The 57,671-nt window shown below is 44.1% G+C and carries 54 protein-coding genes and 1 pseudogene (2 of these 55 only partly in view); 24 read left to right on the top strand and 31 right to left on the bottom strand.

From position 1 onward, the window contains the following. From NSS94_RS08345 to NSS94_RS08335, 3 genes are all read left to right on the top strand, one after another. Nucleotides 1-1,584, top strand: partial view of a preprotein translocase subunit SecA gene (locus NSS94_RS08345; RefSeq protein WP_341039151.1) — the 3' portion only. The gene continues 693 nt to the left of window position 1, outside the view; only the last 1,584 of its 2,277 coding nucleotides appear in the window; its start codon lies off the left edge, out of view; the stop codon is at nucleotides 1,582-1,584. A gap of 614 nt (nucleotides 1,585-2,198) precedes the next feature. After that, a complete protein-coding gene (locus NSS94_RS08340; protein ID WP_029516570.1) occupies nucleotides 2,199-3,443 on the top strand; it encodes a hypothetical protein in 1,245 nt (414 codons plus the stop codon). Nucleotides 3,444-4,033: 590 nt separating this feature from the next. Further along, nucleotides 4,034-4,273, top strand: coding sequence for a DUF3139 domain-containing protein (locus NSS94_RS08335; RefSeq protein WP_230584966.1), 240 nt, complete (start codon nucleotides 4,034-4,036; stop codon nucleotides 4,271-4,273). 265 nt (nucleotides 4,274-4,538) lie between these two features. Here NSS94_RS08335 and NSS94_RS08330 read toward each other — a convergent pair. The 5 genes and pseudogenes from NSS94_RS08330 to NSS94_RS08310 form a co-directional block, all read right to left on the bottom strand. Then, a pseudogene (locus tag NSS94_RS08330) lies at nucleotides 4,539-4,658 on the bottom strand (DUF1805 domain-containing protein); the annotation flags it as partial. Nucleotides 4,659-5,003: 345 nt separating this feature from the next. Next, entirely contained in the window at nucleotides 5,004-5,168 is a 165-nt protein-coding gene (locus NSS94_RS08325; RefSeq protein WP_155271686.1) for a hypothetical protein, read from the bottom strand. 149 nt (nucleotides 5,169-5,317) lie between these two features. Further along, on the bottom strand, nucleotides 5,318-6,097 hold the full coding sequence (locus tag NSS94_RS08320) for a hypothetical protein (RefSeq protein ID WP_230584964.1): 780 nt from the start codon (nucleotides 6,095-6,097) through the stop codon (nucleotides 5,318-5,320). A gap of 717 nt (nucleotides 6,098-6,814) precedes the next feature. Continuing rightward, entirely contained in the window at nucleotides 6,815-7,303 is a 489-nt protein-coding gene (locus NSS94_RS08315; protein WP_029516567.1) for a hypothetical protein, read from the bottom strand. Further along, nucleotides 7,303-8,646, bottom strand: a complete 1,344-nt coding sequence (locus NSS94_RS08310) for a WXG100 family type VII secretion target (protein WP_341039150.1) — start codon at nucleotides 8,644-8,646, stop codon at nucleotides 7,303-7,305. The genes NSS94_RS08315 and NSS94_RS08310 overlap by 1 nt, the downstream gene beginning before the upstream one ends. 387 nt (nucleotides 8,647-9,033) lie before the next feature. On the opposite strand from NSS94_RS08310, the gene NSS94_RS08305 reads away from it, so the two are divergent. After that, nucleotides 9,034-9,273, top strand: coding sequence for a hypothetical protein (locus NSS94_RS08305; RefSeq protein ID WP_039269860.1), 240 nt, complete (start codon nucleotides 9,034-9,036; stop codon nucleotides 9,271-9,273). 140 nt (nucleotides 9,274-9,413) lie between these two features. Here the strand turns inward: NSS94_RS08305 and NSS94_RS08300 are convergent, their stop codons facing one another. From NSS94_RS08300 to NSS94_RS08275, 6 genes are all read right to left on the bottom strand, one after another. Next, entirely contained in the window at nucleotides 9,414-9,818 is a 405-nt protein-coding gene (locus NSS94_RS08300; protein WP_069012780.1) for a hypothetical protein, read from the bottom strand. A gap of 162 nt (nucleotides 9,819-9,980) precedes the next feature. Next, complete coding sequence (locus NSS94_RS08295) at nucleotides 9,981-11,351, bottom strand: helix-turn-helix domain-containing protein (protein ID WP_341039149.1); 1,371 nt, start codon at nucleotides 11,349-11,351, stop codon at nucleotides 9,981-9,983. Between the two features lie 450 nt (nucleotides 11,352-11,801). Then, nucleotides 11,802-13,133 carry a helix-turn-helix domain-containing protein gene (locus NSS94_RS08290; RefSeq protein ID WP_341039148.1) on the bottom strand — a complete coding sequence of 444 codons (1,332 nt, stop codon included), beginning with the start codon at nucleotides 13,131-13,133 and terminating at the stop codon, nucleotides 11,802-11,804. 223 nt (nucleotides 13,134-13,356) lie between these two features. Next, nucleotides 13,357-13,812 carry a GNAT family N-acetyltransferase gene (locus NSS94_RS08285; protein ID WP_341039147.1) on the bottom strand — a complete coding sequence of 152 codons (456 nt, stop codon included), beginning with the start codon at nucleotides 13,810-13,812 and terminating at the stop codon, nucleotides 13,357-13,359. 100 nt (nucleotides 13,813-13,912) lie between these two features. Beyond that, nucleotides 13,913-14,587 (bottom strand): VOC family protein, encoded by a 675-nt coding sequence (locus tag NSS94_RS08280; RefSeq protein ID WP_341039146.1) that lies wholly within the window; start codon nucleotides 14,585-14,587, stop codon nucleotides 13,913-13,915. An 85-nt stretch (nucleotides 14,588-14,672) separates the two neighbouring features. Then, entirely contained in the window at nucleotides 14,673-15,206 is a 534-nt protein-coding gene (locus NSS94_RS08275) for a hypothetical protein (protein WP_165081524.1), read from the bottom strand. A 74-nt stretch (nucleotides 15,207-15,280) separates the two neighbouring features. Between NSS94_RS08275 and NSS94_RS08270 the strand changes: the two genes are divergently transcribed. Next, entirely contained in the window at nucleotides 15,281-15,412 is a 132-nt protein-coding gene (locus NSS94_RS08270) for a hypothetical protein (RefSeq protein ID WP_341039145.1), read from the top strand. A 27-nt stretch (nucleotides 15,413-15,439) separates the two neighbouring features. Here the strand turns inward: NSS94_RS08270 and NSS94_RS08265 are convergent, their stop codons facing one another. The 4 genes from NSS94_RS08265 to NSS94_RS08250 all read right to left on the bottom strand — a co-directional run bounded on the left by NSS94_RS08265 (nucleotide 15,440) and on the right by NSS94_RS08250 (nucleotide 20,174). Continuing rightward, entirely contained in the window at nucleotides 15,440-16,615 is a 1,176-nt protein-coding gene (locus NSS94_RS08265; protein ID WP_029516559.1) for an MFS transporter, read from the bottom strand. 76 nt (nucleotides 16,616-16,691) lie between these two features. After that, nucleotides 16,692-17,003 carry an ArsR/SmtB family transcription factor gene (locus tag NSS94_RS08260; RefSeq protein ID WP_023987858.1) on the bottom strand — a complete coding sequence of 104 codons (312 nt, stop codon included), beginning with the start codon at nucleotides 17,001-17,003 and terminating at the stop codon, nucleotides 16,692-16,694. Nucleotides 17,004-17,133: 130 nt separating this feature from the next. Then, nucleotides 17,134-19,182 carry an iron ABC transporter permease gene (locus tag NSS94_RS08255; RefSeq protein WP_341039144.1) on the bottom strand — a complete coding sequence of 683 codons (2,049 nt, stop codon included), beginning with the start codon at nucleotides 19,180-19,182 and terminating at the stop codon, nucleotides 17,134-17,136. Beyond that, the gene (locus NSS94_RS08250; RefSeq protein WP_029516556.1) at nucleotides 19,179-20,174 is read right to left on the bottom strand and encodes an ABC transporter substrate-binding protein; all 996 of its coding nucleotides are present in this window, start codon (nucleotides 20,172-20,174) and stop codon (nucleotides 19,179-19,181) included. The genes NSS94_RS08255 and NSS94_RS08250 overlap by 4 nt, the downstream gene beginning before the upstream one ends. A 168-nt stretch (nucleotides 20,175-20,342) precedes the next feature. Between NSS94_RS08250 and infC the strand changes: the two genes are divergently transcribed. After that, nucleotides 20,343-20,855, top strand: coding sequence for a translation initiation factor IF-3 (infC, locus tag NSS94_RS08245; RefSeq protein WP_029516555.1), 513 nt, complete (start codon nucleotides 20,343-20,345; stop codon nucleotides 20,853-20,855). Between the two features lie 185 nt (nucleotides 20,856-21,040). Here the strand turns inward: infC and NSS94_RS08240 are convergent, their stop codons facing one another. Then, nucleotides 21,041-22,738: a DUF4179 domain-containing protein gene (locus NSS94_RS08240; protein WP_029516554.1), complete on the bottom strand. Its 1,698-nt coding sequence runs from the start codon at nucleotides 22,736-22,738 to the stop codon at nucleotides 21,041-21,043. After that, nucleotides 22,695-23,276: an RNA polymerase sigma factor gene (locus NSS94_RS08235; RefSeq protein ID WP_341039142.1), complete on the bottom strand. Its 582-nt coding sequence runs from the start codon at nucleotides 23,274-23,276 to the stop codon at nucleotides 22,695-22,697. The genes NSS94_RS08240 and NSS94_RS08235 overlap by 44 nt, the downstream gene beginning before the upstream one ends. 608 nt (nucleotides 23,277-23,884) lie before the next feature. On the opposite strand from NSS94_RS08235, the gene NSS94_RS08230 reads away from it, so the two are divergent. After that, the gene (locus tag NSS94_RS08230; RefSeq protein WP_069012790.1) at nucleotides 23,885-24,655 is read left to right on the top strand and encodes an ANT(4')-I family aminoglycoside nucleotidyltransferase; all 771 of its coding nucleotides are present in this window, start codon (nucleotides 23,885-23,887) and stop codon (nucleotides 24,653-24,655) included. Nucleotides 24,656-25,105: 450 nt separating this feature from the next. Beyond that, the gene (locus NSS94_RS08225; RefSeq protein ID WP_029516552.1) at nucleotides 25,106-25,654 is read left to right on the top strand and encodes a hypothetical protein; all 549 of its coding nucleotides are present in this window, start codon (nucleotides 25,106-25,108) and stop codon (nucleotides 25,652-25,654) included. 106 nt (nucleotides 25,655-25,760) lie between these two features. Here the strand turns inward: NSS94_RS08225 and NSS94_RS08220 are convergent, their stop codons facing one another. After that, nucleotides 25,761-26,144 (bottom strand): DUF423 domain-containing protein, encoded by a 384-nt coding sequence (locus NSS94_RS08220; RefSeq protein ID WP_029516551.1) that lies wholly within the window; start codon nucleotides 26,142-26,144, stop codon nucleotides 25,761-25,763. Nucleotides 26,145-26,363: 219 nt separating this feature from the next. Between NSS94_RS08220 and NSS94_RS08215 the strand changes: the two genes are divergently transcribed. The 3 genes from NSS94_RS08215 (at nucleotide 26,364) to NSS94_RS08205 (ending at nucleotide 29,504) form a co-directional block, all read left to right on the top strand. Further along, complete coding sequence (locus NSS94_RS08215; protein WP_069012792.1) at nucleotides 26,364-26,837, top strand: hypothetical protein; 474 nt, start codon at nucleotides 26,364-26,366, stop codon at nucleotides 26,835-26,837. 32 nt (nucleotides 26,838-26,869) lie between these two features. Beyond that, nucleotides 26,870-27,721 (top strand): DegV family protein, encoded by an 852-nt coding sequence (locus tag NSS94_RS08210; RefSeq protein ID WP_029516549.1) that lies wholly within the window; start codon nucleotides 26,870-26,872, stop codon nucleotides 27,719-27,721. 157 nt (nucleotides 27,722-27,878) lie between these two features. After that, complete coding sequence (locus tag NSS94_RS08205) at nucleotides 27,879-29,504, top strand: S-layer homology domain-containing protein (RefSeq protein ID WP_341039141.1); 1,626 nt, start codon at nucleotides 27,879-27,881, stop codon at nucleotides 29,502-29,504. Nucleotides 29,505-29,573: 69 nt separating this feature from the next. Here the strand turns inward: NSS94_RS08205 and NSS94_RS08200 are convergent, their stop codons facing one another. Both NSS94_RS08200 and NSS94_RS08195 read right to left on the bottom strand, forming a co-directional pair. Then, entirely contained in the window at nucleotides 29,574-31,163 is a 1,590-nt protein-coding gene (locus NSS94_RS08200) for an amidohydrolase (protein WP_029516547.1), read from the bottom strand. Nucleotides 31,164-31,208: 45 nt separating this feature from the next. Next, nucleotides 31,209-31,907, bottom strand: a complete 699-nt coding sequence (locus tag NSS94_RS08195; RefSeq protein WP_341039140.1) for a 4'-phosphopantetheinyl transferase family protein — start codon at nucleotides 31,905-31,907, stop codon at nucleotides 31,209-31,211. Nucleotides 31,908-32,134: 227 nt separating this feature from the next. On the opposite strand from NSS94_RS08195, the gene NSS94_RS08190 reads away from it, so the two are divergent. Next, a complete protein-coding gene (locus NSS94_RS08190) occupies nucleotides 32,135-33,604 on the top strand; it encodes an RICIN domain-containing protein (protein WP_341039139.1) in 1,470 nt (489 codons plus the stop codon). A gap of 109 nt (nucleotides 33,605-33,713) precedes the next feature. On the opposite strand, the gene NSS94_RS08185 is transcribed toward NSS94_RS08190, so the two are convergent. After that, nucleotides 33,714-34,229, bottom strand: a complete 516-nt coding sequence (locus NSS94_RS08185; protein WP_013309488.1) for an acyl-CoA thioesterase — start codon at nucleotides 34,227-34,229, stop codon at nucleotides 33,714-33,716. 99 nt (nucleotides 34,230-34,328) lie between these two features. Further along, nucleotides 34,329-34,877 carry a helix-turn-helix domain-containing protein gene (locus NSS94_RS08180; RefSeq protein WP_029516544.1) on the bottom strand — a complete coding sequence of 183 codons (549 nt, stop codon included), beginning with the start codon at nucleotides 34,875-34,877 and terminating at the stop codon, nucleotides 34,329-34,331. A 335-nt stretch (nucleotides 34,878-35,212) separates the two neighbouring features. Between NSS94_RS08180 and NSS94_RS08175 the strand changes: the two genes are divergently transcribed. The 3 genes from NSS94_RS08175 (at nucleotide 35,213) to NSS94_RS08165 (ending at nucleotide 37,920) form a co-directional block, all read left to right on the top strand. Further along, the gene (locus NSS94_RS08175; protein ID WP_029516543.1) at nucleotides 35,213-36,451 is read left to right on the top strand and encodes an MFS transporter; all 1,239 of its coding nucleotides are present in this window, start codon (nucleotides 35,213-35,215) and stop codon (nucleotides 36,449-36,451) included. A gap of 420 nt (nucleotides 36,452-36,871) precedes the next feature. After that, nucleotides 36,872-37,597, top strand: a complete 726-nt coding sequence (locus NSS94_RS08170) for an AzlC family ABC transporter permease (RefSeq protein ID WP_165145137.1) — start codon at nucleotides 36,872-36,874, stop codon at nucleotides 37,595-37,597. After that, entirely contained in the window at nucleotides 37,594-37,920 is a 327-nt protein-coding gene (locus NSS94_RS08165; protein ID WP_341039137.1) for an AzlD domain-containing protein, read from the top strand. Before NSS94_RS08170 ends, NSS94_RS08165 begins: the two co-directional genes overlap by 4 nt. Before the next feature lie 6 nt (nucleotides 37,921-37,926). Here the strand turns inward: NSS94_RS08165 and NSS94_RS08160 are convergent, their stop codons facing one another. The 5 genes from NSS94_RS08160 to NSS94_RS08140 form a co-directional block, all read right to left on the bottom strand. Beyond that, nucleotides 37,927-38,661, bottom strand: coding sequence for an ABC transporter permease (locus NSS94_RS08160; RefSeq protein ID WP_341039136.1), 735 nt, complete (start codon nucleotides 38,659-38,661; stop codon nucleotides 37,927-37,929). Nucleotides 38,662-38,675: 14 nt separating this feature from the next. Further along, nucleotides 38,676-39,383, bottom strand: coding sequence for an ABC transporter permease (locus NSS94_RS08155; RefSeq protein WP_025723953.1), 708 nt, complete (start codon nucleotides 39,381-39,383; stop codon nucleotides 38,676-38,678). Beyond that, complete coding sequence (locus NSS94_RS08150; RefSeq protein ID WP_190298922.1) at nucleotides 39,380-40,303, bottom strand: ABC transporter ATP-binding protein; 924 nt, start codon at nucleotides 40,301-40,303, stop codon at nucleotides 39,380-39,382. The genes NSS94_RS08155 and NSS94_RS08150 overlap by 4 nt, the downstream gene beginning before the upstream one ends. Before the next feature lie 144 nt (nucleotides 40,304-40,447). Further along, a complete protein-coding gene (locus NSS94_RS08145) occupies nucleotides 40,448-41,485 on the bottom strand; it encodes a sensor histidine kinase (protein WP_341039135.1) in 1,038 nt (345 codons plus the stop codon). Nucleotides 41,486-41,520: 35 nt separating this feature from the next. Continuing rightward, nucleotides 41,521-42,234, bottom strand: a complete 714-nt coding sequence (locus NSS94_RS08140) for a response regulator transcription factor (RefSeq protein WP_340931772.1) — start codon at nucleotides 42,232-42,234, stop codon at nucleotides 41,521-41,523. A 164-nt stretch (nucleotides 42,235-42,398) separates the two neighbouring features. Between NSS94_RS08140 and yhbH the strand changes: the two genes are divergently transcribed. Next, complete coding sequence (gene yhbH / locus NSS94_RS08135) at nucleotides 42,399-43,565, top strand: sporulation protein YhbH (protein ID WP_029516533.1); 1,167 nt, start codon at nucleotides 42,399-42,401, stop codon at nucleotides 43,563-43,565. Then, nucleotides 43,562-45,004: a SpoVR family protein gene (locus NSS94_RS08130; protein ID WP_069012807.1), complete on the top strand. Its 1,443-nt coding sequence runs from the start codon at nucleotides 43,562-43,564 to the stop codon at nucleotides 45,002-45,004. The genes yhbH and NSS94_RS08130 overlap by 4 nt, the downstream gene beginning before the upstream one ends. A 191-nt stretch (nucleotides 45,005-45,195) precedes the next feature. On the opposite strand, the gene NSS94_RS08125 is transcribed toward NSS94_RS08130, so the two are convergent. The 3 genes from NSS94_RS08125 to NSS94_RS08115 all read right to left on the bottom strand — a co-directional run bounded on the left by NSS94_RS08125 (nucleotide 45,196) and on the right by NSS94_RS08115 (nucleotide 48,766). Further along, complete coding sequence (locus tag NSS94_RS08125; RefSeq protein ID WP_341039134.1) at nucleotides 45,196-46,377, bottom strand: WD40 repeat domain-containing protein; 1,182 nt, start codon at nucleotides 46,375-46,377, stop codon at nucleotides 45,196-45,198. Between the two features lie 122 nt (nucleotides 46,378-46,499). Beyond that, the gene (locus tag NSS94_RS08120; protein ID WP_341039133.1) at nucleotides 46,500-48,083 is read right to left on the bottom strand and encodes a sensor histidine kinase; all 1,584 of its coding nucleotides are present in this window, start codon (nucleotides 48,081-48,083) and stop codon (nucleotides 46,500-46,502) included. Beyond that, on the bottom strand, nucleotides 48,080-48,766 hold the full coding sequence (locus NSS94_RS08115; protein WP_341039132.1) for a response regulator transcription factor: 687 nt from the start codon (nucleotides 48,764-48,766) through the stop codon (nucleotides 48,080-48,082). The genes NSS94_RS08120 and NSS94_RS08115 overlap by 4 nt, the downstream gene beginning before the upstream one ends. A gap of 252 nt (nucleotides 48,767-49,018) precedes the next feature. Between NSS94_RS08115 and NSS94_RS08110 the strand changes: the two genes are divergently transcribed. From NSS94_RS08110 to NSS94_RS08080, 7 genes are all read left to right on the top strand, one after another. After that, the gene (locus NSS94_RS08110; protein WP_069012810.1) at nucleotides 49,019-49,720 is read left to right on the top strand and encodes a response regulator transcription factor; all 702 of its coding nucleotides are present in this window, start codon (nucleotides 49,019-49,021) and stop codon (nucleotides 49,718-49,720) included. Continuing rightward, nucleotides 49,717-51,078: a sensor histidine kinase gene (locus NSS94_RS08105; RefSeq protein ID WP_165145092.1), complete on the top strand. Its 1,362-nt coding sequence runs from the start codon at nucleotides 49,717-49,719 to the stop codon at nucleotides 51,076-51,078. The genes NSS94_RS08110 and NSS94_RS08105 overlap by 4 nt, the downstream gene beginning before the upstream one ends. A 22-nt stretch (nucleotides 51,079-51,100) precedes the next feature. Continuing rightward, on the top strand, nucleotides 51,101-51,694 hold the full coding sequence (locus tag NSS94_RS08100; RefSeq protein ID WP_165145089.1) for a PepSY domain-containing protein: 594 nt from the start codon (nucleotides 51,101-51,103) through the stop codon (nucleotides 51,692-51,694). Between the two features lie 118 nt (nucleotides 51,695-51,812). Further along, nucleotides 51,813-52,376: a PepSY domain-containing protein gene (locus NSS94_RS08095; RefSeq protein ID WP_318626818.1), complete on the top strand. Its 564-nt coding sequence runs from the start codon at nucleotides 51,813-51,815 to the stop codon at nucleotides 52,374-52,376. Nucleotides 52,377-52,568: 192 nt separating this feature from the next. Further along, entirely contained in the window at nucleotides 52,569-53,579 is a 1,011-nt protein-coding gene (locus NSS94_RS08090; protein ID WP_318626819.1) for an aminoglycoside phosphotransferase family protein, read from the top strand. Between the two features lie 18 nt (nucleotides 53,580-53,597). Continuing rightward, nucleotides 53,598-54,494, top strand: a complete 897-nt coding sequence (locus NSS94_RS08085; protein WP_069012818.1) for an aminoglycoside phosphotransferase family protein — start codon at nucleotides 53,598-53,600, stop codon at nucleotides 54,492-54,494. Between the two features lie 246 nt (nucleotides 54,495-54,740). After that, nucleotides 54,741-55,619 carry an arylamine N-acetyltransferase family protein gene (locus NSS94_RS08080; RefSeq protein ID WP_029516522.1) on the top strand — a complete coding sequence of 293 codons (879 nt, stop codon included), beginning with the start codon at nucleotides 54,741-54,743 and terminating at the stop codon, nucleotides 55,617-55,619. Between the two features lie 324 nt (nucleotides 55,620-55,943). Here the strand turns inward: NSS94_RS08080 and NSS94_RS08075 are convergent, their stop codons facing one another. Then, nucleotides 55,944-57,671, bottom strand: partial view of a PrkA family serine protein kinase gene (locus tag NSS94_RS08075; RefSeq protein WP_029516521.1) — the 3' portion only. It continues 168 nt past the right edge of the window; 1,728 of the gene's 1,896 nt are visible here — the last part of the coding sequence; its start codon lies beyond the right edge, outside the window — the gene reads right to left on this strand; its stop codon occupies nucleotides 55,944-55,946.

The raw sequence follows: 57,671 nt of genomic DNA, 5'->3' as shown, positions 1-57,671 counted from the left end.
TCCGGCAACGACGTAATTCGTTTCGCAGATGTGACTAGGCAGCTCGAGCAAGATAAGTATTACGACTTCGACGAGTTCAAGCGGAACGTTTATTTGAATGAGGCGGGCGCTGCGAAAGCGGAGGCGCTGCTGGGGTGCGGCAATTTGTACGAAAGCCATAATAGTCATTTGTTGTCGTCGTTAAATTGCGCGTTGTATGCGGAAACGTTATTGAAAAAAGACGTCGATTACATCGTCCGGGACGGGAAAATCGAGCTGATCGACGAATATACCGGCCGCGTGGCGGAGAATAGGCATTTGCCAGAAGGACTGCAAGCCGCGCTTGCAGCCAAAGAAGGGCTGCACTCGAAAGTCGGCGGGAAAATTCTCGGGACGATCACCCTTCAACACTTCATTAGCCTGTATCCAAAAATTTGCGGAATGACGGCTACCGCGTACGCTTCCGCCATGGAATTCAAAGAGATTTATGCACTGCAGGTCGTGCAAATTCCGCCGAACCGGCCAAACATACGGATCGACCATCCGCACCGAATTTATACACATAAAGAAGCCAAGCTTAAGGCGCTTGTACAAGAAATCTCGTCCGTACATGCGACGGGACGCCCAATTCTCATTGGTACGTCAAGCGTGGAGGAGTCGGACATGCTGGCAAAGGCGCTAGCGGTTGCCGACGTACCTTGCCATATCCTGAATGCGAAAAACGACGCAGAAGAAGCCGAGGTCATTGCCAAAGCGGGAGAAATCGGCGCCGTGACGGTGTCTACGAATATGGCGGGACGCGGCGTCGACATTCGGATCGGCGGTGGCAACCCTACGCAAGCAGAAGTTGTCGCCAAGCTGGGCGGGTTGTACGTGATTGGTACGCATGTGCACGAAAGCGTGCGGATCGACGACCAACTGCGCGGGCGTTCTGGGCGCCAAGGCGACCCTGGAGCTTCCGTATTTTTCGTAAGCTTAGAGGACGAGTTGTTACTTCGATTCGGCATCGATAAAGCGATTCGCGCCCACAGGCAGGATGAGACTCTCGAAGACCCGGTGCTACGCAGCAAAATCGCGCATATTCAGCGCGTTATTATGGGCCAGAACTTCGATATCCATCAAGAACTAAACCGTTATTCGGATATGGTAGAGGAACAGCGACGAATTCTATACGAGGAGCGGCTCGCAATTTTAAAAGGCAAGAAGCTGATGAGTCCTTTGGAGCAACGCGTACGGCTTTTTTATATCGACAAGTTCTGGGCCGACCATCTAGCATACGTTTCTTACCTTCGTGAAGGCATCCACTTGGAAAGCCTTGTCAGCGGCAATCCGATCGACGAATTTCATGCACAAATCACCCAAGCATACGAACAAATTCCAGCTAAAGTAAATAGCGAGTCGGCGAATATGCTTGTAAGGCTCGGAGGTTCGAATGATCCGGCGGAGTGGGAAGAGTTCGGTCTGAAGAGCCCTACTTCCACTCGGACTTATATAATCAACGATCAATACATCCAGAATATGCGCAGCTCATGGACCGCTATGACTGTATTTGCTTTTGGGATTCGCAAGATTTTGAGGCCTATATTCAAACTGTCAAAGTTTTGATGCAGCGTAGCTTTTTCGAGGATGAGCATTGACTCCGTGTTGACTTCGGACGTCCGCTTGGATTCCTCAATTTTATAATCGGTATAAACATACCTACCAATCACGGCCGCCAAAGCTATGGCGGCTTTTTTGCACTCATTTTGAGGAGGGATTTATATGCCAATGGCAACAAGCGTATCCGCTATAGCGCAGCCATTCTATAGAATGTAACCGCCATCGGATGTTGGGCTAATAGTCAAGCCTGATTTTGAGATTGATCCGTTATTCTTCTCTTTTTCTCAGCAATAAGTAAACCTAGCAGTACATATCCTCTGTACACTAATCCAATTAAAAGCACTCCGCCAGCAATAGAAAGGAGGATAACTAAAATGTTAAGTATAAATAGAAATAACTCCAAAAAGACACCTCCAAAGTAAATTAGTCTTTTTTATCTTATAGTAAAAGTCGTGTCGAAGTATCATAAAGCTTGTCATAAAACAAAATAAGAAAGCAGTTGAATGAAAGAACTAAGTTATTCAAAAAGGCTAATGGTCAGAGTAAAAGACTATATATACGCAACTTTTTTTCGTTTTTCTGGTATATATGATAAAAAAATGAAACTGGGTGTTTATTCAATGAGACGAATTTTTGTTTCTCTACTTGTATCTTCCTGCCTTCTTATTTCTGGCCTGCTTCTAGCGCCTCTGAGTTATGCGGAGAATTCAAATTCCAATCTTCCCGTTGTAGTAGAGGATGCGGCTGTGTTCTATCTGGTTCCGCACCAACTGACTGCCGAATTAAACAAATCTTCTTTATCGCTGGATTCCGTCTCCATAAAGACCGCTCCCCTGCTGAAGAAAAATAATCACTTGTATTTCCCGTTCAAATGGCTGGAAACAGCTCACTTGGCAACCACCAAGTGGGATGCAAAGACAGGCAGCACGTGGGCGGAGTTTGACACTGAGAACTCGGTACCTTTTTCCTCATTTCGGTTGATGCCTAACCAAGCAAAGATTTTCAGATACGAAGACGGAACCATGACAGCGCTGGATGAGCCAATCCCTAAAACGTTTATGAAAAACGATCAATTGTATATTCCAGCGTCACTTCTGCCTAAGATGGGAATAAATTATACATGGAGTAATGGAGTCATGCACTGGGTCTGGAACGACAAAGTAGTTAAAGCGCTTCATCCAACGTATACAACGGATAAGGAAAAAATCACTTTTAGTGCATTAGTACAAAAAGAGTTCGGGCATGCTTATCTTATGGTAAATACAGGGCACGGTGGCATGACAAGTTCCATTGGAGGTAGCATTAGCACGTTTAAGGGAAAAGAAAAAAGCATTGGAAAGCCGATTATAATAAATGGGCAAACATTTCGGCGGATTGAATATTCAGTTGAGCTTCGTCCCGGTCCAAATCCGTTGGAAATTACCACTAATGATAAAGGATCTGTTAAGATTATGGTGCATCGCAAAGTATTAAACCCGTCCTCCGTCCCTATTAGATACAACCATCCCGAGAACGAGCATGACATCCGCTTCACCAAGCCGACACAGGGGTACCTCCGTGTACAGGCTGGAGACCCAATAGCAATTGCTGGAGTCGTGACAGCTACGTATCTGGAAAGCAATGAAGTTTCTTTTGGAGTGGCAGCATTTCAGAACGGTGATTTTGTTGAAGTTGAAAAAAAGACCGTTATCCCCCTCAAACAGGATAAATTCTTTAGCGGTTCTGTCGTTATTCAAAAACCTGGCACTTATCTGGTCAATATTCTAAGTCCAGATGTATTTGTGGGAGGTAGTTCACCGTACGGCTCTGTCAAATGGGCTGAGATAGCAGTCGAAGTGTTGCCTAAAACCAAGAAAAACCCATAATTCTTCTCTTCCAGATCTAATACCAGCTAAATGGTAACAATAATCTTCAAACTTTGTTTTTCATTCATGTAACATTCCTCTCAATGAACAGATTTCAACTAACGTTTCCCGTTAGCTTAACAAAGATTTTTTTTAATACTAGGCTTTTCCTATACTAATTTGAATGGCTTCATAGTACAAGAATTCTACTTTTCCAAAAACATTATTGGAGGCTCACAAATGAGTAAATTTGAAAAAAATCTAATTAAGTATTTGTCTTACGGTTTTATTGTAGGAATATACTATTCCTTTATTAAAGGGCCAACAACAACGAGTACTCCGATCAACGGTATGTTTGAATTTTATACGGTACCCACTTCTACTTTTATTTTTAGAACATTATCAACCTCGTTTCTACTAAGCCTCTTTGCTGGAGTAGTGTATACAATTACTTTTTTGTGTATAAGAGGAAATAAGTAGATTCTTTGAATAACTCCAAAGCAAAAGAAGCTGTCCAAATCGCAACGGCTCCTTTTCTTAAGTAACGGTTCGAAGCAAATATTACGTCATTGGTAGCGCCACTTTAGCTTGCTCCAACAAAGGAGATAGTTATGAGAAAATATGGAATAGCAATCTTTATAGTAATGATATTCGCAAGCGTTTGGATGCTTAGTAGTTACGCTAAAAGTGATACTCAAAATAAAGTATTCGATTATCTTGTAAAAATTCAAGGATACAAACCATCTGAAATTTATTCAGTTAAAACTCAAATAGGTAAAGCTCCCTTAGTTAGTACACAAGTTATTTTTAAGGACGAAACCAATGCAAGGTATTTTAAAAGAGCAAGATAAAATTATTCAGCGTAGCTAAGCCCCCATTAAAGGAGTAGATGATGGGGCGTATAATTATTCTTTGAAGGATTATAACGGAAATGCAATGCACAGTCACATGCTTGTCCTCCTCCAAGAGGTCACAAAATTCAGTCATTTATAAGATTTCAATAGAATGAATCAGTAAAGATCAGTAAATTGAAAACTGCTATGAAAGCTTGTCCTGCTTGACTTTAAGGCTTAAATAAAGAAAATTTTATATCCCCTGAAATAGCCGCATCTTAGACGCACCACACATGATGTAACCACGGGAGTTAGAGATCGTTAACAGCGTTGTTTTAGGCAGTTTGACCTCGACTCCGATAAATGTATGCTCACCCACTTGAATAGGTTCCATGTGTATCATGGTGATTTCATGCACCTCCTCTTTGTTTATGCTATAAGCCTCCAATATTTTTGCAAGTCCCAGCCCACAATGAAAATAACCGAAAATACTTCTTATCAAATCCATGATAAAAAATTTTCCGATTCTTAAATCCCTCCTCTCTAATAGTTGTCCGATGAAAATAAAGATTTAGACTGGATTTGTTGGTCCTAAGCTGATTCTGAATTGCTAAATCGTCAGACTTGGAATAATAAGTTTTAGACTGACCCAAATATAAAACCAGCGGCAGTCAAGGACCTGAAAATAAAGTCCTAGACTGCCGCTGGTTTATTGAACTAACGTTCTCTGTTAGCGTAACAAGTGGTGCTAAATTATTTCATGCGATATATCTACAACCGTTTCGGTGCTGCCGATCGGCTTACCGTCAGTAAGAAACACCGAGGCGATAAATTCTCCCTGAATCGCTAGGCTTCCAATCGCCTTAAATCGTTCTACCTCTATTGGTTTTGCCGAAATAATCGGCTGGATCAACGTCTTCCATCAGTCCCCATTCGACCATATCTGGCGTACGGGTCAGCACTTTCCGATGCGACTGTCGAGAATCCTCTCTATCGCTGGATATTCCTCGAATCTTCGTTCAATGAAATGTTGAATAACCACCCCGTAAAGGGGCGGTTTTCTTATGCTTGCATGAATGCTTCTAACGGCTCCAGAGTCGCGAACGTCTTCTTTGCATCCTTCTTCCGTTGCTCATCATAGAGTTTGGTCAACTCTTCGAATGATTTAGCTTTAATCTTCGTATAACTCGATTTGGTGTATCTGATTATGTACGTCTTTACCCCTTCCTCTTCACTCCACTCGTAAACGACATCATATTTGTCCCTCAAATTCTTTAAATGAAGTGACCGGCGCAACACTGCAAAGTGTTCTTTAATGGCTTCATCACATTCCTCCATAATCTTCTCGTATGTGCAGCCAACTCGCATCAGAATCTCCAATGCCCGTTCATCGCCGTATCTCGCGAGAAATTCCTTCAACGAAACCAGCGCATATAGCATTATTTGTTCCTTGTCATTCGGATTCCTGTATTCATAACAGCCTACAACCAAATTGCGGTCGGTCATTTCCTCCTTACTGAATTGCATATTAAACAAATACTCGAGTGTCTTTTGCTTCATAACGGTTTCCAACATCTGTTCTTTATCAATCCTGATGCCCGTTGTCACCCACGGAAACGGTAGTTGGCCGTTACTTTCACGCGGTATGCTACCCCTAAGATTCAAAATCGGCATACCCGTAGCCATTGCGTACGATCTGTTATATCCGTCGCCCGCGAATATTTCCTGTTCTTCTTGCATGTGTCCTGCCCCTCCTTTTAGTACCAAGTTCCATTCGGCGCGTAGTGCCACCAGTTGTCTGCGAAGTGAATCTCCGCTCGATTCCAGCGAATTACGATCCAAATTACCCTCCGCATTTTCCAGTAATTTCTTGGTTAAGCTATAGTTCTCCGTTCGTATTATGAGCTGTGACCTACGCTTACGGGCTTTGCCACTTCACTTCCGCTCTTCCAATCCCGCTCTGTCCATTGTCAGACAACACTTTTATTTCCATCTCTCCAGGCACTTCATGAATCTCCGTTACAATCGGTTCAGACGAACCGAGAATAAGATCCTATAGTAGACTATTGCATATCCATAAACTACCACTTTTTTGTGTTGGTCTCCTATTAGTTCATCACCGCTGCTTTTCATTAACCCTCGAAGATACTTCTGGGATAAATTGTATCAAATGAGAACCATAAGTCCATCTGATGGTTGCGTTATCCTGCCCGTTGGCTAATGCCGGCTGCCAGTCTACAACTTTATTTTTCACGGTCTAATGCTTTGTTTTTCAGTCTAACACTTTATTTTCACAGAACAATAGTCTCATTAGACTATTTTGTTCTTCCCATAATTTTAAGAATGTATCATACTTCATAACATTCACGCACCTTCCGTATACTTTACCCATATCGCTAAGTTAGTAGCCTGATTGGAGACTCTCCTGTTTAAACCCGCCTCTTAATTCTTAGGTGCATGCAAATTATCTTCTTTATCAGATAAATTACTATGAAAAAAGCTTACTCCCATTTTATTGTTAAAGGAGCAAGCTTATAGATATTCATTAATCGTTGTGAATTATATTGATTTAGGATTTTTATAGCACCAGTTTGGATCATAGGGCAGAGATCTGAACTTCTGCATATCTTCCCAACTGTAGACCCAATCGTAATCAGGAATCCAAAAATAGTCAGTAGGATTTAGCTTGAGATATTCATATATAAATCGAAAAATCAGCTCTTCAACACCATAAACATCTTCAATACATCCTACTTGATACAAGGACAAGCTTGAATCTAATCCACTAATATCCTCATCATGCTCATAATTAATTTCGTAATTATAAATTCCATCAATATAGAATATAAACTGCTGGTTATTTTCAGCACCTAGTGGGTTATAAGATATATTTAGAGTTGTTGAAAAAAACTGTTCGTTCTTATATTTTTTATCATTGTCAAAATATAATCCAGCATCTGCATGAAAGGCAGCTACGATTGCATCTCCTAGTAATTTCTCAGGTGTATATTTTTCTCGTTCTATTAAAATAAAAGCCGAACTCCCCATCACTTAACCACCTTTCTTAATTCCTCCAAGGAATTTACAACAGTTACTCCTAGCTTCTTGATATTATCTAATTTTTCTATATTACTTTGAGATAGATTGCCCAAAGGCTTATCAATATAAAGTATAACTTTCTTCTGTTCTGGATTAAAATAAAGCTTATCAGTAGTAATTGTCATTTTCTCAAGTTGTCCTTCTTTAACTGCTTTGATCGAAGCCTTTACCTCAATTAATTCATTTTTTGTAACCACATCTAAATCACCTGCAAATTGACCATCTTTCTTTAATATTTTTTGCCCAAAACCAGTGACTTCACGTTCTTCTTTTAAAAAGCCAGCTACTTTTGCTTCAGTTGCCTTTCCTACATCTGAGCTATTCATAAAGTTTTCAATATCACGGTTAATATTTTTGGGATGTTGATCAACCCATGTCAGTTCATTGCCAGCAGGGTTTGTATATTTCGTCTTATTTCCTTCCTTAATTATGCTACCCCTATTGTAATTGTGGGTTCCCTCGACGACATGCGGTGCCTTTTCTGCCTTAGCTCCCGAAGAAGGAGTGGATTTTGATGAGCCTCCACCTTCTCCTTTCGCCATCTGCCACAATTCTGCTGAGCTTTCCCCTGCTCCTTTTGCACTTTTAACCGCAGTTGTAGCTCCATGCGCCGCCAAAGCTGCCGATCCAATTAATCCGGGTACCCCAATGATACTCCCTACACCTGTAGATGAAACAGCAACGGATAATCCTTCTCCACCTATTCCAGCTACTACCTCACCTGCCCCTTGCAATGTTGTAGCTACATTTCCGAGAATTTCTCCTACTTTAGCTGCCATGGGATGATCATAATTCCGTTCTTTATCAGGCCATATCCCCACTGTCAAATTCCCCTGAATAGCTCCTTTTGCTCCCTGTGCAGTATCCCAAAGGATTTCTCCTTGAAGTTTGCTAGCTTCCATTTGAGCCTCAGCCTTAGTGATCTCAGCTTGTCCAATCTGTTCAAAAATTTTATGTAACCAACCTTCACCTGTGGATGCTTTTTTAACAGGGGCTCCGAGCCACGGCACATCCAGTACGATTTTTTCCCCGTCCACCTTTGCAAAGTTTTTTGAAATAAAAATAAGTTTTTGTGCTACTGTCGATAGTCGTTCAATCGTCACACTCATGGATTGTCGAGAAACCTGAAACTCCTGAAAAAATCTCTCTTGGGTAGCCCCAGACCAGCCTTGTTGGACAAAATCAATTCGTCCACTCAAAAAATTCAGCATACGTTCCATTTCATGCTTTCTGTGTAAGAACTGATCAGCCACTTCCATCAATTTGTCAGGTGGAACTAATATTCTCCCCATTCTACCACGCCCACTTTAATTTTGATGGAAATAATCTTATCAGAAGGGGTGATTTAGGGAAATCCATCTGCTATCCTGTTATTTCCTTTTAATCCATGTGACATTTGAACTGAAATAAACAGATTTATTATGTCTAAAGTAGTGTATAACGCTGTTAGATGATGCCTAAGTCAGTTTTAGCTGTTCTATCCATATGATAGTGATCAAGTATTGATTATATCATTATTACTTTTTTTTGATTTATAATAATATAATTGACATAATATCAATAAACATCCTTACTATATAATTCTAGGACGCTATATTTAAAGGCTTTTCCTATATAACTTTGAATGGCTTCATAGTACAAATTTCACCTTTTCCATAAACATTATTGGAGGCTAGTAAATGAGTAAATTTGAAAAAAATCTAATTAAGTATTTGTCTTACGGTTTTTGTGTAGGAATTTATTATTCCTTTATTAAAGGGCCAACAACAATGAGTTCTTCAATCAACGGTATGTTTGAATTTTATACAGTACCCACTTCTACTTTTATTTTCAGAACTTTATCAATCTCGTTTATACTAAGCCTCATTGCTGGAGTGGTGTATACAATCGTTTTTTTATGTATAAAAGGAAATAAGTAGATTTCCCAGAAAAATCCCAAAACAAAAGAAGCCAACCCATCGCAATAGCTCCTTTTCTTTATCGACCCTTTATTTAATTGACTAACTATGCAAAAAAGCTTGCTCCCATTTTATTGTTAAAGGAGCAAGCTTATAAAATATTAATCATACTCAATGAACACATTGCCGTTTCCATTGACGGCTTTCTGTAACAATATAATTATATCGTTCTTAAGATCAGGAAGTACAGGTAATATATTAGTCAAACTTTTCGCTTCTTCCTCGGTCAAATATTTAATATCAAATGAATCAAACAATTGTAGGGTCTCTCTAATATTTTCCACTTCCCATGGACTTTCCTCATACCAGCCTTCGTGAGCATAATATTCACTTAGTATATTACTTTGTGCAGATTCTAGTTGAACCAAACAATCCATTAATGTATCAAAGTATCCATTCCATATCTTCAATACATAGCTTTTATCTGAATTTGTATAAATCAATCTTATTTCTGGTTCTCCTTCAAATCCAGCATAGTAGGTATCATTTATTTTATCTATCTTCATCCTCTTACTCCTTCTAATGGCTGTGATTTTGAACTTGAGAGCATTTTATTCTCAGACTGCCACGTGGTGACCCGTTGGTCCGTAATTCGAGCCATTCTCTCAATGCTCAATAGGAGGTGCCTTCACTGGCTACTAACATAAAACTGGAATGGTGGGATCAGCTTACTCTTCATCTTCGTTAACCGCTTTAATCAGATCTCCGTAGACTTCCTTCGTGTGAGCAGATGCATGTTCTTTAAAATGTGTAAACAACCTCATACATCTAATTGCTTGTATTTTATTATTAGCTTCAGCAGACTTTTCCAAACAGCTAAACAAAAATGCGAAGCCTTCTGAAAATCTCCCTTTACGCAAATGATAGATTGCCAATCCCCTTGATAAATGAGTAAAACGTTCTGAACTGATTTGTTGAGTATATACGCCTACCTGATTTTGTTCATTCAAAAAAGATTGAATTTCTGTTTTAAACATTTCAAGGATGTGATCTACATTAATATTATATCGATTAGCCGCCTCAATTATATTATCTATTGCAGGGAGTATTTCATCTTTCTTTGAAGAGAAATAAGCAACATAATCAGGGATTACACCTAAGTCGCCTGACATAAGCCTATTTACATAAATATTAGCAGTTGCCCATTCTTTAAATTGGCTTTTCCATTTTAGGGTCGTTTCATCTTTCTCTTCTACCCATCTTAAATCGGCATATCTCTGGATATGTTGGAGCGCTGCATCATAATCTTTATTAGCATCACAAACTTCAGCTCGTATTAAATGCGAAAATGCCCAGTAGACAAATGGAGGGTATAGCGGCTTCTTTGTATATTTATTATTTTCATGATGCTGTTGATCAATTTTGTATTGTATTTTTGCTTTATTTCCTAATACTTTGGAAAACGCATCCAATTTAGCCCATTTTCGTAGAGAACGATATGTATTCACCAACGCCCTTAGTGCATCAAGTTGATCTACCTCATCTAACCGATCAACGTAAGGCTCAAATTGAACGGCTGCATCATAGTTTTTCTCTTGATCGTCTCTAATACGAATCGTAAACAATCGATACTGGCAAACCGCTAATCGTTCTGAATACTGATATCTCTCCCCTTCTGCTACATTTTCATAAAGGAACGCCGCTGCTTCAGTATAACCTTTTTTAAAAGAATCCTCGGCTACTTCAAAAAGTGAAGGAAGATAAACAGGATTATCTAGCAACATACCTACAACTCTTCGCAAGCAATCAAGTCGCCCTAACTCCACGCAGCGGTACAAAAAAGGGCTGATTCTTCGCCAGTTGAGCGGTTCTTCCTCAATACATTCTTCAATATAACGTTCATAAAAATAATCTGGTGGTAAATTCATTCCCATAGTGATGCGATCTAGCTGGTGAACTGAAATTGATCGGTTGCCCGTCACAATGCCACTAACTGTCCCTACATTCAAATCAATCATGTGACCAAACTCGGTCATGGTTAAGCTTTTCCGTATCAGATAGGTTTGAACTTCTGCTCTAATCGTAGGTGTGATCTCCATAGATAAACCACCCTTTCAACATAAACTCGACATATAATACATAATTAAACCATGTAATGAGAAACAGTTAGTAAAAATTACTTTATCCCATCATTGTCTTTTGGAACAAAGTCATATACCCTTCGTTGTTTACAACAGCACACATTACATTTTTGCACTTTTTACATATATACCTCAAAAGAGGATTTCCTCATTTTGCTTATATACAGCAAAACACGCAATAAAAAGGCTAGACGGATCATTCCATCTAACCTGTTCCATTATCCATTTGGTTTTATACTCTATACCTTATTAAGTACTTTAAATATCATGCATCTTTTTCCTGTTAAGAATAATTACATTTCGCCATGGTGACTCGGTTGATAGCCATGTTCTTGATCATGAAAAAGTAAAGGGACAGTAACTATTGCTATTAACATAAAGCTGGTTGCTAAAAAGGTCAGAATTATTTTACGCTTCATCTTGATCCACCTCATTAATCAAGTTTCTGTAGGCTGTCTTCGTCTCAAATGATGAATGCTCCTGATAAGATTCAAAAAGCCTCATACATTTAATTATATATGATTTATTATTGATTAATGTAGATTTTTCCAAACAATTTAATAAAAATTTAAAACCATCAGAAAATCTTCCTTTAGTCAAAAAGTAGACTGATAATTCCTTAGAAAAATGTATAAAACGCTCTGTTATGAATCTTTGAGTATAAAAGCCTTCGATTTTTTGTTGTTCTAAATAAGATGAAATGTCCTCCTTGAATTGCTCTAAAATATCATCTACATCAAATTGGTATCGATTAGCTGCCTCGATGATATTATCAAGTGCGGGAAGAACCTCATCTTTCCTTGAAGAAATATAAGCTACATACTCGGGAAGTACGCTCTCTTCGCCTGAAAGAAGCTTATTTACATAAGTATTTACTACCGCCCAATCCTCATATTTATTTTTCCATTTCAATGTTTCTTCATCTGTATCCAAAACCCAGCTTAAATCAGCATATTTTTTGATATGATGAAGTCCCATTTCATAGTCTTTCCTCTCGTCATATGCTTGTGCACGAAGTAAATGCGAAAAAGCCCAATAAGCAAACAGAGGAAAGCTTGGTTTCTTTACATTTTCTCTTTTGGAAGGATGCCGTTGTTGCTCCATGTTATATTGAATTTTTGCCTTGTCTCCCAAAGCTTTAGCGAATAATTCTACTTTGTCCCATTTTCGTAACGAACGGTATGTATTCGCCAGATCTTTTAATGCATCTAACTGTTCTATCTCATCTAGTCGATCAACGTATATTTCAAATTGAACGGCTGCTTCATAGTTTTTCTCTTGATTATCTCCTTGCCTTGTATGGAACAAACGGTACTGGCACATAGCCAGACGTTCTGAATATTGCTTTTTCTCACTTACAGCCACATTTTCATAAAGTATGGTTGCCGCTTGATACATTTTTTCATGAAATAGTTCTTCGGCAAGCTCAAATAAAGATTCTGAATAGCCTAGTTTATCCATCAATAAATTAACCACATCATGAATGCAGTCCAATTTATTTAATTTCGCACAATTATGTATAAAAGGACTCATTCGACGCCAATTCGGATTAGCCTCTGTTAAATACTCAGACACATACCGTTCGTAGTAATAGCCAACGGGAAGCCCCATTGCTTTTGTAATTCGATCTAACTGATCGACTGAAAGTGTGCGGTTCCCATTAATAATACTGCTCATGGTGCCCGGATTCATTTCTGCTTCTCTAGCTAAATCACTTAGGATTAAATCATGATCTTTCATATGTTTTGTTATCTCTGTGAGTATCGTGGTTGTTGTGTTGTACAAAGTAACCACCCCTTGTCAGGAACTTAGTAGGATATCAACTCATTAAAAAAGGACTATTGCAATCCAATGATTGTATAGCCTTTCCGCAATTCATTGTACCATCTTTTGGCACAATATCATATACCTTTCAGAACCTTACTTAAGATACCTTTGAAGGGTTTGTAAAGAAAATTAAGCTCTATAAATCCTGAAACATACGAATCATATCTCTACACTGTATGCCATTCTCATAAATTTCTTCTACATAGTTATGTCTGACAAAGAAATCTAGATCTACACCTACAATTCTGAAACCACATTTTTGGTAGAGAGCTAACTGTCCAATGCTAGAGTTTCCTGTACCCATTTCCATCGTTTTATAACCTTGTGCCCTAGCTGTTTCAATGGCATGTGTCACTAATAGTCTGCCTATTCCTTTACCATGCATATCTTCTGATACTGCTATATTCACTAACTCAACTGTTTCAGGTCTTGTAGGTAAAAGAACATAGACTCCCACAATTTGATGGTCAATTTCTGCTACATAACACTGCCCTCTTTTCAAATATTCCTCAACAAGTTGGCACGAAGGATCAGCTAGTAACAAGAGCTCTATTGGATATTTTTCATTTGAATTAAGTAGTCTAATATTCATATATTCTCTCCTGAATGTATTATGGCCCCCGGTTTTCCTCCCTTATCGCAAGCTTTATTCCAGAAATCCGGGGGTGATGGCGATGAGATGAAGCCCTAACTTAGGTTGACCTCAATTCATACAAACCATTATGCAGTGAAAGACGGGCAGAGTATGGACCTTCAAACAAGACACTGGTATTAAATACGGCCGGAAGCCTATCATCAGGAAACCAAGGCCGTTGCTTGTCTATGACTATAAATGATCCTTCTACATTCCCTAGCGGCGCGAACTTTTGTCCAGCCCCTCCCCATGGATCAAGTTGGAACGTTTCGGTGATTATCCTAGATACTTCAGGGACATCATCGACAGGAAGACCGATCTCGCTTATACGAAGTAGAGAGTTGGGCCCGAAAGCTTCAGTGACTGCATTGTCGAGTGTATGGTGAGCGATGAACTCGACGAGGTTATGATCCGGATCATAGAAGTAAAGCGCGGTTGCATTCCAGTTTTCGAAAAAAAACTCATCTTCTTGGGGTCTTGAAATCAATGAAATTCCACGGTCGATTACCCACTGTTTTGCTTCTGTGAATTTATTTGTTGGAATCGTAAATGCAATATGGTAAAACTCATTTTCCATATGGGAGGATTCCTGAAAAGCAAGAGCCGATTCCCCTACTTGAAACGACAGCCGCGAAGGGCTTTCCTCCGCAACCTGCAAATCCAAGAGAGAGCCGTAAAAAGCTTTTATCGCTTCGAAACTATGGGTGCCTAAGAGCACTTCTTTTAATTTCAATGCACTGGTCCTCCCCACAAATAATTTTGATACCCATTGTCCGTCTAATCCATATCAGCATTTTATCTCAGACTATATGAGGTCATTACAATGTTTGTTTATTATCCTTTAAGTCGCTTAAAAATTTGGCGTTCACATCTAACGCCGCAAATTGAAGTAGTATATCCTGTTCATCTAGAGCTTTACTTTTTGCTATTTCGAGATAAAGCTTGGGCTGGTCCCGAAACGCTCTTGCCCTCCCAATCGAGTATGCCTTCTGGAGATATTCATGAGCTAATACAGGTTTGCTCTGATGAAGAAGTGTTTCCGCCATCTGAATATAAGGTTCAGCATGTATAATGCGGTACCCTGTACCTTCCAAATCTAAAATCTCCTCATTTAAAAGCTCTACTGATCGCTGAGTATGCTCGTTATAATTGAGAATTTGAACGTATTGATGCAAGGTTACACCTGTGATGCCCCATTTATGCTTAGGCTCGGGTATTAGATCCCAAGCCTTCTGGGCTTTTTCCACAGCCAAGTTGCTATCTAATGGGAGTGTATGAGCTGCATCCTCTCCAAGCTCCCAAATCTCTTCTTCCAATTGAGCCTCCAGATCGTGGTACATTCGAATATTCATCTATTCCTCCCAATTGGATAATATAAGTTCAACACATAGAGATGTCTACTCCTCGTTGCGTTTAGCGAAAGCGCTTGATTAAGGATATCACTCCCCAGATGAGCAACGCCAAGATCCCGCTAACGATTACGAATGTCATTAAGATCGAAGTCCATACGATATTCAATCAACATCACCCCATGCATCATTTTATGGTCATCTTGTAGAGTACTCTTCTAATGTCTCTCCATATTTTAACGCACGTTGGCTTCCGCTGCATTCGAATTGAATATTTTTATTTTTATGATAATGGATAAAAAGGCTAGTAATGCAAACATCAGCCCGCTCCAGATGAGCTGGTGTATTCCCAAGTGAGAGATAAACCACCCGCCCGTAGCAGCCCCTATCGTAATACCTAGATTAGAAAATGAGACAAACAGGCTATTACCAAACTCTGGAGCTTCTTTCGCTTCCGTGGTTAACCATGTTTGACTAATAATAAGCCCCCCAGAATGCACGGCCCCCCAAGTGAGCACAACCACAAACATCGGTAGGAAAGAAGCACCCAGAGCATAGGTGAATACGTAAATGACCGTATATAGCAATGGGAACATAATTACGGTCTTGGTCAGATTTTTATGTAATAATCCCCCGAATAAAAAATTCCCAAAAATCATGACGATTCCAAAGACCATCAACATCATACTGATCCATGACCCGTTCATCAGAGTTACTTCTCCAAGATATTCGGCAAAATAGCTATACACCGAAAACATAGCTGCAAAGATAAAAATAACAGTCACAATGTTGAACCACAATTGAGGTTTACGTAATATACCAAGCTGTTTGCCATAAGACATCTTTTCCTGAACTGGCAGGGAAGGAAGCCATACGAGTATTCCCACAAATGCAATCATGCTTACGACAGCTCCAAATAAGAAGGCAGCTTCTAACGATATCTTTTCAGCAAGATAGGAAGTCAAAGGCACGCCAAACGCAAATCCTACCGTAATTCCAGCGAAAACCTTGGTGACGGCTTTACTACTCTTTTCAGGGGGGACCAGATGAGCTGCAGTCACGAGGGCGACCGAAAAAAAGACAGGATGAAAAATAGCGGGAAGAACACGAAAAATGAGCATGACCTCAAAATGAGTGGTATAGGCATAGACAATATTGGAAATGACAAAACTGAATACAGCGATTAATAGAATGATTTTACGATTCATACCAGAAACGAGTAAGGTCAAAAATGGACCTGAAATGGCAACAACGAAAGAAAAAATACTGACGAGCCAACCAGCCTGGGCAGCTGATACATTGAATTTTTGGGTTACTTGAGGGAGAACGCCTATAATTCCCATTTCCGTTGTAATAATGCCGAATACGCCTAAAGCCAGAATGATAATTAGTAACGGGTTAACCTTTTTCATTTTAAGTATAAGCCTCCAAATTAATTATATATATAGATTTGTAGATATATTACGTGAAAAAAAACCTCCTTTCTATTTATAATTCCTTTTGAACATACTCGGCAAATTCCCGGATTGTTTTTTCATTCCGACGATAGTACGTCCACTTCCCAATACGCTCAGACTCTAACAAACCGGATTTTTGCATCGTTAATAAATAACTTGAAATCACAGACTGCGCAAGTCCCGCTTTAGCCTGAATATCTCCCACACATACACCAATTTGAAAATTAAGCCCTTGCTTCAGATAAGCCTGTTCATCAAAAAACTCTTCTGGTTTTTTTAACCACAGCATAATTAGACGGCGAGTTTCGTTTGACAATGCTTTATAAATCAATGACGGTTCCATATAAAACATTATATCTATTTTATTAGATTTGTAAATATAAAGTCCAATGATTACGTAGAAAAATAAATAATAAAGGCTGCTTTCCCACGGGAAATCCGTTGGGAAACAGCCTGTTCAAGTACATATTCAACTACACTGACTTACTCTTATTGGAGCGATACATCAAGTACAGGAAATACGGTGCACCGATCAGTGCGATCAGTAATCCGGAAGGAATTTCAGTCGGCGCAAGCACTGTCCGTCCAATTGTATCAGCCAGCACCAGCATTACCGCTCCCAAGATGCTAGACAGAACGATAGAGCGACGTACATGGTGCCCAATCAACGTACGCACGATATGCGGAGCAATCAGCCCGATGAAGCCAACTGTACCTACACAGGCTACCGCTCCGCCCGCCAGCAGCACCCCCACTGCCATCGCCAGCAACCGGGTGCGGCGCACCGGAAGTCCCAGTCCCATAGCGCTGCTGTCGTCAAACACCAAAAGATCGAAGCGGCGAGCTAGCCACCAGGCTATTGGCAACAACACGAGCAGAAAAGCCAAAATCGTCGCCACCTGCCCCCAGTTTCGAGCGTAGGTACTACCCGTCAGCCAAATATAGCCTGTGCTGCCCCAAAGCGAACCTTGGATAATCAGTATCTGAATGCCAGCTGCTCCGATCGCTGATACAGCAATCCCAAGTAGGATGACCACAGACGGGTTTAGGTGCTTGTTCCATGATAAAAAGAAGATCACCGCCGCCGACACCGTCGCTCCGGCAATCGCCGCGATAGGCAGCATATAAACAGGCAGCCCAGGCCAAACGATAATCACTGCAAGCGCGCCAAAGCCAGCCCCTGAAGAAACACCAATGATCGAGGCATCCGCTAAGGGGTTACGAACGGCTAATTGGATCAAGACACCGCTGACTGCAAGCGCGATACCAGCCCCGGCTGCCACCAGCGTGCGCGGAATTCTAAACTGCAGCAAGGCTGAATTTGCGTTCTCACCGCCAAACAGGCCAGACAGCAAATCGCCAACCGGAATTCGCATCCCTCCAAACATCAGGCTGAATACGGTCAACAGCACGGCACCGCACCCAAGCAACGTGACCAGCCTGCCATAGGGTAATTTCCGAGAGCGCACACCTATGTTCATTGAAGATTGTCCATTAATCCCAGAAGGCAGCTTCATCTTCCACAGAATCAACCAAATTAACCAAGGAGCCCCAATCAAGGCCATCATTGCTCCGGTCGGCAGATCCATGCTTGATTGGTGGACCATCTTCGCCAGCACGTCAGCGCCGGTCAACAGTAATGCCCCCCATAGAAAGGAACCAGGCAGCACCCAGCGATGCATTTTCAGGCCGCTTAAGCGCACCAAATGAGGAGCTACCAAACCCACAAAACCAATAGGTCCAATGACGCTAACTGTAATGGTCGACAGCAGGACAGCTAATACAATACCCACCGCCCGGGTCAAACTAACCTTTTGTCCAAGTGACGTGGATGTGGACTCATCCAGATCCAGGACATCAAATTGTCTTGACAGCAGAAAGGCAATGACCGAGAGTCCTACGACCCAGGGCCAGGCGTAAGTCGTCCCGCTCCAGTCGTTTTGCACAAGCGAGCCAGAACCCCAGAGAAACAGTCCCTGCGTTTCAAATGAATAAAAGATATGCAAAGCTCCGGTAAACGAACCGAGAACCATGGATACAATCAAGCCGGCAAGCGCCAACCGAATCGGACTTCCCGCTCGTCCCCCGCCCATGAAGTAAGCGAGTACCGCTGCCAGAAGGCCGCCGACAGCGGCAAATAGAAACGGCGCCTGATGCAGCAGTCCGGGAAACATCACCGCGCCAAGGACAACTACAAAGTAGGCACCAGCGTTAATTCCTAGTGTATCAGAAGCCGCCAGCGGATTTTTGGTGATGGCCTGAAGCAAAGCACCAGCGATGGCAAGCGCACCACCAGCCAGGATTCCGATGACCGTACGCGGCATTCGTAGATCCCACACCATGTTATGTTCAAGCGTATTCTGACGCTGGGTCAACGCCTCAATTACTGTATGCAGCGGGATTGAAGCCTCTCCATAACACAAGCTTACAAAAAAAAGCACGATGAGGACGATCAATCCGCCCCCAAAGATGCTTCCTACACGCCAAATTTTCGATAACCCCCTTGTGCCTGTACGGGTCATTTCGTCAGAGCTCCGACTACCTGATCAACGAGTACTTTAGATGAGATCGGGCCGCCGAACGTCCATGTTGTACCGTCCAGTGGATAGGTTCGTTTTTCTTTGACAAAGTTTAGTCCGTTCCATACGGAGTTGTTCTTCATTGCGGCTCCAAATACATCGTCCGTCTTTTGCGTAATGTAGATAAAATTACTATCCTGTACAGCAGGAAGAGCTTCAATACCAACGGTGCTAAACCCGTATTTCTCGGTCTTGTCCGACTTCCAGTCGTTCACCATGCCGATTTTCGCGAGCGTTCCCACTACAACCGAATTTTCCTTGAACATTCGCAGACTGGCAGCATTTTGAGCTGTGAAGGCCTGTGTTAGCGCATAGTGAAAGTCTGCTTTGCCCGCTTTCTCCAATGTTGCCTTTGCCTCTACATAGTGCTGGTCAAGTTCGCTTAGGACCTTATCAGCCTGTTCCGTTTTTCCGGTAGCCACAGCGACTTGCTTGAAAATTTCGACCATACGGTCGTAATCATAGCCGTTCCCCTTGTAAGGATCGAATTCTATTGTCGGTGCTATCCCCTTAAGCTGTGCATAGATCGCTGCATTGTTATCGGCGTTGGAGATAATAAGATCCGGCTTAAGCGCCGCAATCGCTTCTAGATTCGGTTCGCCCCGTGTGCCGATATCAGTTACGGTATCAGCCAGCTTCGCCTCCGGTGTTACCCACAGCTTGTAGTTTTCATTGTCCGCATTACCGACAGGCTGTACGCCAAGTGCAATGAGGTCCTCGGTAAACGTCCATTCGAGTACAACTACACGTTCCGCTGGCTTGTCCAGCTTGACTTCCCCATGGTCATCCTTAACCGTAACCGGACCAGCCGTTGTGGATGTCTGCTCAGACCCTGCAGTACCTTCCGTCTTCGAGCTATCCCCAGCCGCACCGCAGCCCGCCAATACAATAGTAAAAACTACAAATAATAATAGGCTATTCAACATCTTTTTCATTTCTCTCAATCACCCCTGTATGTATATTGCATTGGAAAATGATAATCATTATCAGTAAAAGATTATAGGGCTTAGTGACTTTTGTCAATACAGATAAATCTAAAATTGAATCGCAAACAGGTTCCGTATATGATAGCTTTATCATTGTTTAAGGGAGGCTTCATTTACGTGGCGGTATTAATCAACGAGCAAATTAAAGCTGACGAAGTGGTACTCACTGGACTCGCAGGGGAGAAGCTCGGCGTTGTATCCAAGTCAGAAGCCTTGGCTATGGCCCGATCCAAAGGGGTGGACCTGGTCTGCACCTCATTGATGAGCAGTCCACCACCCTGTAGCTTGGTCGCGAAGGGTAAAGGAAAAGCGCTGGCGCAAAAAGAAGCCGCAGCAAGCAAAAATGTCGGCCGAGCCGCAAAAAACAGCGGCAAAGAAAAGATCAAGGAGCTTCGCTTCACTGCTCATATTGAGGAACATGATTACGACACGAAGCTGCGTCAGGCAGACAAACATCTGCGTTCCGGCAAACCGGTGCAGCTGGTCGTTAAAGCGTCTGGTGCAAAAGAAGCGCCTGTCGCCAAAGCGGTACTAGAGCGGCTACTAATCGATTTGAAGGAAGCCGGAGTGAAGGATACTGGAATCCAGACGGGCGGCAAGGGCTCACAAGTGAAATTAAACCCTCGCTGAATGGCGAATCAGTAAATTGGACCAGTCACTTAGACCGTAGGAAACAGAGGGCCCATTCGGCCCTCTGTTATAAATTCCTTGGTTACAGGGTATGATTCAGGCTCTTTCTTGTCATAGCTACTTTGCACCAAGGGAGCATACCAAAAACGCTTCTCATCCATCAACCTCGATACATACCCGCTTGCTTATTTCAGGATGACGCCGTTCGTTCCCGTTTGCGGTATGACAAACGACCAATCGGCATCCTTGTACAAATGGTTGACGACCTTTCGTTTTAGCGTGAGCTGTTTCGGCATTTGATTTAGCCCATCAACGAAATATCCGGCATCCTCCTGCAGCTCGATTACACCTGAACGATCTGTTGTGTAGCCTCCGCCAAAAAACATCGAATACTCCTTATTATTTTCGTCAACGGCAACCCAAATGTCTTGCGTGAAGTTAGGACTACTGAAGATACCGCCTATCGGAATGGTCGCATACATTTTGCCCGAATTAGAACTGTTGGAACGAAGTTTGAGCCCCTTGAACAGATAAGCATCACCCGAGTCTTCGAATTTAACGGGATGCACAGCTGAAGTTTGAGCCGGGTCGAGCACGACCGACGCCTCGCTTCTCTCTCGAATTATATAGCCGTCCAATACGAATCGAATTTGCTGCTTATCATAGGCAAAATCATTAAACTGGTAGAACCAGTGCGTCTTGCCACTCCAACGGTCCAATCCAGATCGACGTCCGAATTCAGGGTCTCTGTTATCCCCAAGCCATTTCCCGTGTGCATCTTCCAGATGATACTTAAGCTCGTGGAACCCGCTTTGTCCGTTCAGCGCTCGGTCTGCGGCTTCTGGGGTCAACTCTGTAGTATATTCCAATGATCCGCCGCTCGGCGTCCGGGTAGCTCCCTGCATGTGAATACGTAAGCCGCTTGGCGTCTCATACGTTTTATCAATCGGAGTCAGCAACGTTTGCGCTTTGGCTTTGGTTAGATCTGCCTCCACATCCAGTCTCCAATCTCCTTTTACCGTTTTAATAGGAGCTTCCACATTAAGTTTGTCCGCATACAGCCTCAATTCACGGATATGTGCACTAAGCTGCAGCTTGTCGGTCAGTACCGGCCGCATAAAGTCGAACTCAATCCTACTAATATTCTCGTTGCCCCCTGTGCTTACTTCAAAAGGAACAGCGCCAACATCACCTCTCTGGTTATCAAAGAGGCTGAAATCGACATCTTGAATACTAAAATCCCCGGTTACAGCATTTCCTTCAACATCGAAAACTTCGATTCCGATAATCATTCTAGTCGAATCGGCGATAAGTTCGTTGACTTTCAGAGTGTAACCCTGATCTTTAGCACTGGCACCCGAAATCTGTACCAGTCCTGCTTCACGGACCTTCTTCATGCCATTATCCACATAGCTGTCTTTCGCAAACAGCGACCTCACCATATCTGCAAGAGTCGGCTGCGTATACAGCAGTGTGCTAACCACAAATACAACGACGGCGACCACCAAACTCCATACTTTAAACTGTGAAGTGCGTCTGGCAGCGCGGTAATGTTTCACCTGGGCGACGATGGACGTGTCATCGTACGCGGCTGCGTTCTGTTGCCGATTCCTGTATTCAGTCGGTCCCGTCAAGATCTGTGCCTCCGTTTCCGCTGGTTGCTCGCTCGGAGAGTATCTGGATACATCATGATCGCTCGCGTCGGCTCTGTCAGCTGGTTCGATCTCGATTCCTTCCAGCGCCAGCATCACCTGGTCGGTAAACTCATTAGATAGCCTTTCGTGAAACAACAAAATTTCCCAGTTTCTGTCTTCTATCGTCGATTTGCCGTCCTCTGTTTCAAGATTGGCTTTTTTCGTTGTTGTACGATCCCAGACTCTCATAACGTTGCCCCTCCTTGGCTTCTACGGTTTTGCGCAGACTGATTTTAGCACGGTGGACGGCGTTGTTAACCTGCCGAACCGACATGCCAGTAATACCAGCGATCTCCTTGTGACTCAGTTGGTTGGTGTAGCGCAGAATCAACACAAGTCGATAATGCTCGGGCAGCGTCTCTAACAAGCAATCCAATTCGAAACGCAGTTCCTTTTGCAGCAACTTCGATTCAGGTGTTTCACGTTCATATGTATCTTCCTGTGTCAGAGACTTTGGATCTTTTCGGCGTCCACGGTCCTTCTGCAAATTGACAGCAATTGTATACATCCAACCGGCAAAACTCTGCGTCGGGTTATGCGCTCCCAGTTTACGATAGGCTTTAAGTAGTGTCTCCTGAGTCAGATCCTGAGCATCCGCTTCGGAAGACCCCATCTTGCGGAACAATCCGTAAAGCTTATTCTGATAGCGCCGGACAATGCTCGCGTACGCTTGTTTATTGCCTTTTAGTACAGCTTCAATAATTGAATGATCGTCTGTCAGCTCCACGCGTTCCCCTCCTTTTAGGTCTGGCTTTTGTTTGTCTTGCTTCTAAGACTCCTAATCTGCATTTTTTCTCTCACTCGATCCATATAAAAAAGACCTTGAGTTTTTGTTGCCCTCGAGGTCTGAACATATGACTCATTCCTCTATGCCTAGTTCAGCTATGAGAAGATCAGCCTGTCCCGTTTTCATCTGTTTCTTTCTGGGCTAGTCCCATCCAAGTGCTATAGCGTAGGGCACAAGTATTGGGTTTACGAAGATTGATTCGAGAAAAGAAAATTATTGACCATAATTTTTCTAGTTCCCTTAAAAAATAACTTCTTCAGATCATCGCTTTACTCATAAAATATATGCATTAAACTTGCCGCTATTTTCCACAGCTCTCCAGCAACAATTTTCAGCTATGGATTCACCCTATAACCGCCCTATCATAGCCGTAAGCAAGATAGAAAAGGCAACATGCTTGCTAAAATAAACCCGTTTGGGTACAATCCCCATAACAAAATCGCTTGGGAGGAATTCGAATGAATCGAAAAAATGTCCCCCGTTAAGCCCGAGCTCCTCCATCCATGTTTTAGTTTCAACTCACCCTAATAAAACAGAGGAGGATACTAATGAACATGAATGGACCTGTCAACATTTCTCGAAGTGAGAGACTTCAGACTTGCCACGATATAGCTGCGAGGTTACATGAAGTATATAGAGACAAAATTCTGGCTATAGGGGTCTATGGATCTGTTGCCAAAGGTACTGACGGCCCTTTCTCGGACATTGAAATGTTTTGTGTACTAAGTGAATCAAACGGCCCCGTAGAATTTAGCCATGAATGGTCAGCGGGACCCTGGAAAGCGGAGGTGAACGTCTGTAGTTCAGACGTTCTTCTTAAAATTGCCTCTACTGTTGAGGGCGAATGGCCGTTGACACATGGCCCCTTCTTTTCCCCACTTCGTCTGTATGATCCTGAAGACTTTTTTTCTATATTAAAGGAAGCTGCCGAATCCCCCACAAAGGAAGATTTCAGGCATGCCATCAACGAAGTGCTTGTAGGTGAAATGTACGAGTTTATAGGAAAGCTTAGGAATGTCCGTGTAAATGGTCCTCATACCTACTTGCCATACTTGGTAATGCAGTTTGCCCAATATGGGGCTATGTTAGTTGGGTTACACAATCAGAAGCTCTTCTCAACGGGTTCAATGGTTCTACCGGAGGCCCTGGAACTGCCGAGTCGTCCAGAAGGACTTGATCATGTAGTTAAGTTGGTTATGTCCGGAGATTTAGCTGAACCAGCGAAGATCATTTCAGCCTGTGAAGATTTCTGGAGTGGTCTTGTGAATTGGGCAGTCGAACATGACTACCTTATTCGATCACAACGGATCCCCTTTTAATCGAAAATAAAATTCGCTTTAATTTCACTTACTATAATATACCATGTTAATATATCATGTTTTTTATATGCCCAGTCCCCCTTTCGTTAAGGGGGAATTTTACTTTTCTTCTGGATGAATAGTACTTCTCCGTTATGTTTTTCCACTGTAATATATTTAAAATTTAAACTACTTGATTTCACCCACTACCTCCTTTATTCTCTGTATATGTAACTCTGTCTTTGCTTATCTATATCCGATGCTCACATACTTTCCTCATTCGTATACACATGCAAAAAATGTACAATTCCAGTGTACTCCATTAAAATTTTACACATAAAGCTTTATATAGATTTTATTTTTGTTAATATCCAACAACAGGGCCTTAGGCACTATGATAGATTACATTTTAATGATATATTGATAGGTACCATAAAAGACTAATTACCCATGGCTTGGGCTGGAGGATGTATGAAAAAGGAATCAAATCAAGACGAAACCAGTTATTTATTTAATGTAGATGTATTAGTTAAAGGCCGTTCGAATGTAGAGGCCCTTCAGTTCCTGCTTAATCTCTTGAGCCAAAACGAACACATTGCGGATAGCCGGATTCAATCCGGTATCGAACTTGGCAATTTAATTGAAGCTGCACTGTACCTAAAAAAACAGTCAGCCGTGAATAGCCCATCTGATGCAGCCGCTACGCTCGCGGAAAAATTTTCTAAAAAGAAATCAGCCGCAATTACGAACAAGCCGCCAGTCGTTCAAGAGATCAAACAATCCCACGTACAGCCAAAGCCTGCAACACAACAAGACCTTAGTACGTATGAATGGATCAAACGCTATATACATGATAATACGCTTGTACGGTTAATCGTAAACCGCTATGGTGGACAACGCAGCATTCCTTGCCGCATCCTCAATCTGGACCATGATAATAGCCTGCTGAGTGTGTATCATGTAGATGAGAAACAAGTGTACTCCTTTAAAATGAATGAGATCGATGAAATCACATCGTAAATGTAAATACTTCACCAAAAAACGAAGCATGAAAAAAGAGAACGGTCAGGAAAAACATGATGTCTTTCTTGTCCATTCTCTTTTTTTGTATTATCCGAAAAGAACTTTAATCCTCTTTCTTCAGACCCATGGCAGCCCATGCCAGCAATATCCATCCTGCTATAAAACACACGCCTCCTAGAGGGGTGATAGCTCCCAGCACACGGATTCCGGTCAGACTTAGCACATACAAGCTACCAGAAAACAAAATGATACCCGTCAATAACAGACGAGCTGCCCATCTTAGACGGTTGGAAGGCCCCCACTGTCCAGCAGCCAACGCAATGATCAGCAAACCGACAGCGTGAATCATATGATATTTCACACCTGTTTCATATACGGCCAAAGCATCCGCGTCGATCCGGGCTTTCACAATATGTGCCCCGAACGCTCCAATGGCTACCGCCAACATCATCATTATAGATCCCGTAAATATCCATTTTCGTTGCATGTTTGTGTACTCCTTTTCATCTCATCCTTTTAGCCGAATGTTCTTCTTATTTTATCGAAACCGTATGAAGTTTACCAGCCAGCGTGTGTGAACAGACCGCATACAGAATTGGATGATTAGACCCTGTCTTTTGAAGGGTAATGTGTAGGGTGGCTTGCTTTTTTGTTTATTTTGTGGAAAATTAGTACCTGTTCGGACTATGTTCAAGGAGTGGAAAAAATGAGTAACCAAGATCCTAATTTGCAAAAGCCTGCTGCGTCTGAGGAGCACCCTGTTTTTTCAGAATCTCCTGTGTTCCAGCCTCCGGTCAAGCTCAAACATTCTGGTCCCGGAATTGCTTCTTTTATTATGTCGCTTGTCAGTCTGATCGGATATATTATTCTGGCTATTATGGTTATTAATCTACTGGCTCATTTCGGCCAATACCAGACGATGAACCCGGAAATCGCTCTGCAGCAAACCGGAACGGTATTGCTTCCTTTTATTTTTTTAGGCAGCCTGTTGCTGAATTGTAGCGGACTTGTCGTTGGTATCATTGGAATTGCGTTAAAAAATCGTAAGAAAACCTTTGCTATTACAGGCTTAATCATTAATGCACTTATTATTGTAGGCTTTATTGCACTTCTTGCCATCGGTCTTTCCGTTCCGAATAGCACAGCGGATATCTATCCTTCCTCCGTGCAATCTTTATAATTTTTCTGCATCACACAGAGAGGATTCAATGTATGAACAAAATTAAAATTTTTGCCGACAGTACCAGTGATATTCCTACTCACTGGCGGCAACAGTACGAGATTAGCATTGTACCTTTGTATACGGTATTTGGTGATGAAGCATTGCAGGACGGGGTGAACATTCACCCGGAACAATTATTTCAACGTGTAAGTCGCGAGGGACATTTACCACGTACCGCCGCACCTTCTCCGTCGGATTTTATTCAAGCCTTTACACCCTACATAGAACAAGGGGACGACATTTTATATATCAGTCTGTCTTCCGAGCTATCATCAACGTACCAGAATGCGCTACTCGCTGCCTCTGAATTTCCGGAAGGCCGCATTACGGTTTTTGATTCCTTGAATTTATCGTGTGGCTTTGGCCTGCTTGTGATGAAAGCTGCTCGTGCGGCAACCAACGGCAATACGATAGAGCAGATTGTAGACATGTTGACGAAAACCAGGCCGCTAATAGATACGGAATTTGTCATTGATACACTTGAATACCTGTATAAAGGCGGAAGATGCTCAGGCATGCAAAATCTGATCGGCAGTCTTCTCAAAATTCGTCCGGTGATCAAAGTAATTGACGGAAAAATGACGCCAGCCTACAAAGTCCGCGGCAAACGTGAAAAAGCACTGGATCAGATGCTGCAAAACGCTCTGAATCAACGAGATCAGATGGATAACGATATCATTATTGTCGTGCACGCTTTGGCCGAGGAAGATGCGCTGATGCTGCAAGCTCGCTTGAAAGAAGAAACGAACGCACATGAGGTACTGCTAACTACAGCAGGCTGTGTTATTTCCAGTCATTGTGGTCCACAGACTATCGGTATTATGTATGCCAAAAAGGCATAGTTCATCCAATATCAGACCCGTTGCCGCATAGGTAGCGGGTTTTTTGGTATTTTTCCAGCAATTTAGCAATGAATAACTTTCCTCTTTTTGATAGTATTATTCGTCGAGTAACGAACTATGAATCTACAATCTATCATAAAAAAGAAGGTTATTTGGTATGAGTTCCAAACGATCACGTTGGTTAGCCAAGCTTACCCTATCAGCAACGGCAGCCATCACAATATTCACAACATTCTCTTCATACTTAGCTGCTCCAGCAGCAGCATCCGGCGCTACGTTCCAAGATACTGCACACAGCTATGCCTATCAGTCTATTATTTCCCTGCACGCTAAAGGAATTTTGAACGGTACACGACCTGGTTACTTCTCTCCTAAAAAGGCTGTTACCAGAGCCGAATGGGTTACCGCACTGGACCGTACACTCGGTCTGGAGCCTGTACAAGCACCCGTTCCCTCCTACCGAGATGTTGCCAAAAAGACGTGGTACTATGGATGGATTGAAGCGGCTTCTCAGCTCAATATCGTTCAGGGGGGAACGTCTGCCACATTCCAACCTAATAGTCCTATAACCCGTCAAGAAGCGGCTTTGATGATCGCACGTCTCATCCGCTCTTCGGGCGGATCAGGAGATGCTACTTCCTCCTTCACAGATACTGGAGAAATTGCAGATTGGGCTCTGAATGCGGTAACCACCGTAAATCGTTACGGCTTTATGAAAGGTGAAAGTAACTATTTTCGTCCTGCATCCTCTCTGACTCGTGAAGAAACAGCGGTCTTACTGGAGCGACTGCTAACGTATTCAACAAAACATGCTAACCAAACTGCTTCCACCGCTTCTTCCATCCGAATTGGCTGGCAATATGATCAAACCGTTCAGCAGTTTGAAAATACGGTGCTCCAATCCAACATCAACACCCTGTCACCACGTTGGTTTTTTCTGAATGAAACAGGTATTATCAGCGATTATACCAATTCATCGCTGCTCACCTGGGCCAAACAGCATCATAAAAATATCTGGGCGATGGTAGGCAACCGTTCCAACCTGGCACTGACGCACCAAATTTTGTCCAGTGAGGTTCTACGAAATACAACTATAAGTCAGCTCGCTAATGCTGTATCTGTACACGGTTTGAATGGACTTATCATTGATTTTGAAAATGTAGATGGTCAGGATCGTGCCCATTTAACATTGTTCGTCCAACAATTAAAAGCTAAGTTAAAAAGTCAGAATACGGTACTGGCGATTTGTGTATCTCCTGATTACGGAACGGACTGGACTGCCGCCTTTGATTATAAACAGCTTGGCGCTGCGGCAGACTATCTGATCTTGATGGGATATGACGAGCACTGGGGAGGCAGCTCGATCCCCGGCTCTGTGTCCTCACTGCCATGGCTCCGTGAAAGCGTGCGGCGTTTTGTACAAACCACCTATCCAGAGAAAGCGATCTTGGCGTTGCCATTATTTACACGGAACTGGACGCTTAACGCTAGCGGACAGTCAATCGCTTCCTCTGATATTTCACTAGATCAGCAAAACCAGCTCATATCCCGTTCCGTCTCCCAACCAATCTGGAATGAGGATATTCAGCAGTATACCGTGTCTTACAAAGACACGCAGCTTCATAAGCTGTGGCTCGAGGAAGGACGATCCTTCACTCGTAAGTATCGCTTGGGACAGGATGCTGGGTTTGCTGGCTTCGCCTACTGGTATGCGGGCGGAGCCAGCTCTGATCTGTGGTCCAGTGTAAAAAACGCTGACCGATTTATAGAGCGTGGTTTATAAAATACAAAGCCTTCAACCTCACATGAAAAGTGAAGTTGAAGGCTTTTGGCATACATACTTAGCACCAGCCTATGACCGATATGCAACTTTCCCGTTTACAACTGTCATTCGTACCTTAACATCAAGTAAAGCTTGCGGGCTTTCCGATACATCACGGTCAATGACTGTAAAGTCAGCGGCTTTCCCTTCAGCTATCGTCCCTCTTTCATCAGCCTCACCAGCTGCTACTGCGCTTCCCGTGGTAAACAAACGAATGGCTTCATGTACATCCAGCTTTTCAGCGGGAAGATAGCCCTCATGCATTTCTTCCGGCTTGGCGCGAGTCACTGCCGCATGAATACCAAGAAAAGGGTTTAACGGCTCAATCGGCGCGTCACTACCTCCAGCACATGGAATGCCTGCTTCCAGTAGCTTTTTCCAGGCATATAAATATTCAGTCCGTTCTTTCCCCACCCGATCCAGTACCCAAGGGAAGTCACTTGCGACAAAACGGGGCTGGATGTCCGCGATCAGCGGCAGCTTCGCCATTCTCTTGACCAAATCACCCCTAAGCACCTGTCCGTGGATCAGACGATCTGGCAAACCGCTTTCCTCCGTGAGCGCATGGGCCTCCATCGCTGTCAAAATCATGTGCGCCGCCCCATCTCCTATGGCATGCACAGCCACGGGATAGCCTGCGGCTCTGACAGCAGCCACCATCTGATTCAGCTCCGGCTGCGGTTGGATCGCCATTCCGCAGGTATGCGGAGCATCACTATAGGGTTCAGACAATAATGCCGTTCTTCCACCAATAGCGCCATCGGCAAACATTTTTATCGCACCGATTTTAAACCACTCATTTCCGGTACCTGCACGCAGCCCTTGCACTTTCGCTTCTTCCAAAAATGGATGATAGATGAGCTGGTGTGTGCGAAAAGGAAGGCCTTCTTCTCTCAGCTCCCTGTAAATTCGCTGCATCGTCTCCACGCTGCCCAAAAAACGTAAATCCTCTGTGTGCGCAGCAGTCAAACCAAGCCTTAACGCATCCATAGAAGCCCGCCGAATCGTATCCTTCTTAACCGAATAATCCGGTTCTGGCTGCACGCTAGTAAAGGCAAAGGAGGCTTCCTCATAAACCAATCCGTTCAACCGTCCATCTGCGTCTCGTCCATAGGCCCCCGAAGCCGGGTCAGGGGTGTCCTCGTTAATACCCGCACGTCGAAATGCCTCTGAATTGGCCAAAAACGTATGAAAGCACGTACGAGTGAGATATACCGGATGCTGATCTGTAATGGCATCCAGCTCGGATATATCCGGAATTTCAACAGGAATAAAAGCATTTTCGTTCCAGTTAAGTCCTAAAATCCACTCTCCCGGCGGTGTTACAGCGACCCGTTTGCGTAGCATAGCCAGCATCTCGCCCTTGGAGGTAGCTGATGTTAAATCGAGCATAGATAACTTCATACCATGCATAGACAAATGCATATGTGAATCGGTTAAGCCTGGCAGTACATAGGCATCTTCCCAATCCACGGTTTCATATTCCTTACCGGACAACTGCAATTCAAGCTCCCGAGCATATCCGACGGCCTGTATCCGACCCTGCTGTACAACGATGGAGTCTCCTTTGGAAGCCCACTCCCCATACAACCGGCCGTGCTTGAACAAAACGAATGTCAACGCCACTCATCTCCTTTTTTCAACTATACGCATATCCACTACATATTAAGCCTGTGTTGCCACTTCCAAGCGTAGTGTATTTATATCTATCTGCTGCACCTGCTCGGCAAATTGGTCATGAGCTGCACAGACAGCCATTTTATAATCCTGATCCAGCTCATACTGTTTAAAATGACAATACTCGGTGGTAAAGCCCTCTGTCGTGAAGCCTATGAATGGTTGTGCCTTTAGCTCAAATGAAAAAGACTTCAAGGGTAGGGTTAGTCCCTGCCCTACGGCCTTGACAAAGCTTTCCTTAAGCGTCCATAGATCGTAAAAATAGGATAAGCGGCTGTCTGCATCCTGACGCATTAACGCATTATACTCTGTGTCCGAAAAGCACACCCTACCTACCTCAAAATCAATAGGACGAAGCTGCTCAATGTCGATTCCAAGCGGGTGATCATCAATAGCGCATACCACCCATTTTCCCGAGTGAGAAACATTAAAATGGAATGCAGGTGCATTTATTAAGGAAGGCTTACCGAATGCATTGTATGTAAATTGAAGACTGGCATTCGATACCTTCAATTGCCGGCAGGCCAACCATCTTAGCAACACATCGGCATATAAGCCCCTCAAAGCATCTTCCCGATGTAAAAAACGATCTAACTTGTGCTGCTTTTCTAGTGAAACCCGATGTACCAGTAATTCATAATGCTCCTCAGCTTCCGGCTTGCTCGTATCAATCGCGTATATTTTCATGGTCGCCTCCTATATACCTAATGAATATCAGCCAGTTTGTAACACTCACCGTTCGATGGAAGTCTGTTAGATATGGATGGCGTGTGCCGTGTACATGGTCAATATACTACTCTAGCACTTTCAATTCAATATGGATACAATTGGGATAAGTAGCTCTATTAAAACTGCTTCGTAGATTCCGTTAATGAAAGCGCTTTAAAATAGCACATACAGAGGAGGACGAAACAATGAAATATGATTTTGCCCGCTTGCTGTGTATTATGCTCTCTATTTTGCTGACGTTGAGCATTTTTCAGATGTTTTCACCTAAGATCGCTTCAGCCGCTTCAGCGAATGTCGTGAATGGCATTCAGTTTAAAGATACAGATGGAAACGTGGTCCATGCCCATGGGGGTGGTATGATTAAAGTAGACGGTTACTATTATTGGTTTGGTGAAAATCGTAATCCCAACGGCACGTTCAAGGCGGTATCCGCCTACCGTTCCTCTGATTTAAAAAACTGGGAGTTTCGTAAAAACGTACTGACCAGCAGCTCCGCCGTAGAGCTGAATGTTTCGAATATTGAACGTCCGAAAGTGATTTATAATGAAAAAACACGCAAATACGTATTATGGATGCACAAGGAAAATGGGGTTAATTACAACGAGGCCCGAGTGGCTGTCGCCTCCTCCGATACGGTGGACGGCGATTACACATATCAGGGTAGCTTCCGTCCTCTGGATTACGATTCACGCGATATGACCGTATACAACGATAACGGTACAGCTTACCTTATTTCGGCTACCCGGGTAAACGCGGATCTGAACATTTATCGTCTGACACCGGATTTTCTGCAAGTTGAATCGCTGGTGACTACACTTTGGCCTGGACAATACCGTGAAGCTCCGGCGATATTTAAAAAAGGAGACGTCTACTTCCTGATTACATCCGGGGCAACCGGCTGGAATCCCAATCAGGCCAAGTATGCTACCGCATCCAGCATTGAAGGAACCTGGAGTAATACGATAAACTTCGGGGACGGTACGACATATGGCTCACAGTCGGCTTACGTGATTCCTGTTGAAGGGGCCCAGACAACTTCATACCTGTATTTGGGCGACCGTTGGGCGGGTGCATGGAGCGGTCCTGTGCAGGATTCTCAATATGTATGGTTGCCACTGCGTTTTCCAACAGCGACTTCATTAGCTATGGATTGGTTCGACAGCATTAATATTGACACCACCAGTGGTGTGGTCGAGGGGATAACAACGCCCCCCATTGCCATTGATCCGGATGCCTATTATCAGCTAGTGAATCGCAAGAGTAATAAGCCACTAAGCATTATTGGCAATGCAACGACGGACGGCGCAGACCTGGAACAGCGTGCAGATGCGGGAACAGCAAGCCAACAATGGCAACTCAAAGATGCAGGCAGCGGATATTATAAAATTGTGAACCGCAACAGCGGAAAGCTAATTGGTGTTGAAAGCGGTACTACAACGGATGGTACAGTTATTGAGCAGTGGAGCGACGGAGGCTGGTCCAGTCAGCACTGGCAATTAGTATCCGTAACCGGTGGTTATTACAAGCTGAAAAATCGGGCAACTGGCAAGCTGATCGATATTTCTGAAGGCGCCACCGCCGATGGAGCCAAAGCCATTCAATGGGGCGATAATGGTGGGACAAATCAGCATTTCCGTGTAGTTAAAGTAGAATAGCCCAAGTTATTTTCAAAAGGAGCCGTATTCCGAGCAGATCATGGTGACTGCTAACGGAAATAACGGCTCCTTTTTACGTAAAACGATGAAATTGATAATCTTTAGTACGTTATAGTTCCCACGGATAATCTGTTGTCAGAAAACTAGCCAGCTGCTTGCTTTCTTCCCTCCGCTGACGCCGTATGGCTGCGCGTGATGGAGCCGTCTGGTGCAATTGTAACTGCTCTTCTGTTTCTGGAATCACCTGCGGCACGGTCACTTTACGGTTGTTCTCGTCCAATGCCACAAAGGTCAGGAAGGCGGTGGCTGCGATTTTTCGGTCGCCAGTCATTAGTCCTTCACGAATTACCTTTACGAACACCTCCATCGAGCTACGGCCTGTCCAGGTTACGAACGCTTCTAGCGTGACAGAATCACTCGGATGGATAGGTAGCAAAAAATCCACCGAATCCGTTGAGGCTGTAACTGTGTTCGTACGACACAGCTTAGCAGCTGCAATAGATGCGATATCGTCGATATACGACATCAATCGGCCGCCGAAGAGCGTGTTATGATTGTTGATATCGTTGGGAAATACTCGGGATGTCTTAAAGCAGTAGGTTTCTCGGATGTACTTGCTTTCCATGGGTTCTTTCCTCTCTTTTCCTCGTTGCTCTCTTTTATATCTCAGGATTTTGCAAAATCCTGATGTGGAAGCCTGTTTTAGACTATGCTAATCATCCCACTAATCCGCATAATAAATCAATACATAAAAATCGGCATCCTCATCCGAATCATTACGGTAGGTATGTATGTCAGATACTTGAAATTGCACGGCATCCCCTGCACTCAGCTTGAGCTGTTGCCCCTGCATCTCAAAGTACATTTCCCCACGGATCATGAGAATCGTTTCCTCTCCCAGATGCTTCTCTGCCTGGTGTGTAAAGCCTGGCTTCAGACTTACCGTGAACACCTCAAACTTCTTTTCAGCGTGATACGGGAATACAGGGTAAACAAAATAGTTACCGTCTTCATCAATAACCGGATGCAGGTCTTCCCTTCGAATCTTCGTGATTTGCGGCGGGTCTTCTTTAAGAAAGGTGGAGAAGGATACGTGCAAACCGTTCGCAATTTTCCAAAGGGTTGTTACCGTAGGATTGGATTTCCCCTTCTCAATCTGAGCCAGCATTCCTTTGCTGACCCCTGTCAGTTCAGCCACCTTATCCAAACTTAATCCTCTAGTCTTCCTGATTTGAGCCAAATTAGAGCCAATAATATACTGCATTGAATCCACGGACGATGCCTCCTTGTATCCAAAAGTCTATATATGAAGAATACACAAAAGACTGTGTGTTCGCTATATATAGAAGCCGATCAAGGTATATACAAGGCTTAAACGGGAAGTAGGCATGCTATAATTTACTGTAATATGGTCAGGTTCCTCGTTAACTTCAACATGCCAATAAAAACATTTGACATTGAATATAAATGTCCTTAAACTTCACTTATTAAAACGTTTTTGAAAACCATTGTAATATCCTGAAGGAGGGCTGCTATCCTATGACTTTTCCGTCCCTGAACACCCAACAGGTGAGAAAACCAACGTTGACTATCTAGGAGGGACTAAATTTGAATCCGCAAACCCGCAAGTCCCGTTACATGTACACGATGCAGCTGGCGACAATTTTTATTGGCTTTATTGTATTTGGCATCTCGGAAAATATTAAAGGCCCTGCTATTCCACGCATTCAATTCGACTTCAATCTGGATGAACAGCAGCTCGGAACATTGTTGTCTCTAAACGCACTTGGTTATTTGATTGCCTGCTCGTTCACCGCCGTTCTTGTCCGTAAGTGGGGAATCAAGGCGGTCAGCATCATTTCCTTTGCTTCCATGATCATCTCGGGAGTGTTCATCTATCTGTCGCACACGTATCCTTTCTTCGCCTCGTCCTACTTCTTGATGTATATTGGGAACGGCATGCTGGAGATTGCGCTCGCCATTTTGGGGGCGAGGATTTTTGTGAAAAATACCGGCACGATGATGAATTTGTCCCACTTTTTCTATGGGCTCAGCTCAACAGTCGCCCCTTTGCTGGCGACGGGAGTCATGTCACTGACGGTATTTGGACATACGCTGGACTGGCGGGGGATGTATCTGGCTATGTTGTCGCTCTGCCTGCTGCCGATTGTGGCCGCGCTGCTCAGTACCTTCCCGGGAGACGATCTGCAGCATGAGGAACGGACCTCACTCAAGACCCTAACCCGCGATCCGGCACTCTGGATGATGGTAATGATCCTGTCGTTTGGGGTAGTCTCTGAGCTAGCAGTTGGGGGCTGGCTAGTCAACTTCTTAGAGAAAGCGTATTCATGGAGTACGGTGAAGGCGTCCAGCATGCTCTCAGCGTTCTTTCTTACCTTCTCGTTGGGGCGCCTGTTGCTTGGTCCGCTCACTGACCGGATGGGGTTTGTGCTTTCGACGATTCTATTCTCCGCCTTCTCAGCGATATGTACGTTCGCAGCAATCGCGGGTGGGGAGAGACTGGCGTTTCTCTTTGCCGTATCGGGTGCAGGCATTGCAATGATCTATCCGACCGTGATGGCGTTCATAGCACGGAGATATCCGAAGGACAGTGATACAGCTATTACGTTCGTCGTCACGCTGATGGGTATAGGTAGTGTCATTGGCAACTATGTGATCGGCTGGGTAATCGAAGGGGTCAAGATAGTCTACGGCGCAACTACTGAGCTTGGCATGTTGCGCGGGCTTCAGGCGGGATATGGAGTTATCGGTCTATGCGCAGCCATCTGCGCGGTCTCGGGAATTATTCTCTACAGATATCTGAAAAAACGGCAGGAGCTTATATAAGTCACCATCTTAGGGTTGTCCCATAAGTCATGAACTGACTGGGACGCCCTTTTTTTACGAACTCCCCATTCAGTCAAAACAGTCCTTGTATGAACACATCCGATTTGAACACCGCTTTTGGATGCTGGCTGCTGCCAAATCGTCTGCAACCGGAACACGAGCGAAGCTTTTTGGTAAATACATAGCCTTCCTTGGGTCATCAATAGTAAATCAAACAGCTTTTTAAGGGCAATTCTCCTGTATTCTACTCTATTAGGCTGTAATTTTTCTGAATAGAAGAGTGTAGCCGAGAGCGGACAATAATACTGTGTGTTCGCTATAGGTGATATTCAATATAACATACAATTGTGTAATATATTGATACTTTACGACTTCCGTTATATACTATTAAAAAATTTATACACTGGGGGTAAGATTAAAATGTCCATAGCTTCGGAGTTGAGCGGAACGAAGCATGATTCACTCAGCTTTTTACAAGGGGTTAAAGATTGCATTCCTACATTGCTTGGTTATGTATGCATTGGGTTCGCGGCAGGGATTGTGGGCGCTTCGTCAGGGGTTAGCACCATGGAAATTGCCCTGATGTCGGCGCTTGTATACGCAGGAGCCTCCCAGTTTATTATGTGCTCAATGCTGGCTGTAGCCAGTCCTCCATCCGTCATTATTTTAACGACATTCATTGTGAATGCCCGCCATCTGCTGCTAAGTGCATCGCTGGCTCCTTACTTTTCTAAATATTCACTATGGAAAAACATAGGTATCGGCGTTCTTTTGACGGATGAATCCTTTGGGGTAGCGTCTGATAAATTGGCTAAAGGCGGACAGGTCAGTGACCGTTGGATGAACGGGCTTAATATTACAGCTTATCTCGCCTGGATTGCATCCTGTGTGGCAGGAGGGATTCTCGGAAACTGGATTTCCCGACCGGAGGCTTTTGGTCTGGATTTTGCCTTGCCTGCGATGTTTCTTGCCCTACTCATTTCCCAGCTCCAAAGTGTCCATACCTCCAAACTCAAGCATCGTCTGCTGCTTGTGCTATGTATGGCTGTTCTGATGTACCTTTTGTCCTGGTGGGTGCCGTCACATATTGCTGTCATTGTAGCGACCATGATCACCGCAACGATTGGAGTGTTAACCGACAAATGAACATTAATCCCCATGTCCTGTATATCATTATCGGTGCCATGATTGTCACGGCGATCCCAAGGATCATTCCCTTTGTCGTGCTGCAAAGGCTGGCGCTACCCAAGCCAGTGCTACAATGGCTTTCCTATATTCCTATTTGTATTTTCACTGCACTCGTGATGGAAAATCTGCTCGTCCGAACCGAGACCTCCGTCACTTTTAATGGGCAAGTGCTTATGGCTGTCTTTCCAACGCTAGTGACCGCCTTGTGGAGCAAAAACCTGCTGGCTACCGTCGTTGTCGGTATTGTGAGTATGGCTGTAGTTCGACTATTGTGGTTGTAATCCTAACTACAACCAGTCCCTATTCACAAACATCTTTCTTCCACCATACAGATAGGCTAAAAACGTAAAAATGACAATCAAGCCAAGGCTGTAAGGCTCAATTCTGGGTGCATAAGTCGCTGTTTGCGGCATCATAATATAATAAGGAATCGTAAAAGGAAACCACGCACCTATGGAAGAGTGAAAGCCTGTTATGACAATATTAGGAACCACACAACAAATAGACATTCCCAAAGAAGCTCCAAAATTCCGAATTTTTATCGAGAGCATAAGCTGTAGTGCTGCCAGGGGAAAAATCCCGATCCACCCTCCCAAGCCGGTAGAAAGAACGACAGACCAAGGGATTTCTCCTGGAGCACCTGCTATATTTCCACTTACAAAATAGCCCAATATAAATATAAGCTGATCAAGACCCAGTATGAGAATGAGCAATATATATTTTGCATAATAAATTTGCTGACGAGGATACGGGCTGCTTAATAAAATCTTCCATCCCCCATCCCGATGCTCATACGCACACAAAAGAGAAGCGATAATTCCACAATAGAGTGGATAAAAAAACATAGAGTGAAATTGCGCTGAATACGTATATAAAGTTAACCAGCTGGGCGAAAAAAACTGTTTCAAATCGTTCAGCTCGAGGACTCCCATTAAAGAATTTATGACCGCATCCAATATAATGAGAATCCATACCATGATCCATTGAAGCTTTATCGTCTCTACGCGTAAAATAGAGCCCATGTATCTTCTCCTCTCTATTTGAATTCATGCTTGGTAAACTGTAATGTACCAAGTCCCGTAAAGATGACTCCCGCACTTAAAGCAACGATTACCCAAATCATGTGTTCCTTCATTAGAGGACTTGATAGGGCAGGGTACGACCAAGGCAATATTTTAATCCACAGAATACTTGTGCGTGCCAAAAACAAGCTTGCAATAGAGCCGAATATACCAAACGCTAATGGGAATGCCTGATTAGTGAAAAGTGTAGACAGCCAAAGTTGAATTGCAAGTACTGGTAGGGTAGCCAAACTTGCATTAATCGGCTGTAACAGCATGATCCGCCAAGGAATGGGTTCGTTTGTATATAACACCCAGATGAGGCTCATACCTGCTACAGTGATCAAGGCGGTACCCAACTGCAGAATCACGATCCATACAATTTTGGATAAATAGATATAGCTTCTGGGAACAGGCATGACCATAAGCTGCTTCCATGTTTGAGTATCATGCTCTGTACCGGCCATAATGCTCGCCAAAAGTGTACCGCCAAGCAGCATCACAAACGAAAGGAACATAAACATAACGGCAAAACCAGCATAGACACCTCCTGGTCCTTGCCGAAAGTAAAGATACCATTCCACGGCAGTCATACCTGTAAGTACACACCCCTGTATAAGAGGAATCCACCAGCATATTTTCTTCAGCTTAAGCCCCTCTGACTTTATAACCCGGAGTATCATAAGCTTCGCTCCTTACCTGTCAGCTCCAGGAATATCTCCTCCAATGTTTTTTTCTTCTCTGTGACCCGATAAATGGGATGATTGTGTTCCACAAGCACCTTGATCATCTCCGAAGATTGTTGCCGATCTACAATAGGAGTCACGACCTCATTTTGTTCAATTGATTCAGCTCCAGCTGTCCATCCATGCTGAATCAGTGCACCGGCAGCCAGAACAGGATCTGGGGTTTCAATGAATAATTGAGGCTTGCTTTTGGCGGTGAGTTCCTTCATCGTTCCCTGGAAGATCATTTCACCCTGATTAATAATTCCTACATAGGTTGCAATCTGCTCAATTTCGCTTAATAAATGGCTCGAAACCAGTACCGTCATTCCGTAAGCACCAGGGAGGCTCATAATTAACTCCCGAATTTCCTGAATACCAGATGGGTCCAAACCATTCGTCGGTTCATCAAGTATCAATAATTTGGGGTTGGCAATAAGCGCCATAGCAATCCCCAGTCTTTGTCGCATCCCCAAGGAATATCCTTTTACCGGACGATACGCATCCTTGGTTAATCTCACTAAATCCAGCACTTCATGAATTCTTCGGGTCGGCAGTCCACGCATGGTTGTAACGATTTCCAAATTTCGATATGCGGATAAATGGGCATAATAGGCAGGTGATTCAACCAAGGAACCAACATCTTTTAATATTTCCATACGCTGATCCTTCAGCTTTTTCCCAAAAATCTCAATTTCTCCGGAAGTGGATTTAATCAGCCCAAGTAGCATACGAATCGTGGTTGTTTTACCCGCCCCATTAGGTCCCAAAAACCCATAAATTTGTTGTCCAGGTACCTGGAGATTTATTCGTTTTACAAATTCCCGCTTTCCAAAACGCCTAGTTAGCTGCTGTGTATGTATTACATATTCAGACACTTCCTGATCTCCTCTCGACTTCTAATGCTGAAGTTTAAGTTACATACAGTTTACTGAAGTAAAGTTAACATCAAGTAAACAGTCCCTAAACAACAGGCAAAAAAATCGAGCACACTGCAAAATGTGAGATTCGATGTTACAAAGTTAGTTGTTTAGCGGCAGTGAAATCTCCATCCTTGTACCCGCTTTACTGCCTGAAAGGATATGAAGCGTTCCGTTGTGCGCTTCAATAAAGCTTTTGGCAATAGGTATTCCATGCCCTTCGGAGTGAGATACCTGCTTACACTCATTAGGATTCATTCCTATTCCATCATCTTCGATAGAAATATGAAGCTTATCGTTCTCTTTGTTCACTTCCATGGAAACGTGTGTACCTGGAGGATTATGAATGATGGCGTTAATCAAAAAATTCTGCAGCGCTCTGCCTAATAGCTTGCTATCGAAGGACATAATACAAGTCGCCTCCATGGACGTAAAAGAAAATTCGTATTGCTCAGCCGAAGGATGGTTAGCGATATCTATGACTGCACTACGGAGAAACTCCACAATGTCCTCCTTCTCCAATTGGACGGGCAGTGGACTTTCCTTAAGCTGCATAGAAGCATTCAAATCCTGAATCAACTGCTTCATTTCAGTCACTTTCTCACTGATACTCATACTAAAGCTTCTTCTTTCTTCATCGGACCAATCATACTCTTGAGCAGTCAGCATGGCCGCATATCCTTCAATATAAGATAATGGTGTTTTGAGATCATGGCTGACACCTGCTACCCACTGCTGTTTTCGTTTCTCTAATTCCACTCTCTCTTCCTCATTGCTGCGCAATTGAGACGATAAGATGTTCATTTGTTCAAAAACTTCTTTATACAATTGATACGGAGGTTTATAGCTATTTTTCTGATTTTTTTTGCGCTCCGGTAGTTCCAGTTCACTTAGCGGTGCTTGGAATTCCCCCGTCGCAATATTTCCAATCCATTTAATTACATACACCAAAGGTTTGCCTATATACCATCCGTAGGCAGCTATGAACACAACACTCTGCACGATACCAAGTCCTGTCCAGAATAGATTAATATTTATATTTTGAGATGCTCCAAATATACTTTTTATAAAAATATATAAGATCGTGCAAATAACAAAACATAGGACATAGGCCAGTACAAAACATAACGTTACTTTCATAAAACGGAAGGACATCTTAACCAGAGAGTTCATCCTCATTCCTCCATCTTGACTGACATCATTTTATAACCAAGCCCCCTTACATTGATTAAAGATTGCGGGTGCTTGGGATCAGGTTCTATTTTTTTCCGCAAACGGGAGATATGAATCACTACGGTCTTCTCATCACCCAAGAAGGCCTCGCTCCATATCGCCTCGTAAAGCTGCCGTACACTGAAAATACGGTTAGGGTGCTTGCACAAAAATACCAGCAGCAGCCATTCACGTGCCGGACACTCGACCTGCTTGTCCTCCACATACAACACACCGGATTCCAGTTCCAGTCGAAAATATCCAAAATCTAAAGTGCGTAAGGTCGGTTTCATGGCCACTGTCGAAACTTTCCGATATTTCATTCGTGCCTTCATACGGGCAACGACTTCCAGCGGGTTAAACGGTTTGGTAATATAGTCGTCTCCTCCGATACCGAACCCCATTAATTTGTCTAGATCTGTATCTCTTGCCGTCAAAAAAAGAATAGGGGCATCCGTATATAGACGCATTTGACGACATATCTCAAACCCATCGCTATCAGGCAGCATGACATCAAGTACAATCACATCTATATGAGATTCCATCACGACTTGCAGCGCTTCCCGCCCCGTTGCAGCATGCTTAACTTGAAGGAACCCTTCTTTTTTTAACACCGTTGTCAGCATATCCCGCAGTCCCTGCTCATCGTCTACTATAAGTACTGCAATTTCTTCCATAACCCAAGGTTCTCCATTCTTTTTTTACATTTTTTACTTTCATTATAAAAGCAAACGGGCAGAATTTAAATCGAGTTCCATCACATATCGTTCATCCCCGTGAATATACTTAATAACCAACAAGGCCAAACTGTGCCGTGTATCCACTTGGGGGGTGCCTAATAATGCCAGAACCACGCCAGCCATATTCATTCGTCGTATCCCGCGAAGATTGGTCGCTGCATCGCAAAGGGTACCAGGACCAGCAACGTCATCAGCAGAAGGTCAAAGATGTCATTAAGCAAAATCTACCCGATCTGATAACGGAAGAAAATATTATTATGTCGGACGGTCAACAGATTATTAAAGTGCCGATTCGCAGCCTGGATGAATATCGCTTCATTTATAACTATCAAAAGCAAAAGCATGTAGGCCAAGGGGATGGAGATAGTCAGGTGGGAGATGTCATCGGGCGTGATTCTGCCTCCCAGAAGCCTGGTAAAGGTGAGAAAGCCGGCGACCAGCCGGGACACGATATTATGGAAACGGAAGTCAGCATAGAAGAGCTGGAAGATATGCTGTTCGAGGAAATGGAATTGCCGAATTTACAGCAAAAAGACAAGGATCAAATTGAGGTTGAATCTATCGTGTTCAATGATATACGTAAAAAAGGCATGCAAGCGAACATTGACAAGAAACGAACCATTCTCGAAAATCTACGCCGCAACGCCCGTGAAGGGAAGCCCGGCATTCATCATATTAGTCCGGACGATCTTCGTTACAAGACATGGGAAGAGAAGACCATTCCCCAATCCAACGCGGTCATTATAGCCATGATGGACACCTCAGGCTCAATGGGCGCTTTTGAAAAATATTGTGCTCGCAGCTTCTTTTTCTGGATGACCCGCTTTTTGCGCCGTCAGTATGAAAAGGTGGAAATTGTCTTTCTCGCGCATCATACCGAGGCTAAAGAGGTTACGGAAGAAGAATTTTTTACCCGCGGAGAAAGTGGCGGCACGATCTGCTCTTCCGCTTATTTGAAAGCCCTAGAGATTATCGATAAACGATATCCTCCTTCCAGCTACAATATTTATCCCTTCCATTTCTCGGATGGCGATAACCTGACCTCGGACAATGAGCGGTGCGTGAAGCTAATCGAGGAACTTATAAAGCGGAGCAATATGTTCGGCTATGGCGAAGTGAATCAATATAATCGCAGTAGCACGCTGATGTCAGCCTACAAGAATATTAAAAAGGATCAGTTTATGTACTATGTCATCAAGGAAAAAGGTGAGGTATACCAAGCCTTACGCACCTTTTTTCGCAAACGGGAAGGGGGAACGGTGGGATGAGCACCGACCAGAAGGAGCTAGAATATGCGATATCAGAAATTATGGAGATTGCAGATGGATTCGGGCTCGACTACTACCCGATGCGATATGAGATTTGTCCGGCGGATATTGTATACACGTTCGGAGCCTATGGTATGCCCACGCGCTTCAGCCACTGGAGTTTTGGAAAAACGTTTCACAAGATGAAAATGCAGTACGATTTTGGATTGAGCAAAATTTATGAGCTGGTCATTAACTCCAATCCCTGCTATGCCTTCCTGCTGGAAGGAAATTCTTTGGTGCAAAATAAACTAATTGTCGCTCATGTACTGGCACACTGTGATTTTTTCAAACACAACGCCCGCTTTTCAGCTTCTAATCGCAATATGGTGGAGAGTATGTCGGCCACAGCAGATCGAATCAACAGCTATGAAATGGAATATGGTTCAAAGACTGTGGAATCCTTCATTGACTCTGTACTGGCGATACAGGAGCATGTAGACCCACAGCTTATCAAACCAAGGCATCTGGATAAACAGCGCTATATGGAACTCAAAATCAAGGAGCAAAAAGAACCCAAAAAACACCAGCGTCCCATCGGACCTTACGATGATCTGTGGTCACTGGACACAGTAAAGCAGCATGATTCGGCCGAGACCGAGGGTATTAAGGTACGCCAGTTCCCACCGGAACCTGAAAAAGATATCGTCTGGTTTATTCAGGAATTCTCCGAGGTACTGGAGGACTGGCAGCGAGATATTATGACGATGCTGCGGGACGAAATGCTATATTTCTGGCCCCAAATGGAGACCAAAATCATGAATGAAGGCTGGGCCTCCTATTGGCATCAGCGGATTGTAAGGGAACTGGATTTGACCGGGGAGGAAACCGTTGAATTTGCGATGCTGAATGCTTCCGTCGTACAGCCTTCCAAGCAAAGCCTGAACCCGTACTATTTGGGACTGAAAATATTTGAGGATATTGAAAAACGTTGGGATAACCCAACCCGTGAGGAGCAAGAGCGACAAGGGCGCAAACCGGGCGAGGGTCGAGCTAAAATGTTCGAGGTGCGAGAGTTTGACTCAGACACCTCTTTTATACGCAATTACATGACCAAGAAGCTGACAGAGGATTTGGATCTGTACGTGTTTGAGAAACGAGGACCTGATTGGAAAATTACCGATAAATCCTGGGAAAACATACGGGATCAGCTCGTGTTTTCACGTGTGAATGGAGGCTCCCCTTATATCGTCGTCGAGGATGGAGATTACCTGCATACGGGCGAGTTGAAGCTCAAGCACCAGTACGAAGGCATTGAGCTAGATTTAAAATATATGGAGCGCACGCTTCCGTATGTATATCAGCTGTGGGGGCGCACCGTTCATTTGGAAACGATGATTGAGGGTAAGCTCGCCTTATTCTCATATGACGGTAAGAAGCATCATCGTAAATTTGTATAGTCATGCATCAATTTCATAATACCTCTAGCTGCTTCAATTAAAACTAGATATAGATCAAAATGTTTTAATTTGTCTATTTCTAGTTACAACCATCAAACTTTAATGAGTTATGAAATTGATTCTCATATAAAATCAATAGCCAGCCTGCATTTAAAAAGGCGCATTCCGAACAAACGGATATACGCCTTTTACTACTTTTCCTTAAATTCGACGATATAGCTTTGATTGAGCTGTTTTCCACCTTCCGAAATGTTCTGGTACATGGATAAAAACCGGGCGGATGGGCTCCATACCGTTGGGCTGTCATAGGATTGGATATTGGTCGTAACCGGAGTGGTTTTACCCGTGGACTGGTCAAATACATACAGCCCTCTCATGCCTTGCTGATCCTCATCATAAATGGAAAAAGCAAGCTTGGACCCGTCGCTGGACCAGCTTCCACGACTCATTAAAGTACCTTGCCCGATAATTCCTTTCTCTTTGCCCTGTTCATCCAAAATGATCATACGGGCTGGTTCGGATGTATTCCATTTCCGCTTTTCAATGGCAATAGACTTACCGTCAGGCGACACGGCAAAGGACATGGCACCCTCTGCAATGGTCACAGCCTGAGGATGATTAAGAGTGAACCGATTCAGCACTGGATACCCTTGTTTATCACTGCCTGTATAAAATATGGCGTTACCCACTTTTTCAACAAGAGACATCAATTCAGAGCGATTCGGATCTTGAAAATTCAATTCTTCAGCTTTGCCGTCCAGACCAATCAGTCGGATTTTACCATCCGGTGTGCCTGTAATGAGATGATTCTCATCGCTCCAGCTCACTTCGTTAGTCATATCCAACTTGCCAATCGATGTAACCTTACCACTGCTTAGTTCCAAAATGTAGCCCTGAATATCATATTTGCTGTTGGGGCTACCTTCAGTAAAGAAGACATGGCGCTGATCCGGTGATACCACAGCAAGTAACTGTGGAGCTTTACGACCTGGTGTTAAAATCCGCTCCTTGTCTGTCTCTACATTATGAATCCACAGCTGGGTTTTACGCTCCACAATCAGCTCTTCGTCACTCAGCCAAGACCTCGCGTAGACATCCCCCAGCCTGCCGATAGACGATACCACCAGCTCGTCCGTTACTTGCTGCTGGGCTGCATCCGTGTCAATCACAGTAAGCTGTTGGCCCGGTTTCATACCGAATGTTGGATTTGTCTCTCCTGCGCTCTTCATGCCGCAACCGCTGAGCAATCCCCCGGCGATTAAGCCGATCATAAGCAGCCCCGTGGCTTTCTGTCTGAAAATTCTTGTACGGGAATCTTCGCGATGAGAGGAGCCGTTCTTTTGCCCATAGCTGTCTATGTTTTTCTTTATCATGTACAACGGCCTCCTTGTTAACGATACCCCCAGTTTAATGCCCGAACATCTCATGAATACATCGAATTGTTTCCAAGTTGTAAACAAGACACCATTCTAGCCCTGTGCTAACAATCGGCCGTTTACAGGGAGCTATCGTGAACCAAGAGAGGGAGTCTAAGCGAAAATTCATTTCCACTTACATTCGTATGCCCGTTTCCATTTTCCAAGCTACTATAATCTGAAGCTGTAAGCTGCAACTCTCCCCCCATGCGCTCCGCCAGTCTGCGCGCCAGAGGAAGACCGAGTCCCGTACCGCTGTCCTGACGAGATCGATCACGACTTAAAGTAGCAAACGGCTCAAAAATCATGTCCCATTTCTCCCTAGGAATCCACGGACCGGAATTGCGTACATACACAATCACAGTGTCCTGTTCTACCCGATTCGATAACGTAATCCATCCACCGTCTTGATTATACTTTACTGCATTATCCAGCAAATTTAGTACAATATGCATCAGATGCTTAGGGTCTCCCCACACCTGGGCTGGAACGGTATCTATCGAAAAATCCAGTCTACGCGCTGCCGCTTTTCCTCGAATATGGCTCCCCGCATCTTCCAGTAACGAATGCAGTTCCACAACCTCCGTATGCAATTCAAAATCATATTTATCCAGCACAGATAGCCGCAGCGAGTCCTCGACAAGCTCGTATAACCGTTTTGTTTCCTTACTGATGCTTTCTCTCGCTTCACGCACCAGTTCAGGATCATCCCCATACATATCCAGTAAATCAGCATAAGCTTGAATAGAGGTTAACGGGGTCTTTAGTTCATGACTGATATTTCCAATAAAAGATTTTTGCTGCTGCTCTAGCTCTCTCAAACGCTGAACCGTTTCTTCCAGCCGAAGCTTTTCGTTTTCCAGCGCGGTAATGCTCTCCCGGATCACATGGCTCATCTGGAGCATTCCTTCATCCAGTCTTCCCAGCTCATCCTGCCGCCGCAGCAGTCTGGCTTCCGGATAATGCCCTGCCGATATCTGTTCAGAAGCGCGAGTTAGTCTTCCGATGTCCCTCGTCTGGCGGCTGACATAGCCTAAACCTAAGATAAAGCTCAATACCAGCACCGCACCCCCCGTCCATAGAAACAAGTGGGCAATGGCCCGGTAGAACTGCTGCTGCGCTTCTATTGAGCTGTGAAGCTGTACCACTCCCAGTAAGCCGTCCGGACCTTGAAGCGGAGCCAAATAAGTGATTGCGCTTCCTTCCGTAATGTATGCAATTTTGCCTTGGATCGCATAGGAGAGCGCCTGGCTGACATCTGTTCTAAAAGCCAGCGGTAGAGAATTGCCAACCTCATGCCCCTGACCATCATATAAAATAACGCGCATATTACTGGATACGCCCAGTTCCACTGCGAGCCCAGGTGCCTGCTTCTTCATAAAGTCTTCCGGTGATTGGCGCACTCCCAACAGGTAAGACTGTTTTACACGCATTTCTACAATTTCGGCCTGACGCTTTAAGCTGCGTTCCATTTGATCTGTCTGGTTAGCGCGAATACCAGTAAGCACGAGCCAGCTCAGCACACCGACAGTAAACAGCAGCAAAGCCGCCAGTACCAGCGGAAATTTCCAACGCAGGCTCAAGCCTGTAGGTTTGCATTTGCGCTTCTGCTGGTCGGTGGACCGCAAGTTTCCTTGCTGATGGAGTGAATGATGTTCGTTCACGTCATTTTCTCTGCCTTATAGCCGATACCATACACGGTCTGCAATATCGCCTGATGCGGCTCAAGCTTCTTGCGCAAACGCTGGATATGAATATCCACCGTCCGCGTTCCTCCCACATAATCGAAGCTCCATACCTGCTCCAGCAGCTCGTCCCGTGTATACACCCTTCCGGCATGAGATACCAACAGCGCCAGCACATCAAACTCCTTGGGGGTCAGATCCAGCGCTATGGCTCCAAGTTCAGCTGTTCGGCTGGACGGACATACCCGTAATGGGCCGAGTACCATTTCTGTTCCTTCCGGGGCAGGTGCTCCTTCTCGCTCCAGTCTCCGTACCAATGCTTTAATACGAGCGAGCAGCTCCCTCAGATCAAACGGTTTGCTCATAAAATCGTCCGCACCCAGCTCCAGTCCGAGTACCTTATCAACGATATCGTTTTTGGCCGTCAGCAGTAAAATACCGATGCCCTTCCGACTTTCCAAACGGCGGCACACCTCATATCCACCCAGTTTGGGCATCATCACATCCAATATGAGCACATCCGGATGGAACAAACGTATTTTTTCCAAGGCGTCCTCCCCGTCAACGGCGGTTTCCACCAAAAAACCCTCTCGCTTTAACGCATAAGCCAGCGCATTTCGAATGCTCGCCTCATCGTCCGCTATCAGTATTTTCTTATCCATGTCCTGCCCTCCCTGCTCTCGCTTCATTTTATTTTACGCTCCTGGCGACAAAGGGCAAGCCCGCGACCTGAACTTATGTTACTCCAACTTTCCATAGCGCTATCATTAGACTTTGACTCTTTTTAATGTCAAGGAAATATGACGCAGTATAAACATCTCTTCCCTCACTGCCTTGCGCTTTGAAGTGTCTTACCTGTCCGTATATGCTAAAATACTTCCGTATCGGCTATTCGCCTACAGGAGGGCATGATCATGAAACATTCTATTTTGATCGTAGAAGACGAAGAGAAGATTGCCCGGCTTCTAGAGATCGAGCTTCAATTTGAAGGCTATCAAGTATGTAAAGAAAAAAACGGAATTGATGGGTTGGAGACGTATTGCAAAGGCAATTGGGATCTAGTATTGCTGGATATTATGATTCCCGGTCTCAATGGCATCGAGCTACTTCGGAGGATTCGTAAGCATGATGCGAACGTTCCTGTCATTTTGCTGACGGCTAAAAGTTCCATTGCAGATAAGGTCGAGGGACTCGATTTGGGAGCCAATGATTATGTTACCAAACCGTTTGTGATCGAAGAGCTGCTTGCACGTGTACGGGCCGCACTCAGAGTGGGTGCAACGAAAGACATGGCTCCACAAGTGGTAGATCAATGGCTTAGTGCCGGGGATTTACGTCTCCATGAAGGTACTCGTGAAGTTCTTCGAGGAGAGCACAACATTGAGCTTACACCGCGAGAGTTTGACTTGCTCGTTCATTTACTCAGACATCAGCGGCAGGTACTTAGCCGTGAACAATTACTGGAGAATGTATGGGGCATAGATTATATGGGCGATACCAATGTGGTCGATGTGTATATTCGCTACGTGCGCAATAAAATCGACCCTACGCGCCAGCTCCCTGAGCTGATCCATACTGTACGCGGAATTGGTTATGTTCTGAAGGAATCCTTATGAAGCTACAAAACAAAATCCATACGTATACCTCGTTATTATTCGGGATTTTACTTGTGGCCATTCATTTCTCAGTCTATTTCCTATTCAGCCAACTTTCGATAGACAGTCGAAAAGACCAGGTAGAGGCCGCAGCAGAGAACATGATTCGTGGGATTCAACGTGCTCCGGTATCCGTAGCCGCTGAGGATCTTCTCCGAGCCTATGTACCGCTGGATGGCATGCTTCGGCTAATGAAACCAGAAGGCGACTTTCTTCCCCCTATCACCTCTTCTTCCGAGCAATCTCTTAGCTTGATGAAGGGCGTTTTTGATGAAACACGGCAGGTTCGCATCATTACCTATGAAAGCAACCGTTACATTCTTGTATCGCTCCCCATGATTTGGACCAATGGCGAGGTTGTCAATCTCCAGGTGACCGAAAGTCTGCAACCGACGATGCAGACGCTACAGGTACTCAGAATCGTACTTGTTGCTGTCACTGGCATTGCGCTCATTCCTGTCGTGGTATCGGGAAGACTGCTCGGCAGACTGATTACACGTCCCATTACATCTATGATTAGCACGATGAAAGAAATTCAGCGCAGCGGGAAATTTAAACGTCTTCCGCTCCATTCATCATCACGCGACGAACTGGTCGAAATGGGTGAAACATTTAATGACATGATTGAACTGCTGGAGCGAAATTTCGTCAGGCAAGAACAATTCGTATCTAATGCGTCCCATGAATTGAAGACGCCGCTCACCATTATTGAAAGTTATGCCAGCCTGCTCAAACGGCGGGGGTTGCAGCATCCCAAGATTTTTGCCGAATCCGTTGAAGCGATCCATTCCGAGGCGATCCGAATGAAGGACATGGCAGAGCAGCTTCTTTTGTTGGCCAGAAACGAAGAACAGTGGAATGTCGTGCTGGAGCCTGTACGCCTGACCAGAATAGCGACAGAATTAAAGACTACATTTGAAAATGCGTTCGCCCGACAAATTCAACTGGATGTTCAGACAGAATGCATTGGCTATACCGATGAAAATAAGCTGAAGCAGCTCCTATTTATCTTTTTGGATAATGCACGCAAATACAGTGACGAGCCGATACACCTGATGATTGATACCGTGGACGGCACAACTCAACCCTGCATAAAAATCACAGATCAAGGAATTGGAATCCCGGAAGAAAAGTTATCTAAAGTATTCGACCGTTTCTATCGTGTGGATGAAGCCAGAAGCCGCGAGGAAGGTGGGGCTGGGCTAGGCTTATCATTGGCTACAGGAATTGCACAAGCTATACATGCTCAAATTGGGCTAGAAAGTGTAGAGGGAAGCGGAACAACTGCAACGATCATCCTCCCTACCGTTCCAAAATAATAAGTCAAAGGTGGGAATACCGATGAAAGCTATCTATGTGTGGATGATTGGAGGTACGCTGGCGGCTGTGTTGATTACAATTTGCCTTTTACAGTGGCCTTGGGCACGGTCGTTAGCAGCTTCTCCATTGGAAGAAAAGGCCGTCATCCAATCCGTTTTGCATCAGTATCCCGGTGAGGTGCTTGAAACGCAACGCTTGGGTGATTTTTATCTGATCAGGCTGGAACGCGCCAAAGGGAAATACGATATAAGAGCCAATGCCTATGACGGTGTCATCGACTCTATTAAGCGGACACAGGCTTATACAGATGCGAAGCAGGAGCCCCAGGACCACAAGCCCGGTACCTCACCAACCAGAGACACATCGAATCCAACTAATAAACCTGACCCAGCTTCTCTCGTCATTACGGAGAAAGAAGCAGCCAAGCTTGCTGCCCAAGCAGTTAACGGAACATCCGATGATATTGAGCTTCATCGCAACGACAAAGGCCTCTACTATCTGGTTGAGGTTGAGGTAAAAGATGGGCGTGAAGCAGTAGTACAGGTCAATGCAGTATCGGGCTCTATTGACTCTATAACTTGGGAAAAAGAAAAACAGGCGCACGACGAATCATGACGATTTGACGATCATCTTAGCTCATGTTTCTCATGGTTTTCTCATGATTCTATTATGTTCCTCTCATGTTCAAGAGATAAGCTGTATTCATGCTTATAGCACAAGGAGGAATGATGTAATGAAAAAAAATTATACATTAGGAATTATGGCAGCCACGGTTCTACTTGGAGTTACGGTTACGGGTGTCTCAGCGAGTGCCGTATGGGCCGCTAAACCTACGGGTCTTATTGGAGCGACCGCCGCTGCCAACATTGCCAAGAAAGCTGTGGGGAATAATGCACAAGTTGAAGATGTCGAACTGGAGCGCAAAAACGGAAAGGTCTACTATGAGGTGGATCTCCAACAAGGAGATAAAGATTGGGATATAGATGTTGATGCTTATACTGGGAAAACCATCCGTTCCCATTCTGAGCTTGATCATGACTCGAATGACGAGTCCATCCTTAACAAGCCAAATCACATCACCCTGACTGAAAAGCAGGCTGGGCAAATTGCGCTTAAACACGTGCCCGGGAGTACCCTTTTGTCTTCTAAATTGGATAAGGAAGATGGACAGTTCATCTACGAGGTAAAGGTACTCACCAACGAAGGAACCGTTGAACTTGAAATCCATGCATCATCTGGCACAATCGTGGATACAGACGAAGATGTTGACAACGAATATTATCACCCAGGTCAATAATCAGGGTAACTAAATACAGAGCTAATTAAAACGGAGCAGCGAACTTTCGCTGCTCCGTTTTTTTTGACCCATGTGACACAAGAAAAGAACGAAGATAGCTTCATAAAACTGCACCTATTATTTCCTTATGAATAGACTGATAACTAACAGAGGATTACCTTGTTCTTCAATTCAAAGTCAAGTGAGGTTCTTATGGCGAAATCCTATACTAAAGCACAGATTCGCAAAATCACCCGTCGTTTCGGCCTGATTCCATTAAAATCAAGCTTAGTCTCATCATTATACCGAAAAAATGCAGTGATCCAGGTGAAAACGAAAAAAGGAACTTATGCATTAAAACCTTTTAGTCGTACAAAGATGGTCCGTTCAAATACGATTCAACAGATGGAACGAGCTGCGAGCCATATAAGGCTTTTGAAAAAGAGAAAGTATACCTACATGCCCGCATGGCTCCCCATTCATTCCGGCAAGTTATGGACTCTATATCAAGGAACGCCATTTTATGTAAGCCAGTGGGTCAAAGGACGGGGACTGGAGACCGCTGAAGATTTCGAAAAACTGGGGCGGGCACTTGCCACACTTCACGCCACCTCCACCGGCTTGCATCGGATGGATAAAGTAAAGTCTCCTCCGACCATTCAACAATTGCGGATATGGAAAAACCAGGATCGTCTTTTTCAAAGAAAAATGATAAAAAACAGTCGCCATGATAAAACGTACCGCAACTGGTACAATGCTCACGGCGAAAACTGCAAACGTTTATCCAGGCGAGCATGGAAGGATTTGCAGGATGCATCCATCATAAGGCTACTTCGGATGGAACATCGGCACCCCTCCTTGATACACAGTGATATCACTACCCCAAATGTCATTATTTCGGATGATGGTCATCTCAAAATCATTGATTGGGATCGGGTTAAGATCGGCTCAGTCTATGCTGATTTGGCAAAGGCCCTTATGAATACGACTCAATTCAATCCTGAATTTGTGCAGTCCTTGCTGAAGGGATACCAAAAACGCAAGCCACTAAGCCGAACTGAACGGAAGATTGTTACGGCTTTATATAAACTACCACGAGAAGCCTGGCATGCTTCCCGACACCCGCACCGTTCAAGAGATCGTGAAATCCTGGACCATTGGGATCAGTCGTGGCCTCTTCGATTACAAATCATCCATATTTTGCAGGAGTGGGCTCATGTATAAAAGAAAGTGAGGAGCAAAATGTCGATTTTATCGAACGTTGAGCAGATGTATGGAATCAAAATTCAGCGTACCCGTCAAATGAAGGACATTCACAAGATTGAGACCGCTAATACGACTTATTGCTTAAAACCCTACAAATTCCCGGAAGAAGAGATCCGTTTTATTACACGTGTCTTGTCCTACCTGGATGAGCGCGGGTTTACACGCAGCCAAAAGGTCTATCCAACAGTACAACAAACGGCTTACATGACCTATGAAGGTGTTTCGTATACATTAACCAATTGGGTTCATGGACTCAGACCAGAATTCACAAAAAGAATAGACTTCAAAAAGGGAATTGCTACTTTAGCCAAATTCCATTCCAGTGCCATGGGCTTTCCTGTCACTGAAGCTCCGCCATCCAGAATCCGTTATGAAGGCTTGAGCGATGAAATAGCTGGATACAAAAAACGCCTCATCCCATACAGAGGCACAGCACATCTCGTAGCTCTTTGTGAAGAAGTGTCCCATCGTCTACAGCAGCCCAAAGTTAGAGAAGCCATTGCTCGGGAGCAAAAAGCCGCCGCATTTATACACGGCGACTATAATTATCCCAATCTGATTAAAGACAAACAGCTCAAAATCCATTTGATCGACTTTGAAAATTGCTCCCTACATGTAAGGATGAAAGATCTCTCCCATCTTCTTCATCGGAATTGTCTTTGGAATGGGACAAAGATGCTGCGCGCGATAGATTACTATCAACGATATCGTCCATTGAGCACCCATGATTTGCATCTGCTTCACGCACTATTGATCTCTCCCTATCATGTGGTCCGCAATATCAGAATAGGCGGCTTCCGTTCTGCCAAACGAGTCATTCCCTCGTTCGTTCATTTGAACAAATACCGACGTGAACTCAGATCACTATTATAATCGGTCAGCTTGGAACTAAACAAAAAAACAGACCCGATGAAACGGTCTGTTTTTTTGTGTTCTGACAACAACTACAGGAAAAGCGCATGCCGCTAAAGCCAATCGACTTGCTAACTGTACCGGTACAATCAAAAATTTATAGCATTGTAAACAGCACTTCCCCCTTCTACAATGATGCTAAGACTCAATGCTCAATGGTTTCGAGAAGAGAATCTGGGAAACTAACAACAATAGAGGTGACTGTACATGTACACCATGACAAAAGAAGAAATAAAAGCTTATTTAAACAGAATCGGAATTCCCGAAATTCAACCTCCTACCCTTCCCTATTTAGTTGAGCTGCATAAGGCTCATGTAAAACATCTTTCATGGCAAACATTGGACATTTATGCAAGGAAGCCGGCAGCCATTGGTTTTCAAGAATCCATTCAACTCATTCTACATGGGAGAAGTGGTTATTGTTTTCATCTGAATGGTGCCTTTAGTGCACTACTATATTCACTAGGGTACAAAGTTTCTCTGCATCGTGCCGGGGTACAACCTCTGGGAGCTGAACCACGCATTAATTCATTTCATCTTGGACTAACAGTGAACTTGCTAAATGAGCAACATGAAGATGAAGTATGGATTGTTGATGTCGGGCTGGGCGATATGCCATATGAGCCTCTTCCACTCCGTATGGGAACTTATGAACAGGCTCCTCTTCATTATAAAGTCATGGAATCCGGAGTTGTTACAAAAGGTTGGCGGTTAGAGCATGACTCGCTTGCTTCATTTGTTGGCGTTGATTTTGCTCCTGCGGTTGTTCAGGATTTGGAAGAATTCATGCCGAAACATCATTTCTATAGCCGCTCAGCGGAATCTCCATGGTTTAACCTATTTCTGATTCGGCAAAGGCAAGCATTAGAGGCGAATGAACTCAGAGGATGTATTTGGAAAAAGCGCGGGCTAAACGGTTTGGAAAAAATAGAGCTGGATCAAAAATCGCAGTGGCTGGAAGTGTTGGCAGATGTATTTGGCGAGCCGCTCGTTAACTACAGTCGCCAGGAACGGGACGAGTTATGGAAAAGAGTACTTGCGGCTCATATGGAATGGAAAAAGTCTATGACTGAATCATTGCAATAGTAAAGCTTCCAACGTAAGGATAGTCTTCAAGCCACATCTTACACCTTTAACATTTCCGAGGAGTGCTGTAGCATTTCCAATTCCTTCACCATGTTTTATCAGCTTCGTGAACGAAGCCAATTCCTCTGTATGTTCCTGCGAAGAAGCAATATTGCAGGCACTCTCCGCTGCCTAATGATACTAAAAAAAGAATTCGACAGGCACCTGAACCCCCCTGTGCTTGCCGAATTCCCTCTAAAACACGTTTATCGGAACCTCACAACTGTGTGGCACCATCCAGATCAATCCATAGTTTCACATGCTGTACTTATTTATTATTTCGTCTTACCGATTCAGGAGGCTACCTACATACCTTAACAGATCGTTAGCGCTGGCTCCTGTGTAGCCATGCTCCTCAATCAGTCGTTTAATCACCTCATTCATCCGTTTGAGCTGATTAGCGTCAGGCGTTTTGGTTGAAGTCGTAATCTTCACAATATCCTTCAAATCGGCGAACAGCTTCTTCTCAATGGCTTCTCGCAGCCGATCATGATGATGATACTCAAACTTCCGTCCCTTGCGAGAATACGCAGAAATACGGATTAATATTTCTTCACGGAATGCCTTTTTCGCATTTTCCGATACCCCGATTTGCTCCTCAATAGAGCGCATGAGCCGCTCATCCGGGTCGAGTTCCTCATCTGTGAGCGGATCGCGAATTTTCGCCCAATTGCAAAAAGCTTCGATGTTATCCAAATAGTTGTCAAACAGCGTCTTGGCTGATTCCTCGAAAGAGTACACAAAGGCCTTCTGCACTTCTTTTTTCGCCAATTCGTCATACTCCTTACGAGCCACGGAAATGAAATTCAGATAGCGCTCCCGTTCTTCCTTTGTGATGGAGGCATGTTGATCCAGACCATCCTTGATTGCTCGTAAAATGTCCAGGGCATTGATGGATTCCACATTTTGCTTAATCAATGCACTAGAAATGCGATTAATGACGTACCGCGGGTCTACCCCGGACATACCTTCCTCCAGAAACTCACTTTGCATTTCTTTCAGATCGGCTTCCTTGTATCCTTCGACCTCTTCACCGTCATACATGCGCATCTTTTTGACCAGATCCATCCCCTGTTTCTTCGTCTCCTTCAAGCGGGTAAGCACGGAGAAAATGGCAGCCGTACGCAGCGCATGAGGCGCAATGTGGATATGTCTCATATCACTTTGTTTAATGAGCTTGGCGTAAATCTTTTCTTCTTCAGACACCTTCAGGTTATAAGGAATCGGCATTACAATCATCCTTGATTGCAATGCCTCGTTCTTTTTGTTTGCAATGAAACTTTTATACTCGGATTCATTGGTGTGAGCCACGATCATCTCATCTGCACTGATGAGCGCAAACCGTCCGGCCTTGAAATTCCCCTCTTGGGTCAGAGAAAGCAAATTCCACAAAAACTTCTCATCGCATTTCAGCATTTCCTGAAACTCCATCAGTCCACGATTTGCTTTGTTCAACTCTCCGTCAAACCGATACGCACGCGGGTCGGATTCCGAACCATACTCCGTAATCGTGGAAAAGTCGATGCTACCCGTCAAATCAGCAATATCCTGTGACTTCGGATCAGAAGGGCTGAACGTACCAATACCAATCCGGTTTTCTTCTGATATAAACACCCGCTCCACGCGGACCTTTTCAATATCGCCATCAAATTCTGTGCGCAATCTCATCTGGCAGGATGGGCAGAGATTACCTTCAATCCGTACACCCAGCTCCTTTTCAAAATCGGGACGCAGCTCATGGGGAATCAGATGAAGCGGGTCCTCATGCATCGGGCAGCCTTCAATCGCGTATACGGCTCCCTGATCCGTTCTCGAAAATTTCTCCAGGCCACGCTTTAGCAACGTGACCAGTGTCGATTTCCCCCCACTGACGGGTCCCATCAAAAGAAGGATACGCTTGCGCACATCGAGTCGCCTGGCTGAGGAATGGAAATATTCCTCCACCAACTTTTCCAGCGCTCGATCCAGTCCGAAGATCTCCTGCTCAAAAAATTTATATCGCTTATGTCCCCC

The organism is Paenibacillus sp. FSL L8-0644, assembly GCF_038008165.1.
Lineage (GTDB): Bacteria > Bacillota > Bacilli > Paenibacillales > Paenibacillaceae > Paenibacillus > Paenibacillus polymyxa_D.
The sequence above is the reverse complement of the archived record's forward strand: the minus strand, read 5'-3'. Positions and strand labels throughout refer to the sequence as shown.

Excerpts from the sequence above, each read along its gene's own strand:
- NSS94_RS08210 (WP_029516549.1), top strand. The coding sequence starts at position 26,870 with ATGAACAAAATTAAAATTTTTGCCGACAGTACCAGTGATATTCCTACT.
- NSS94_RS08260 (WP_023987858.1), bottom strand. The coding sequence starts at position 17,003 with ATGGAACCGTCATTGATTTATAAAGCATTGTCAAACGAAACTCGCCGT.
- NSS94_RS08090 (WP_318626819.1), top strand. The coding sequence starts at position 52,569 with ATGGCGAAATCCTATACTAAAGCACAGATTCGCAAAATCACCCGTCGT.
- NSS94_RS08080 (WP_029516522.1), top strand. The coding sequence starts at position 54,741 with ATGTACACCATGACAAAAGAAGAAATAAAAGCTTATTTAAACAGAATC.
- yhbH (WP_029516533.1), top strand. The coding sequence starts at position 42,399 with ATGCCAGAACCACGCCAGCCATATTCATTCGTCGTATCCCGCGAAGAT.
- NSS94_RS08220 (WP_029516551.1), bottom strand. The coding sequence starts at position 26,144 with ATGCAACGAAAATGGATATTTACGGGATCTATAATGATGATGTTGGCG.
- NSS94_RS08085 (WP_069012818.1), top strand. The coding sequence starts at position 53,598 with ATGTCGATTTTATCGAACGTTGAGCAGATGTATGGAATCAAAATTCAG.
- NSS94_RS08155 (WP_025723953.1), bottom strand. The coding sequence starts at position 39,383 with ATGATACTCCGGGTTATAAAGTCAGAGGGGCTTAAGCTGAAGAAAATA.
- NSS94_RS08170 (WP_165145137.1), top strand. The coding sequence starts at position 36,872 with ATGTCCATAGCTTCGGAGTTGAGCGGAACGAAGCATGATTCACTCAGC.
- NSS94_RS08340 (WP_029516570.1), top strand. The coding sequence starts at position 2,199 with ATGAGACGAATTTTTGTTTCTCTACTTGTATCTTCCTGCCTTCTTATT.
- NSS94_RS08100 (WP_165145089.1), top strand. The coding sequence starts at position 51,101 with ATGAAAGCTATCTATGTGTGGATGATTGGAGGTACGCTGGCGGCTGTG.
- NSS94_RS08230 (WP_069012790.1), top strand. The coding sequence starts at position 23,885 with ATGAACATGAATGGACCTGTCAACATTTCTCGAAGTGAGAGACTTCAG.
- NSS94_RS08190 (WP_341039139.1), top strand. The coding sequence starts at position 32,135 with ATGAAATATGATTTTGCCCGCTTGCTGTGTATTATGCTCTCTATTTTG.
- NSS94_RS08205 (WP_341039141.1), top strand. The coding sequence starts at position 27,879 with ATGAGTTCCAAACGATCACGTTGGTTAGCCAAGCTTACCCTATCAGCA.
- NSS94_RS08310 (WP_341039150.1), bottom strand. The coding sequence starts at position 8,646 with ATGGGGAGAATATTAGTTCCACCTGACAAATTGATGGAAGTGGCTGAT.
- NSS94_RS08335 (WP_230584966.1), top strand. The coding sequence starts at position 4,034 with ATGAGAAAATATGGAATAGCAATCTTTATAGTAATGATATTCGCAAGC.
- NSS94_RS08115 (WP_341039132.1), bottom strand. The coding sequence starts at position 48,766 with ATGGATAAGAAAATACTGATAGCGGACGATGAGGCGAGCATTCGAAAT.
- NSS94_RS08305 (WP_039269860.1), top strand. The coding sequence starts at position 9,034 with ATGAGTAAATTTGAAAAAAATCTAATTAAGTATTTGTCTTACGGTTTT.
- NSS94_RS08315 (WP_029516567.1), bottom strand. The coding sequence starts at position 7,303 with ATGGGGAGTTCGGCTTTTATTTTAATAGAACGAGAAAAATATACACCT.
- NSS94_RS08140 (WP_340931772.1), bottom strand. The coding sequence starts at position 42,234 with ATGGAAGAAATTGCAGTACTTATAGTAGACGATGAGCAGGGACTGCGG.
- NSS94_RS08295 (WP_341039149.1), bottom strand. The coding sequence starts at position 11,351 with ATGGAGATCACACCTACGATTAGAGCAGAAGTTCAAACCTATCTGATA.
- NSS94_RS08165 (WP_341039137.1), top strand. The coding sequence starts at position 37,594 with ATGAACATTAATCCCCATGTCCTGTATATCATTATCGGTGCCATGATT.
- NSS94_RS08145 (WP_341039135.1), bottom strand. The coding sequence starts at position 41,485 with ATGAAAGTAACGTTATGTTTTGTACTGGCCTATGTCCTATGTTTTGTT.
- NSS94_RS08250 (WP_029516556.1), bottom strand. The coding sequence starts at position 20,174 with ATGAAAAAGATGTTGAATAGCCTATTATTATTTGTAGTTTTTACTATT.
- NSS94_RS08095 (WP_318626818.1), top strand. The coding sequence starts at position 51,813 with ATGAAAAAAAATTATACATTAGGAATTATGGCAGCCACGGTTCTACTT.
- NSS94_RS08130 (WP_069012807.1), top strand. The coding sequence starts at position 43,562 with ATGAGCACCGACCAGAAGGAGCTAGAATATGCGATATCAGAAATTATG.
- NSS94_RS08160 (WP_341039136.1), bottom strand. The coding sequence starts at position 38,661 with ATGGGCTCTATTTTACGCGTAGAGACGATAAAGCTTCAATGGATCATG.
- NSS94_RS08275 (WP_165081524.1), bottom strand. The coding sequence starts at position 15,206 with ATGAATATTCGAATGTACCACGATCTGGAGGCTCAATTGGAAGAAGAG.
- NSS94_RS08285 (WP_341039147.1), bottom strand. The coding sequence starts at position 13,812 with ATGAATATTAGACTACTTAATTCAAATGAAAAATATCCAATAGAGCTC.
- NSS94_RS08185 (WP_013309488.1), bottom strand. The coding sequence starts at position 34,229 with ATGGAAAGCAAGTACATCCGAGAAACCTACTGCTTTAAGACATCCCGA.
- NSS94_RS08300 (WP_069012780.1), bottom strand. The coding sequence starts at position 9,818 with ATGAAGATAGATAAAATAAATGATACCTACTATGCTGGATTTGAAGGA.
- NSS94_RS08105 (WP_165145092.1), top strand. The coding sequence starts at position 49,717 with ATGAAGCTACAAAACAAAATCCATACGTATACCTCGTTATTATTCGGG.
- NSS94_RS08255 (WP_341039144.1), bottom strand. The coding sequence starts at position 19,182 with ATGACCCGTACAGGCACAAGGGGGTTATCGAAAATTTGGCGTGTAGGA.
- NSS94_RS08110 (WP_069012810.1), top strand. The coding sequence starts at position 49,019 with ATGAAACATTCTATTTTGATCGTAGAAGACGAAGAGAAGATTGCCCGG.
- NSS94_RS08240 (WP_029516554.1), bottom strand. The coding sequence starts at position 22,738 with ATGAGAGTCTGGGATCGTACAACAACGAAAAAAGCCAATCTTGAAACA.
- NSS94_RS08195 (WP_341039140.1), bottom strand. The coding sequence starts at position 31,907 with ATGAAAATATACGCGATTGATACGAGCAAGCCGGAAGCTGAGGAGCAT.
- NSS94_RS08265 (WP_029516559.1), bottom strand. The coding sequence starts at position 16,615 with ATGAAAAAGGTTAACCCGTTACTAATTATCATTCTGGCTTTAGGCGTA.
- NSS94_RS08225 (WP_029516552.1), top strand. The coding sequence starts at position 25,106 with ATGAAAAAGGAATCAAATCAAGACGAAACCAGTTATTTATTTAATGTA.
- NSS94_RS08290 (WP_341039148.1), bottom strand. The coding sequence starts at position 13,133 with ATGAAAGATCATGATTTAATCCTAAGTGATTTAGCTAGAGAAGCAGAA.
- NSS94_RS08215 (WP_069012792.1), top strand. The coding sequence starts at position 26,364 with ATGAGTAACCAAGATCCTAATTTGCAAAAGCCTGCTGCGTCTGAGGAG.
- NSS94_RS08125 (WP_341039134.1), bottom strand. The coding sequence starts at position 46,377 with ATGATAAAGAAAAACATAGACAGCTATGGGCAAAAGAACGGCTCCTCT.